Source organism: Pseudomonas sp. R4-39-08, assembly GCF_003852275.1.
Lineage (GTDB): Bacteria > Pseudomonadota > Gammaproteobacteria > Pseudomonadales > Pseudomonadaceae > Aquipseudomonas.
Map to the genome: position 1 here is coordinate 745,771 of NZ_CP027733.1, position 56,929 is coordinate 802,699.

At 60.5% G+C, this 56,929-nt stretch carries 47 protein-coding genes, 2 tRNA genes, 3 rRNA genes and 1 pseudogene (2 of these 53 running past the window's edge); 28 read left to right on the forward strand and 25 right to left on the reverse strand.

The window, feature by feature from the left end; translation table 11 throughout:
- Both C4J88_RS03145 and C4J88_RS03150 read left to right on the forward strand, forming a co-directional pair.
- Positions 1-30: the 3' end of a DUF4136 domain-containing protein gene (locus C4J88_RS03145; protein WP_124361108.1), read on the forward strand. Its footprint begins 573 nt before the window's first position; the window shows 30 of its 603 coding nt (coding positions 574-603); the start codon falls outside the window, past its left edge; its stop codon occupies positions 28-30.
- A 45-nt stretch (positions 31-75) separates the two neighbouring features.
- Positions 76-636 carry a DUF4136 domain-containing protein gene (locus C4J88_RS03150; RefSeq protein WP_124406197.1) on the forward strand — a complete coding sequence of 187 codons (561 nt, stop codon included), beginning with the start codon at positions 76-78 and terminating at the stop codon, positions 634-636.
- Positions 637-652: 16 nt separating this feature from the next.
- Here the strand turns inward: C4J88_RS03150 and C4J88_RS03155 are convergent, their stop codons facing one another.
- Both C4J88_RS03155 and C4J88_RS03160 read right to left on the reverse strand, forming a co-directional pair.
- Positions 653-1,501, reverse strand: a complete 849-nt coding sequence (locus C4J88_RS03155) for a MaoC/PaaZ C-terminal domain-containing protein (protein WP_124406198.1) — start codon at positions 1,499-1,501, stop codon at positions 653-655.
- A gap of 2 nt (positions 1,502-1,503) precedes the next feature.
- Positions 1,504-2,856 (reverse strand): 3-oxoacyl-ACP reductase, encoded by a 1,353-nt coding sequence (locus tag C4J88_RS03160; protein WP_124406199.1) that lies wholly within the window; start codon positions 2,854-2,856, stop codon positions 1,504-1,506.
- Positions 2,857-2,961: 105 nt separating this feature from the next.
- Here C4J88_RS03160 and C4J88_RS03165 point away from each other — a divergent pair, with 105 nt between their 5' ends.
- A complete protein-coding gene (locus tag C4J88_RS03165) occupies positions 2,962-4,239 on the forward strand; it encodes an acetyl-CoA C-acetyltransferase (protein ID WP_124406200.1) in 1,278 nt (425 codons plus the stop codon).
- A 135-nt stretch (positions 4,240-4,374) separates the two neighbouring features.
- The gene (locus C4J88_RS03170; protein ID WP_124361130.1) at positions 4,375-5,271 is read left to right on the forward strand and encodes a PA4780 family RIO1-like protein kinase; all 897 of its coding nucleotides are present in this window, start codon (positions 4,375-4,377) and stop codon (positions 5,269-5,271) included.
- Between the two features lie 143 nt (positions 5,272-5,414).
- Here the strand turns inward: C4J88_RS03170 and cueR are convergent, their stop codons facing one another.
- The 3 genes from cueR to C4J88_RS03185 form a co-directional block, all read right to left on the reverse strand.
- Positions 5,415-5,816: a Cu(I)-responsive transcriptional regulator gene (cueR, locus tag C4J88_RS03175; protein ID WP_124361131.1), complete on the reverse strand. Its 402-nt coding sequence runs from the start codon at positions 5,814-5,816 to the stop codon at positions 5,415-5,417.
- On the reverse strand, positions 5,813-8,005 hold the full coding sequence (locus C4J88_RS03180) for a cation-translocating P-type ATPase (RefSeq protein WP_124406201.1): 2,193 nt from the start codon (positions 8,003-8,005) through the stop codon (positions 5,813-5,815). Before C4J88_RS03180 ends, cueR begins: the two co-directional genes overlap by 4 nt.
- Positions 8,006-8,145: 140 nt before the next feature.
- Entirely contained in the window at positions 8,146-8,517 is a 372-nt protein-coding gene (locus tag C4J88_RS03185; protein ID WP_124361134.1) for a hypothetical protein, read from the reverse strand.
- Between the two features lie 147 nt (positions 8,518-8,664).
- Here C4J88_RS03185 and C4J88_RS03190 point away from each other — a divergent pair, with 147 nt between their 5' ends.
- Both C4J88_RS03190 and C4J88_RS03195 read left to right on the forward strand, forming a co-directional pair.
- Complete coding sequence (locus tag C4J88_RS03190; protein WP_124361135.1) at positions 8,665-8,856, forward strand: heavy-metal-associated domain-containing protein; 192 nt, start codon at positions 8,665-8,667, stop codon at positions 8,854-8,856.
- An 85-nt stretch (positions 8,857-8,941) separates the two neighbouring features.
- Entirely contained in the window at positions 8,942-10,135 is a 1,194-nt protein-coding gene (locus C4J88_RS03195) for a multidrug effflux MFS transporter (RefSeq protein WP_124406202.1), read from the forward strand.
- A gap of 13 nt (positions 10,136-10,148) precedes the next feature.
- Here the strand turns inward: C4J88_RS03195 and C4J88_RS27350 are convergent, their stop codons facing one another.
- The 3 genes from C4J88_RS27350 to C4J88_RS03205 form a co-directional block, all read right to left on the reverse strand.
- The gene (locus C4J88_RS27350) at positions 10,149-10,322 is read right to left on the reverse strand and encodes a hypothetical protein (protein ID WP_164484509.1); all 174 of its coding nucleotides are present in this window, start codon (positions 10,320-10,322) and stop codon (positions 10,149-10,151) included.
- Positions 10,323-10,467: 145 nt separating this feature from the next.
- Entirely contained in the window at positions 10,468-11,481 is a 1,014-nt protein-coding gene (locus C4J88_RS03200) for a zinc-binding alcohol dehydrogenase family protein (protein ID WP_124406203.1), read from the reverse strand.
- A gap of 26 nt (positions 11,482-11,507) precedes the next feature.
- Positions 11,508-11,801, reverse strand: a complete 294-nt coding sequence (locus tag C4J88_RS03205) for a putative quinol monooxygenase (protein WP_124365704.1) — start codon at positions 11,799-11,801, stop codon at positions 11,508-11,510.
- A 118-nt stretch (positions 11,802-11,919) separates the two neighbouring features.
- On the opposite strand from C4J88_RS03205, the gene C4J88_RS03210 reads away from it, so the two are divergent.
- From C4J88_RS03210 to C4J88_RS03220, 3 genes are all read left to right on the forward strand, one after another.
- Entirely contained in the window at positions 11,920-12,846 is a 927-nt protein-coding gene (locus tag C4J88_RS03210; RefSeq protein WP_124406204.1) for a LysR family transcriptional regulator, read from the forward strand.
- 137 nt (positions 12,847-12,983) lie between these two features.
- On the forward strand, positions 12,984-13,670 hold the full coding sequence (locus C4J88_RS03215; protein ID WP_124406205.1) for a helix-turn-helix transcriptional regulator: 687 nt from the start codon (positions 12,984-12,986) through the stop codon (positions 13,668-13,670).
- Between the two features lie 98 nt (positions 13,671-13,768).
- Positions 13,769-15,139, forward strand: a complete 1,371-nt coding sequence (locus C4J88_RS03220; RefSeq protein WP_124406206.1) for an MFS transporter — start codon at positions 13,769-13,771, stop codon at positions 15,137-15,139.
- 232 nt (positions 15,140-15,371) lie between these two features.
- Here C4J88_RS03220 and C4J88_RS03225 read toward each other — a convergent pair whose 3' ends face one another.
- On the reverse strand, positions 15,372-16,325 hold the full coding sequence (locus tag C4J88_RS03225; protein WP_124365708.1) for an adenosine deaminase: 954 nt from the start codon (positions 16,323-16,325) through the stop codon (positions 15,372-15,374).
- Between the two features lie 194 nt (positions 16,326-16,519).
- Here C4J88_RS03225 and C4J88_RS03230 point away from each other — a divergent pair, with 194 nt between their 5' ends.
- Entirely contained in the window at positions 16,520-17,611 is a 1,092-nt protein-coding gene (locus C4J88_RS03230; protein ID WP_124361142.1) for a calcium:proton antiporter, read from the forward strand.
- Positions 17,612-17,863: 252 nt separating this feature from the next.
- Here the strand turns inward: C4J88_RS03230 and C4J88_RS03235 are convergent, their stop codons facing one another.
- The 6 genes and pseudogenes from C4J88_RS03235 to C4J88_RS03260 form a co-directional block, all read right to left on the reverse strand.
- Positions 17,864-19,222: an 8-oxoguanine deaminase gene (locus C4J88_RS03235; protein ID WP_124406207.1), complete on the reverse strand. Its 1,359-nt coding sequence runs from the start codon at positions 19,220-19,222 to the stop codon at positions 17,864-17,866.
- A 237-nt stretch (positions 19,223-19,459) separates the two neighbouring features.
- Complete coding sequence (locus C4J88_RS03240) at positions 19,460-20,146, reverse strand: SDR family oxidoreductase (RefSeq protein WP_124361145.1); 687 nt, start codon at positions 20,144-20,146, stop codon at positions 19,460-19,462.
- Between the two features lie 58 nt (positions 20,147-20,204).
- On the reverse strand, positions 20,205-20,786 hold the full coding sequence (locus C4J88_RS03245; protein WP_124406208.1) for a YigZ family protein: 582 nt from the start codon (positions 20,784-20,786) through the stop codon (positions 20,205-20,207).
- A gap of 12 nt (positions 20,787-20,798) precedes the next feature.
- Positions 20,799-21,458, reverse strand: a complete 660-nt coding sequence (locus tag C4J88_RS03250) for a TetR/AcrR family transcriptional regulator (protein ID WP_124361147.1) — start codon at positions 21,456-21,458, stop codon at positions 20,799-20,801.
- 87 nt (positions 21,459-21,545) lie between these two features.
- Positions 21,546-22,941, reverse strand: a pseudogene (locus C4J88_RS03255) (uracil-xanthine permease family protein).
- A gap of 87 nt (positions 22,942-23,028) precedes the next feature.
- A complete protein-coding gene (locus tag C4J88_RS03260; RefSeq protein ID WP_124369480.1) occupies positions 23,029-23,946 on the reverse strand; it encodes a LysR family transcriptional regulator in 918 nt (305 codons plus the stop codon).
- Positions 23,947-24,072: 126 nt separating this feature from the next.
- Between C4J88_RS03260 and C4J88_RS03265 the strand changes: the two genes are divergently transcribed.
- The 10 genes from C4J88_RS03265 to C4J88_RS03315 all read left to right on the forward strand — a co-directional run bounded on the left by C4J88_RS03265 (position 24,073) and on the right by C4J88_RS03315 (position 36,479).
- The gene (locus C4J88_RS03265) at positions 24,073-25,422 is read left to right on the forward strand and encodes an aspartate aminotransferase family protein (protein ID WP_124402993.1); all 1,350 of its coding nucleotides are present in this window, start codon (positions 24,073-24,075) and stop codon (positions 25,420-25,422) included.
- Positions 25,423-25,461: 39 nt separating this feature from the next.
- Positions 25,462-26,955, forward strand: coding sequence for a CoA-acylating methylmalonate-semialdehyde dehydrogenase (locus C4J88_RS03270; RefSeq protein ID WP_124369482.1), 1,494 nt, complete (start codon positions 25,462-25,464; stop codon positions 26,953-26,955).
- A gap of 571 nt (positions 26,956-27,526) precedes the next feature.
- Positions 27,527-29,063: ribosomal RNA gene (locus tag C4J88_RS03280) — 16S ribosomal RNA — on the forward strand.
- Positions 29,064-29,185: 122 nt separating this feature from the next.
- Positions 29,186-29,262: transfer RNA gene (locus tag C4J88_RS03285), tRNA-Ile, on the forward strand.
- Positions 29,263-29,272: 10 nt separating this feature from the next.
- A tRNA-Ala gene (locus tag C4J88_RS03290) sits at positions 29,273-29,348 on the forward strand.
- A gap of 239 nt (positions 29,349-29,587) precedes the next feature.
- Positions 29,588-32,479, forward strand: a 23S ribosomal RNA gene (locus C4J88_RS03295).
- Between the two features lie 157 nt (positions 32,480-32,636).
- Positions 32,637-32,752: ribosomal RNA gene (gene rrf / locus C4J88_RS03300) — 5S ribosomal RNA — on the forward strand.
- The 16S, 23S and 5S rRNA genes sit together here with 2 tRNA genes alongside, the layout of an rRNA operon.
- Before the next feature lie 161 nt (positions 32,753-32,913).
- A complete protein-coding gene (locus C4J88_RS03305) occupies positions 32,914-33,573 on the forward strand; it encodes a paraquat-inducible protein A (protein ID WP_124406209.1) in 660 nt (219 codons plus the stop codon).
- On the forward strand, positions 33,560-34,183 hold the full coding sequence (locus tag C4J88_RS03310; RefSeq protein WP_124406210.1) for a paraquat-inducible protein A: 624 nt from the start codon (positions 33,560-33,562) through the stop codon (positions 34,181-34,183). Before C4J88_RS03305 ends, C4J88_RS03310 begins: the two co-directional genes overlap by 14 nt.
- A complete protein-coding gene (locus C4J88_RS03315) occupies positions 34,176-36,479 on the forward strand; it encodes a PqiB family protein (RefSeq protein WP_124406211.1) in 2,304 nt (767 codons plus the stop codon). The genes C4J88_RS03310 and C4J88_RS03315 overlap by 8 nt, the downstream gene beginning before the upstream one ends.
- Positions 36,480-36,648: 169 nt before the next feature.
- Here the strand turns inward: C4J88_RS03315 and mksF are convergent, their stop codons facing one another.
- Genes mksF through mksB form a run of 3 tightly spaced genes read right to left on the reverse strand, consistent with a single transcriptional unit; the run spans position 36,649 to position 41,460 of the window.
- Positions 36,649-39,489, reverse strand: a complete 2,841-nt coding sequence (gene mksF, locus C4J88_RS03320; protein ID WP_124406212.1) for an Mks condensin complex protein MksF — start codon at positions 39,487-39,489, stop codon at positions 36,649-36,651.
- On the reverse strand, positions 39,486-40,193 hold the full coding sequence (gene mksE, locus C4J88_RS03325) for an Mks condensin complex protein MksE (protein ID WP_124365719.1): 708 nt from the start codon (positions 40,191-40,193) through the stop codon (positions 39,486-39,488). The genes mksF and mksE overlap by 4 nt, the downstream gene beginning before the upstream one ends.
- A complete protein-coding gene (mksB, locus tag C4J88_RS03330; RefSeq protein WP_124361157.1) occupies positions 40,183-41,460 on the reverse strand; it encodes an Mks condensin complex protein MksB in 1,278 nt (425 codons plus the stop codon). Before mksB ends, mksE begins: the two co-directional genes overlap by 11 nt.
- Before the next feature lie 187 nt (positions 41,461-41,647).
- Here mksB and C4J88_RS03335 point away from each other — a divergent pair, with 187 nt between their 5' ends.
- Both C4J88_RS03335 and rimI read left to right on the forward strand, forming a co-directional pair.
- Positions 41,648-42,391 carry an energy transducer TonB gene (locus tag C4J88_RS03335; RefSeq protein WP_124408585.1) on the forward strand — a complete coding sequence of 248 codons (744 nt, stop codon included), beginning with the start codon at positions 41,648-41,650 and terminating at the stop codon, positions 42,389-42,391.
- Positions 42,384-42,836, forward strand: a complete 453-nt coding sequence (gene rimI, locus C4J88_RS03340) for a ribosomal protein S18-alanine N-acetyltransferase (RefSeq protein ID WP_124406213.1) — start codon at positions 42,384-42,386, stop codon at positions 42,834-42,836. Before C4J88_RS03335 ends, rimI begins: the two co-directional genes overlap by 8 nt.
- 202 nt (positions 42,837-43,038) lie before the next feature.
- On the opposite strand, the gene C4J88_RS03345 is transcribed toward rimI, so the two are convergent.
- Positions 43,039-43,443 carry a serine kinase/phosphatase gene (locus tag C4J88_RS03345; protein WP_124402998.1) on the reverse strand — a complete coding sequence of 135 codons (405 nt, stop codon included), beginning with the start codon at positions 43,441-43,443 and terminating at the stop codon, positions 43,039-43,041.
- Between the two features lie 139 nt (positions 43,444-43,582).
- Here C4J88_RS03345 and can point away from each other — a divergent pair, with 139 nt between their 5' ends.
- Positions 43,583-44,227 carry a carbonate dehydratase gene (can, locus tag C4J88_RS03350; protein ID WP_124361159.1) on the forward strand — a complete coding sequence of 215 codons (645 nt, stop codon included), beginning with the start codon at positions 43,583-43,585 and terminating at the stop codon, positions 44,225-44,227.
- 98 nt (positions 44,228-44,325) lie between these two features.
- Here can and C4J88_RS03355 read toward each other — a convergent pair whose 3' ends face one another.
- Together C4J88_RS03355 and acpA are read right to left on the reverse strand one after the other, a co-directional pair.
- Positions 44,326-45,495 (reverse strand): hypothetical protein, encoded by a 1,170-nt coding sequence (locus tag C4J88_RS03355; protein ID WP_124406214.1) that lies wholly within the window; start codon positions 45,493-45,495, stop codon positions 44,326-44,328.
- Between the two features lie 122 nt (positions 45,496-45,617).
- Positions 45,618-47,318 (reverse strand): acid phosphatase, encoded by a 1,701-nt coding sequence (gene acpA / locus C4J88_RS03360; protein ID WP_124406215.1) that lies wholly within the window; start codon positions 47,316-47,318, stop codon positions 45,618-45,620.
- Between the two features lie 156 nt (positions 47,319-47,474).
- On the opposite strand from acpA, the gene C4J88_RS03365 reads away from it, so the two are divergent.
- Positions 47,475-47,765: a nucleotidyltransferase family protein gene (locus C4J88_RS03365; RefSeq protein ID WP_124406216.1), complete on the forward strand. Its 291-nt coding sequence runs from the start codon at positions 47,475-47,477 to the stop codon at positions 47,763-47,765.
- The gene (locus tag C4J88_RS03370; protein WP_124369490.1) at positions 47,762-48,103 is read left to right on the forward strand and encodes a DUF86 domain-containing protein; all 342 of its coding nucleotides are present in this window, start codon (positions 47,762-47,764) and stop codon (positions 48,101-48,103) included. Before C4J88_RS03365 ends, C4J88_RS03370 begins: the two co-directional genes overlap by 4 nt.
- Positions 48,104-48,142: 39 nt before the next feature.
- Here C4J88_RS03370 and C4J88_RS03375 read toward each other — a convergent pair whose 3' ends face one another.
- Positions 48,143-49,561, reverse strand: a complete 1,419-nt coding sequence (locus C4J88_RS03375) for a short-chain fatty acid transporter (RefSeq protein WP_124406217.1) — start codon at positions 49,559-49,561, stop codon at positions 48,143-48,145.
- A 185-nt stretch (positions 49,562-49,746) separates the two neighbouring features.
- On the opposite strand from C4J88_RS03375, the gene C4J88_RS03380 reads away from it, so the two are divergent.
- Both C4J88_RS03380 and C4J88_RS03385 read left to right on the forward strand, forming a co-directional pair.
- A complete protein-coding gene (locus C4J88_RS03380; protein WP_124406218.1) occupies positions 49,747-51,036 on the forward strand; it encodes an MFS transporter in 1,290 nt (429 codons plus the stop codon).
- A gap of 147 nt (positions 51,037-51,183) precedes the next feature.
- A complete protein-coding gene (locus C4J88_RS03385) occupies positions 51,184-52,500 on the forward strand; it encodes a PAS domain-containing methyl-accepting chemotaxis protein (RefSeq protein WP_124406219.1) in 1,317 nt (438 codons plus the stop codon).
- 59 nt (positions 52,501-52,559) lie between these two features.
- Here the strand turns inward: C4J88_RS03385 and C4J88_RS03390 are convergent, their stop codons facing one another.
- The 3 genes from C4J88_RS03390 to ggt form a co-directional block, all read right to left on the reverse strand.
- Positions 52,560-52,796 carry a hypothetical protein gene (locus C4J88_RS03390; RefSeq protein WP_124365727.1) on the reverse strand — a complete coding sequence of 79 codons (237 nt, stop codon included), beginning with the start codon at positions 52,794-52,796 and terminating at the stop codon, positions 52,560-52,562.
- A 564-nt stretch (positions 52,797-53,360) separates the two neighbouring features.
- Positions 53,361-54,170, reverse strand: coding sequence for an AraC family transcriptional regulator (locus C4J88_RS03395; protein ID WP_124365728.1), 810 nt, complete (start codon positions 54,168-54,170; stop codon positions 53,361-53,363).
- A 141-nt stretch (positions 54,171-54,311) separates the two neighbouring features.
- A complete protein-coding gene (gene ggt / locus C4J88_RS03400) occupies positions 54,312-56,123 on the reverse strand; it encodes a gamma-glutamyltransferase (protein WP_372237999.1) in 1,812 nt (603 codons plus the stop codon).
- Positions 56,124-56,320: 197 nt separating this feature from the next.
- On the opposite strand from ggt, the gene C4J88_RS03405 reads away from it, so the two are divergent.
- On the forward strand, positions 56,321-56,929 hold the start of the coding sequence (locus tag C4J88_RS03405) for an AvrE-family type 3 secretion system effector (RefSeq protein WP_124406221.1). 3,708 nt of this gene lie beyond the right edge of the window; 609 of the gene's 4,317 nt are visible here — the first part of the coding sequence; its start codon is at positions 56,321-56,323; its stop codon lies off the right edge, out of view.

Genomic DNA, 56,929 nt, shown 5'->3' on the forward strand with positions numbered 1-56,929 from the left:
AAGGCACTGACGGCGTATCCTCCGCGTTAACCGCTATTCTGATTTAACGCCTGGACCGAACGTTGGAGAGCCATCATGTTTCGTCGTATCGCTACGCTTGCCGTTGTGCTGCTGCTGCTGGGCGGTTGCCAGAGTAACCAGGTCAACCACGACTTTGACGCCAGCCGCGACTTTGCCGCCTACCGTCACTGGGCCTGGAAGGAACCGGCGCTGCAATACCGCCCGGATGACCCGCGCATCAAGAGCGACCTCACCGAGCAGCGCATCCGCCAGGCCGTGGGCGAGCAGCTTGACCAGCGCGGCTTGCGTCCCGCAGCGCCCGGCACCCGGGCTGACCTGAATGTGCAGGCCTACTTGATCGTCGAAGACCGCCAGCAGCAGGTCTCCACCAACTACGGCGGTGCCTGGGGTGGGCCATGGAACGGCTACTGGGGCGCGCCGATGTACAACGAAACGCGCAACATCACTTACAAGGTGGCGACCCTGCAGATCGACCTGCTCGACGGCAAGGACGGCAAGCTGGTGTGGCGTGGCAGCGACGAGCAGATCATGGCCAGCTCGCCGAACCCCCAGGACCGCAGCGCGGCCATTCGTAACACCGTGAGCAAAATCCTCGCTAACTACCCGCCGCGCTGACGGACAGTGCTGTGTTTCACGCAATCGGCCGCCACTTCCCAAGCATATGCTGGATATCACCCGCGCCGTTCAACACGAACTCGCCAGTTGAACCGGCGCCGCGGGTCATCAGAATCACTTCACTGGGCAGGCGTACGGGTTTCTTGAATTCAACGGCTATTTCGACATTGGCCACCGGCAGTTGCGCGCCCATGGCCGCCAATGTGCGGGCCTTGTTCCACAACCCGTGGGCAATGGCCTGGGGAAAGCCGAATAGCTTGGCCGTCACTGCGCTGAGATGAATCGGATTGTAATCGCCGGATGCGCGAGCATAGCGGCGACCGATATCGGCAGGCGCTTTCCAACGCGTGAGCTCGGTGAGGGCCGCGTCAATTACCAGCGTGCGTTCCTCGGCCTCGCCCTCAAGCTTTACGCTCCGGCACAACATCGTGCTTTCAGCTTCCCAGAGCAGCCCAAGGGCATCCTCGACCACGGTCACCACATCGAACGTCGCACCTTTGGCATGGGGCTTGAGGTTGCCGGTGTACACCCCGACGCTCAGCTCACTCACACTACCCAAGGGGCGATGCAGGCGAATGCGGTTGTTCAGGTGGATCAACCCCAGCAACGGAAACGGGAACGCTTTGTCGGTCAGCAGTTGCATCTGCAGGCCGAATGCGAGGATATGCGGATAGGTCGCCGGCAGCATCGGGCTGTCGGCGAAACCGCAGACCTTGCGGTACGCCGCCACAGCCCTGGGGTCGACGCGAACCTGGCAGCGCAGGCCGTGCTCGGGCAGGGCGCTGCCGGTGATCTTGCGCTTGAGCGCCGCACGCCAGTACAGCGGCGGTAGATACGGCGTGCTGTCCAGTGTCTGCCATTGCATATTCACGCTCCCAGAAGACTTTGCCCACACACCCGCAGCGCCTGGCCGCTGACGGCGCCCGAACCCGGCTGGCTCAGCCAGGCCACGGCTTCGGCCACGTCCTGCGGCACACCGCCCTGGCCCAGGGAACTCATGCGGCGCCCGGCCTCGCGCAGGGCGAACGGAATATGTGCGGTCATCTGGGTTTCGATAAAGCCGGGGGCGACGGCATTGATGCTGATCCCGCGCGTTTGCAGCAGCGGTGCCCATGCCTGGGCCAAACCGATCAGCCCGGCCTTGCTCGCCGCATAGTTGGTTTGCCCGCGATTGCCGGCAATGCCGCTGATGGAAGCCAGCAGCACCACGCGGGCATTGTCGCGCAGGGTGCCGCTGTCGAGCAGCGCCTTGGTCAGCACCTGCGGCGCATTGAGATTGACCGCCAGCACCGCGTCCCAGTATTCCGGGGTCATGTTGGCCAGAGTCTTGTCGCGGGTGATACCGGCGTTGTGCACCAGGATATCGAGGCCGTCCGGCAAGTGTTCGATCAACTGGCCGGCGGCATCTTCGGCGCAGATATCCAGCGTGAGGGTGCGCGCATTCAAGCGGGCGGCCAGGGCGTCGAGGTCGGCCTTTGCTTGGGGCACATCCAGCAGGATCACCTCGGCGCCATCGCGGGCCAGGGTCTCGGCGATGGAGGCGCCAATACCACGCGCAGCGCCGGTCACCAGGGCTTTGCGCCCGGCCAACGGGCGTGTCCAGTCTTCGACCGGCGTGGCGCAGGCCTGCAGGCGAATCACCTGCCCGGAGATATAGGCGCTTTTGGGCGACAGGAAAAACCGTAGTGCGCCTTCCAGCTGGTCTTCGGCACCTTGGTCCACCTGCAGCAACTGCAGCACGCCGCCGCTGCGCAGTTCCTTGGCCAGCGAGCGGCTGAACCCTTCCAGGGCGCGCTGGGCGCTGGCGGCGAACGGGTCACTGAGGCTTTCCGGCGTGCGGCCAAGGATCACCAGGTGGGCGCTGTGAGCGAGGTTTTTCAGCAAGGGCTGAAAAAATTCACGTAGCTGCTTGAGTTGATCGGTGTGCTGCAAGGCGCTGGCGTCGAAGACCACGGCCTTGAGCTTGGGACCGTGGCCTGGAATCCACGCCGGCGCGTCCAGCGCTTCGGCACCGTAGCTGTAGACGGCATCGGTGAGTTTGTTGGCAAACGGCAACACTTTAGTTGCCAGCGTGCCACCGCCCAGCAGCAGTGCACCTTCCACCGGGCGCAGGCGCCCGGCTTGCCAGCGTTCCAGGCGTACCGGCGACGGCAGGCCAAGGGCGGCGACCAGGCGATGGCCGAGGCTGGAGTTGGCGAAGTCGATATAACGGTCTGACATGGAACGCTCTCCGAAGACTGGGGTTCAAAAGGTTGACCATCCCAGGGTAGCAGTCGTTCGACTAGGCTCACTGATCACGCCCATAACAGACAGGGGGAGCTTTCCATGACTCAATTGCGCCGTGTGGCGATCATTGGCGGTAATCGCATTCCTTTCGCCCGCTCCAACGGCCCCTACGCCACGGCAAGTAACCAGGCGATGCTCACTGCTGCCCTGGAAGGCCTGATCGAACGTTTCAACCTGCACGGCCTGCGCCTCGGCGAGGTGGCCGCCGGCGCGGTGCTCAAGCACTCCCGCGATTTCAACCTCACCCGCGAATGCGTGCTCGGCTCGCGCCTGTCACCGCAAACCCCGGCCTACGACGTGCAGCAGGCCTGCGGCACCGGGCTTGAGGCGGCGTTGCTGGTGGCCAACAAGATTGCCCTGGGCCAGATCGAATGCGGTATTGCCGGCGGGGTGGACACCACCTCCGATGCGCCGATCGGCGTCAATGAAGGCCTGCGCAAGATTTTGCTGCAGGCCAACCGCAGCAAGTCCATGGTGGATAAACTTAAAGTCTTGTTACAACTTCGTCCGCAGCACCTCAAGCCGGAACTGCCGCGCAACGGTGAGCCGCGCACCGGCTTGTCCATGGGCCAGCACTGCGAGCTGATGGCGCAGACCTGGCAGATTCCTCGCGCCGAGCAGGACCAACTTGCCCTGGAGAGCCATCAGAAAATGGCCGCCGCCTACGCCGAGGGCTGGCACAACGATTTGCTGACGCCGTTTCTGGGGCTGACCCGCGACAACAACCTGCGCCCTGACCTGACCCTGGAAAAACTCGCCGCGCTCAAACCTGCTTTCGAGCGCGGTGAAAAGGGCACGCTCACCGCCGGCAACTCGACGCCGCTGACTGACGGCGCCTCGCTGGTGCTGCTGGGCAGTGAAGCCTGGGCCAACGAGCGCGGCTTGCCGATCCTTGCGTACCTGCGCGATGGCGAAGCGGCGGCGGTGGATTTCGTCCACGGTGCCGAAGGCCTGCTGATGGCGCCGGTGTACGCCGTACCGCGTTTGTTGGCCAGGAACGGACTGACGCTGCAGGACTTCGATTACTACGAGATCCACGAAGCATTCGCCGCCCAGGTGTTGTGCACGCTCAAGGCCTGGGAAGATGCCGACTATTGCCGCACGCGCCTGAGCCTGGATGCGCCGCTGGGCGCCATCGACCGCAGCCGTCTGAACGTCAAGGGCAGCTCCCTGGCCGCCGGGCACCCGTTTGCCGCGACCGGTGGGCGCATCGTCGCCAACCTGGCCAAGTTGCTGGATGCAGCCGGGAAAGGACGTGGGCTGATTTCGATCTGTGCGGCGGGGGGGCAGGGTGTGACGGCGATTATCGAACGTTGATTACCGGGCAAAATTGGCATATTGAATGCATTCTTCGTGGGCCAGAGGTCGGTAGCCTCTCCCACCGGCGCGCCGATTGCCGTATAACGAGTGCCACACGCGTGTTTGGTAATACAGGACCCACAATAAAAGCTGATGAAGACTCCTAAACGCATTGAACCCCTGATCGAAGACGGTCTGGTCGACGAAGTGCTGCGCCCACTGATGAGTGGTAAAGAAGCAGCTGTTTATGTGGTGCGCTGCGGCAACGAATTGCGTTGCGCCAAGGTTTACAAGGAGGCGAATAAACGAAGCTTTCGTCAGGCGTCCGAATACCAGGAAGGCCGTAAGGTCCGTAACAGCCGCCAGGCCCGGGCCATGGCCAAGGGCTCCAAGTTCGGCAAGAAAGAAACCGAAGATGCCTGGCAGAACGCCGAAGTAGCGGCGTTGTTCCGCCTGGCCGGTGCGGGCGTTCGCGTGCCCAAGCCGTACGACTTTCTTGAAGGCGTGCTGTTGATGGAACTGGTCGCCGACGAGTATGGCGATGCGGCGCCACGCCTGAACGACGTGACCTTGGAGCCGGACCAGGCGCGTGAATACCACGCCTTCCTGATTTCCCAGATCGTGCTGATGCTGTGTACCGGGCTGGTGCACGGTGACCTGTCCGAGTTCAACGTACTGCTCACGCCAACGGGCCCGGTGATCATCGACCTGCCCCAGGCAGTGGATGCAGCGGGCAACAACCACGCATTCAGCATGCTGGAGCGGGATGTGGGCAACATGGCTTCCTACTTCGGGCGCTTTGCCCCGGAGCTGAAGAAGACCAAGTACGCCAAGGAAATGTGGGCGCTGTATGAAGCCGGTATCCTGCACCCGGCCAGCATCTTGACCGGTGAGTTCGACGAGCCGGAAGAACTGGCGGATGTGGGCGGTGTGATCCGCGAGATCGAAGCGGCGCGGCTGGATGAAGAGCGCAAGCAAGCGAATCGCGCGGCAGATGATGCCCCACCCACCAAGACTGCCGAAGAACCGCCGCCGCCTTGGATGCAGTGATTTCCCGGCACATGGAGATCGAAGTGTGGGAGGGGGCTTGCTCCCGATAGCGGTGTTTCAGTCAATATTTACAGTGACTGATACACCGCCATCGGGAGCAAGCCCCCTCCCACATTTGGTTGTGTGTTGAGTCAGTTGGAGCATCAGGTGCAGCAACTGCCGGAGGCCAATTCCTTGAGGATCGGGCAATCCGGTCGGTGGTCGCCCTGGCAGTGCTCCACCAGGTCTTGCAACGTGTCGCGCAGTTGCGCCAACTCGCGGATTTTTTGATTCAGCTCATCGATATGCTGGCGCGCCAAGGCTTTCACGTCGGCGCTGGCCCGTTGGCGGTCCTGCCACAAGGTCAGCAGTTTGCCGACCTCTTCCAGTGAAAACCCCAGGTCGCGCGAGCGCTTGATGAACGCCAGGGTGTGCAGGTCGTCGGCGCCATAGATGCGATAACCGCTGTCGGTACGGTGGGCTGCCTTGAGCAGACCGATGGATTCGTAGTAGCGAATCATCTTCGCGCTCAGCCCGCTCTGGCGAGCGGCTTGGCCGATATTCATGGGCGTTGATCCTCCAAGTCCTTGGGTTTCCAGGTTTTCAACAGCAACGCATTGCTCACCACACTGACGCTGGACAAGGCCATCGCCGCGCCTGCCAGCACCGGGTTGAGCAGGCCGAAGGCGGCCAGGGGAATGCCGATCACGTTATACACAAAGGCCCAGAACAGGTTCTGGCGGATTTTCGCATAGGTCTTGCGGCTGATCTCCAGGGCCGCCGGCACCAGGCGCGGGTCGCCGCGCATCAGGGTGATGCCGGCGGCGTGCATGGCTACGTCGGTGCCGCCGCCCATGGCGATGCCGATATCGGCGGCGGCCAGGGCCGGTGCGTCGTTGATGCCGTCGCCGACCATGGCCACCACGCCGGTTTTTTTCAGTGCGGTCACGGTGGCGGCTTTGTCGGCGGGCAGCACTTCGGCGTGTACATCGTCGATGCCCAGCGCCTCTGCAACCACCCGCGCGCTGCCGCGATTGTCGCCGGTAAGCAGGTGGCTGCTGATGTGCTGCGCCTTGAGTTGCTGCACGGCCTGCTGCGCGCCGGGCTTGAGCGTGTCGCCGAATGCGAACAGCCCCAGCACGCGCGGGCTTGCGCCTTGCTCGATCAGCCAGGACAAGGTACGCCCCTCGGCTTCCCATGCCGTCGCGCGCTGACTCAACTGGCCCGCGCTGAGGCCGGCCTCTTCCAGCAGACGCCGATTGCCCAGGGCCAATGGCCGGCCATCAAGGGTACCGGCGATGCCGCGCCCAGTCAGGGACTGGCTGGCGCTGACATCGGCCACGCTCAGCCCGCGTTCGTCACAGGCGTCCAGCACGGCCTTGGCCAGCGGGTGCTCGCTGCCGCGCTGCAAGGCCCCCGCCTGTTGCAGCAGTAACGATTCGTTGCCATCCAGCGCCGCCAAATGGGTGATTTTCGGCGTGCCCGAAGTGAGGGTGCCGGTTTTATCGAAGACCACGGCGCTCACCCCACGGGCATGCTCCAGGACTTCGGCATCCTTGATCAGAATGCCATGGCGCGCGGCGACGCCGGTGCCGGCCATGATCGCCGTCGGCGTCGCCAGGCCCAGGGCACATGGGCAGGCGATCACCAGTACCGCGACCGCGTTGATGATTGCGCTCTCCAGCGGGGCGCCGTACAGCCACCAGCCCGCCAGGGTGAGCAATGCCAGTACCAGCACGGTCGGGACGAATACCTGGCTGACTTTATCCACCAGTTTCTGGATCGGTGCCTTGGCGGCCTGGGCGTCTTCGACCAGGCGGATGATCCGTGCCAGCACGCTTTCCGCTCCCAGGGCCCGGGTACGCACCAACAGGCGGCCTTCACCGTTGATCGCGCCGCCAGTAACCGTATCGCCGGGCCGCTTCGGCACCGGCAGGCTTTCGCCGCTGATCAGTGCTTCGTCGGCATGGCTTTGGCCGTCGACCACTTCGCCATCCACCGGAAAACGTTCGCCTGGCTTGACCAGCACCAGGTCACCGAGCGTAAGCGTGTTGATGGCGACCTCTTCCTCGCGCCCCTCCAACACGCGGACCGCCCGCTCAGGGCGCAAGGCTTCGAGGGCGCGTATGGCGCTGGCGGTTTGGCGCTTGGCGCGGCTCTCCAGGTATTTGCCCAGCAGCACCAGGGCGATCACTACGGCCGAGGCTTCGAAGTACAAGTGCGGCGCGGGTTGGGTGAGCCATTGATAGACGCTCAAGCCGTAACCGGCGCTGGTGCCGATCGCCACCAACAGGTCCATATTCCCCGCACCGGCGCGCACAGCTTTCCACGCGGCACTGTAGAACCGCGCACCGAGGATCAATTGCACCGGCGTCGCCAGGGCGAACTGGACCCAGGCGGGGAGCATCCAGTGCACGCCGAAGGGTTCCACCAGCATCGGCAGTATCAGGGGCAACGCCAGCACGATCGCGAGCATCAGCGCCCAGCGCTCGTGGTGCAGGCGTTGGGCTTGATTGGCCTGGGTGGCGGTTTCGCTCTGGGGCAGGGTGGCGGTGTAGCCGGCTTTTTCGACAGCGGCGATCAATACGCCGGGATCCAGTTGGTGGAGTCCTTCAACGTGGGCACGTTCGTTGGCCAGGTTGACGCTGACGCGTTGCACCCCCGGCACCTTGCCCAGCGCACGCTCCACACGGCCGGCGCAACTGGCGCAGGTCATACCGCTGATGGGCAGGTCAAACGTGGTGGGTCCATTCATGGGGCAGTCCTCCAGAAGACGATGCTCCTAGGATCAACCTTGACCTGTGGGGAAGGTCAAGCGCGATCGTTCCCACGCTCTGCGTGGGAATGCATCCCCATGAGGCGTCCCCACGCGGAGCGTGGGGACGATCGGCGGCTTCAGTATTCCAGCGTGGCGGCTTTGAGGTACATACCGTCCGGGCCTTGGGCGATACGCAGTTTGCGTACATCGCCGGCCTTGAGTGTGATGTTCTGTGCCGGCGGTGCCAGCATGCCCGGCAAGCAGCCCGGTGTCTGGCCCGGCAGCAGCTTGAGGCGCAATGACACATCGCCCGGCGGCAAATTGAAGGAGGTGGCTTGTTCCTGGAACAGGCGCCCGGCCAGTTGGTCCTGAATGTAGAGGCCGATCTCACAGTTGGTCGGCACTTCCAGGCGCTCGCGGGAAATGATCAGCACCGCATAGTCTTCAGCGGCGGGCGCAACGGCAGAAAAACTCATCAGGCCGGCAAGGGCAAAAATCGACCAGCGCATGGCGAATGCTCCGTGGTTCACATCTATTGAAGGTGAAGCTTGGCCGACGTCGCCACCGAATACCAGCCCGGCCGACGTTTCTGAAACTTGACCTTGCCATCGTGGCAAGGTCGAGACTGCGTTCAACCTCATCAAAGGAGACATGTCATGCAAGTATTCAAGGTGCAAGGAATGACCTGCGGCCATTGCGTTCGTGCGGTGACCCAGGCGGTGCGCAGCCAGGATGCAGATGCCGAGGTCACGGTGGACCTTGCGGCCAAGCAAGTCAGTGTCCAAAGCAAACTGGACCGTGAAGCGATCGCGGGCCTGATCAAGGAAGAAGGCTACACAGTCGTCTGATTCTCGATAGTTAGCGAGCTATCTTAATGTTCAAGACGCCCAAGCGCGGCTAGACTGTCGGGCTGCCGACTCACTTGGGTGTCTGATGAACCTCCGCATAATTCTGATCCTGGGCGCCTTGAGCGCCTTCGCGCCGTTGGCGATCGATTTTTACCTGCCGGGTTTCCCGGCGATAGCAGCCGCTTTTGCAACCGATGAAAAACACATCCAGTTGACCCTGGCGGTGTATTTCGGTGGGCTGGCCATCGGCCAATTGATCTACGGCCCCTTGGCCGACCGCTTTGGCCGGCGCGTGCCGCTGCTCAGCGGCGTCACGCTGTTTACCCTTGCGTCCTTCGCCTGTGCGTACGCGCCCACCCTGGAATGGCTGATCGGCGCGCGCTTCGTGCAGGCCCTCGGCGGTTGTGCGGGCATGGTGATCTCACGGGCGGTGGTGAGTGACAAATGCGATGCCGTGGGCTCGGCCAAGGTGTATTCGCAACTGATGCTGGTGACTGGCCTGGCGCCGATTCTCGCACCGCTGGCGGGCGGGATAATGGTAGGCGTGTGGGGCTGGCAGTCGATTTTCCTGGCGCTGTCGCTGTTCAGCGTGATGGCGGCGGTTGCGGTGGCGGTGGGCTTGCCGGAAACGTTTCCGGCGCATCAGCCGCGCCAGCCGTTGTCCGGCTCGCTGCGCCGCTACGGCGCGCTGTTGTCGGACCGGGTTTACCTCGGCTACGCCTTGACCGGCGGCATCTCGATTGCCGGGATGTTTGCCTACATTGCCGGTTCGCCGTTCGTGTTCATCAAGCTGTATGGCGTACCCGCCGAGCATTACGGCTGGCTGTTTGGCTCCAACGCCGCCGGGTTTATCCTGGTGGCGCAGTTGAATGCGCGGCTACTGGCCAAGCGCGGCCCGGCGTTTTTGCTCTCGCGTACGGTGTGGGTTTACGTAGCGGCGGCGTTGGCCCTGCTGGGCATTGCAGCGCTGCGCACCGAAGCCCTTTGGCCGTTGCTGGTACCGCTGTTCATCTGCATCGCCAGCCTGGGCTGCATTTTGCCCAACACCTCGGCGTGCGCCATGAACGGGCAAGGCGCTCGCGCGGGCAGCGCGTCGGCGTTGCTCGGTTGCATTCAGTTCGGCGTGGCGGCGGGGGCGGCATCGTTGGTGGGCGTGTTGCATGACGGCACGGCGATGCCGATGGCGATGGTCATCAGCCTGTGCGGTGTACTGGCGGTGACGATTGCGATGTCGACCCAGCGCCTGCAACGGGCCAGGGCCGCGCAGGCGCAGGTCTGATCTGAAGGACCGATCAGCCAGCGGCGGCGCGTTGCTGGCTGAGTGGGAAACGGTGGGGAGCCTGGATGCGGGCTTGCAAGGTGTCGGCGAAAGCACGGGCCTCGGCTTCGGTGTGGAAAATAATCGACTTCTGGTCCAGGCGGACCTCCCACTGCGATTTTGCTAACGCTTTTATCAGGATCTTCATTGCTGACTTCCTCACGTAAAAGAATCGTGGCAAAGGCGGCCAATATAAACCCGTATGCGCGCACAAATATGACAAACGTCAACTCTCGGACTAATGGTGTCGCCCATTACCTACATCAGTGACAGACGACACTGACAGCCGTTTTCTAGAACCCTTCTAAAACGATCTTGCCCTTGGCCTTGCCGCTTTCCAGCAGCGCGTGCGCACGTCGCAGGTTCGCCGCATTGATCACGCCGAAGTGCTCGCCTACCGTGGTTTTCAGGGTGCCGGCGTCGATCAGCGCGGCCACGCGGTTGAGCAGGTGATGCTGCTCGATCATGTCCGGTGTCTCGAACATCGAGCGGGTGTACATGAACTCCCAATGCAGCGACAGGCTCTTGCGCTTGAGCTTGCTGACGTCCAGCGCCTTGGGGTCGTCGATCAGCGCCAGCTTGCCTTGGGGCTGCAGGGCTTCCACCAGTTGATCCAGGTGATGGTCGGTCTGGGTCAGGCTGGCGACGTGGGTCACGTGCGGGTGGCCGGCGTGTTTCAGCGCTTCGCTCAGCGGCTGGCTATGGTCGATCACCAGGTCGGCGCCGAGGTTCTTGGCCCATTCTTGAGTCTCCGGGCGCGAGGCGGTGCCGATCACCTTCAGTGCAGTGAGCTGGCTGGCCAACTGGGTCAGGATCGAACCCACGCCGCCCGCTGCGCCGACGATCAGCAGGCTCTGGCCCAGGTCCGCCTTGCCCTCGGGGACCTGCAGGCGTTCGAACAGTAGCTCCCAGGCCGTGATGGCGGTCAACGGCAGCGCGGCGGCTTCGGCAAAACCCAGGGTCTGTGGCATATGGCCGACGATGCGTTCATCCACAGTGTGCAATTGACTGTTACCGCCCGGGCGCACCAGGGAGCCGGCGTAGAACACCTTGTCACCGGCCTTGAACAGCGTGACTTCGCTGCCGACCGCCTTGACCACACCGGCTACGTCCCAGCCGAGCACCTTGGCGGCGCCGTGTTCCGGGGCGACGTTCTGGCGCACCTTGGTGTCCACCGGGTTGACCGAGATGGCTTTGACTTCCACCAACAAATCGCGCGGCCCGGCCACGGGCTCGGGCAGTTCGATGTCTTGCAGGGCGTTCGTGTCGCTGATGGGCAGGCAGCTGTAGTAGGCGATGGCTTTCATGATTTCTCCGGGTAAAGGGTTGGTGGTCAGGCGAGAAACTTCAGGCGCTTGAGGTCGAAGTGTTCAATCACCTCGGCGGCCTGGGCCCGGAAGCTCTGGATATGCGCGCTCTGATCGTGGTCGGCCAGGGCCGCCTCATCGCTCCAGCGCTCGAGCATGTAGAACGTCTCGGGATGTTGCAGATCCTGATGCAGGTCGTACTGCTCACAGCCGGGTTCCAGGCGGGTCGGTTCGAGCAGGCCGCGCAGCAGGGTTTCCAGAGTGGCTTGTTGGCCAGGCTTGGCGATCAGCGTGGCGATGACGTTAAAAGCAGTGGACATACTCAACTCCTGGTCGAAAAGGTACGGCGTGGGCAGATGATTGGCTATTTCCAATGCAGATAAAAGCCGATAAAACAGCGTTCTGTTTCAATAAAAAATTGATAATTGGCGGGAATGCATGCTTCGCTTTGATGATTTGCAGTTATTTGTGCGGGCGGCGGACCTGGGCAGTTTGTCCGCAGCCGCGCGGGTGATGGACCTGTCCCCCGCAGTGGCCAGTGCCGCGTTGAAGCGTATAGAGCAGCAACTGGGCGCGCGCTTGCTGGCCCGCTCCACCCGCAGCCTGCGCTTGACCGCCGAGGGCGAAGGTTTTCTCACCTACGCCCGCGCCGCGTTAAGTTCACTGGATGAAGGGCGGCGCTTGTTGGCCAGTGGGCAGGACCACGTGAGCGGCCTGCTGCAACTGTCGGCGCCTTCGGATTTCGGACGCAATCAGCTGTTGCCCTGGCTGGATGATTTCCAGCGTGAATACCCGCAACTGAGCGTGCGCCTGTTGCTGGGTGATCGCATAGCCGACCTGTTCCGGCAACCGGTAGACATCGCTTTGCGCTATGGCGAGCCCGAGGATTCAAGCCTGGTGGCGCTGCCCATCGCCCCGGAGAATGTACGGGTGCTGTGCGCAGCACCCAGCTATCTGGCCCGCCATGGCGAGCCGCGACACCTTGAACAACTGGCCCAGCATAATTGCTTGCTCTATATGCTCGCCGGTCGCGTGCATGACCACTGGCGTTTTTTTGATGGCAAGCGCGAGGTCAGCCTGACCGTCTCGGGGGACCGGGTCAGTGACGACGCCGACGTGGTGCGCCGCTGGGCGGTGGCGGGTGTGGGCATTGCCTATAAATCCTGGCTGGATGTGAGTACCGACGTCGTGGCTGGGCGTTTGCGCTTGATCCTGCCGGAGCTGCGCGGTGAGCGCACGCCGCTTAACCTGCTGTGTGCGCATCGTGCGCAGTTGAGCAAACCCGTCAACCTGCTGCGGGAGATGCTCGTGTCCCGTTGTGCGACATTGACGGCGCAACGGTCGGAGCGATTCGCGGCTAAGTAATGGCCGGCAGAAAAGCAGGAAATTTCGCTCAAGTGCTGTCCCTGTCCAGGCTGTAAGACGCCATGGAACCGGCTGTTTTGGCCCCTATACTTTGGCGCCAACTGCGGCAGAAAAACGCGTCAACAGGGAGTCGAGAGATGGAACAGGCACCATGCATCAGTCATATCGCCAGCTTGCTTGCCGAGCCCAAGCGCACCGCAATGCTGTGGGCATTGATGGACGGTTCGGCAAAATCTTCAGAGGAGTTGGCGACGTGCGCCGGGTTGTCTGCAGCGTCGGCCAATGCCCATTTGGCGCGGTTGACCGGCAGCGGCCTGCTGCGGGTCGAAGCGCGACGGGGCAAGCGGCTGTTTCGTGTGGCGGCTGCGGACGTCAGCGCCGCCATCGATGCCCTGGCGACGACCACCATGGCCAGTGTCGGGCGCAGCACGCCGGATACTCAGCCAGCGGCGTTGCGGGTACCGTCGCTGTTGCGTCGCGCCCGTGTGTGCCAGGACCACCTCGGCGGTGAACTGGCGGCTGGCCTGTACGAGCGGATGATGGAGGCAGGGTGGATCCAGCGCTACGAACAACGTACCGAAGTCACGGTCAAGGGCACCCAGCATTTGGCGAGCCTGGGTATCTTTATCCAGGCATTCTCGTCGCCGTTGGTGTGTGACTGTTTCGACTGGAGCCAACAGCAACCGCATGTGGGCGGTGCGCTCGGCGCGGGGTTGTTGCAACTGTTCCTGCAGTCGAACTGGGTCAGTGCGATCGATGAATCCCGGGCCTTGGCGGTCAGCGACGCCGGGCTTGCGGAGATCAACCGGCTGGCCACAGCGTAGGCGCGTCGCTCCTGGTTTCGGTCAGGTCGCATCCAGCAAACGCCAGGGCAGACGATGCCGCACACTCTTTGGGGGACTTTTCAGACAGGGGCGGCGGCATGGGTATGCAAGGCTATAGCGCAGCGGAGCGGCTGGAACGGTTGCCCATCAGTGGTTACCACCGAATCATTTTCATCATCATTGCCCTGGCGTTTTTCTTCGACTCCATGGACCTGGCGATGATGACGTTTCTATTGGGCTCGATCAAAGCCGAGTTCGGCCTGAGTACGGCCCAAGCCGGGTTACTCGCCAGTTCGAGCTTTTTCGGCATGGTGATCGGTGCGTCGCTCTCGGGGATGCTCGCGGACCGTTTCGGGCGCAAGCCGGTGTTCCAGTGGAGCATCGTGTTGTGGGGCGTCGCCAGCTACCTGTGCTCCACGGCGCAGACGGTCGAGACGCTGACGCTGTTTCGCATCTTGCTGGGCATTGGCATGGGCATGGAATTTCCCATTGCACAGTCGATGTTGTCGGAGCTGATTCCGGCGAAGCGACGCGGGCGGTATATCGCGTTGATGGATGGTTTCTGGCCGCTGGGGTTTGTCGCCGCCGGGGTGCTGTCGTATTTCCTGCTGCCGGTGGTGGGCTGGAGCGACATCTTTCTGGTGTTGGCGGTGCCGGCGGTATTTGTGCTGGCCATCCGGTTCTTTATTCCGGAATCGCCACGTTGGCTGGAACAGGCCGGGCGCCATGAGGCGGCGGACAAGGTATTGCTTGGCATCGAGCAAAAGGTGCGCGACTCCCTCGGGCGCGCCGACTTACCTGAGCCGGTGGCCTTGCCGCGAGTGGCGAGTACCCCAGGCACGTTCTTCTCGGCCTTCCAGCAACTGTGGTCGGCGCAGTACCGTCAACGCACTTTGATGATCTGGAGTGTGTGGTTCTTTGCCCTGCTCGGCTTCTACGGGCTCACCTCGTGGTTGAGTGCGTTGTTGCAGCAGTCAGGCTTTGCCGTGACGCAATCGGTGTATTACACGGTGATCATTTCCCTGGGCGGAATACCGGGTTTCCTCATGGCCGCGTGGCTGGTCGAGCGTTGGGGGCGTAAGCCGGTGTGCGTGGTGACATTGCTGGGTGGCGGGGTGATGGCATTTTTGTATGGGCAGAGTGCGGTGTTTGGCGGCAACGTCGGGCTGCTGATTACGTCCGGCTTGTTGATGCAGTTCTTTCTATTTGGCATGTGGGCGGTGTTGTACACCTATACGCCCGAGCTATATCCCACCTCGGCGCGCGCAACCGGGTCCGGCTTTGCTTCGGCGATTGGGCGGGTGGGGTCGTTGCTGGGGCCACTGGTGACCGGGTTGGTGTTTCCGGTTACCGGACAGGGCGGGGTGTTTGCCTTGGGCGCGCTGTGTTTTGCGGTGGCGGCGCTGGTAGTGTGGGTGTTCGGGATGGAGACCAAGGGCAAGACGTTGGAAGAACTCACTCAGGCTTGAGACTGGTGGGGTAGATGTGGGGGAAGGCCCTAGTGCAGCCGGTCAAGCGAACGTAGTCCACTGTAGGAGCGAGCTTGCTCGCGAAAGACGCCCAGGCAACGCGTTCATTCTGAATAAACGCGGGGGGCCTGAGTTCTTCGCGAGCAAGCTCGCTCCTACAAAAAGCCTTAACTGACTGGCATTAGGGTTTGCCCCTTCCCACATTCAGCCTTCGCTATTCAGTGAATAACGGTCAAGGCTTTACCAGTCGCGCATCCAGGCTGTTCTGCGCCAGGCGTTTGGCCTGGTCCTGGGTCATGCCCAGGGAGGTGTGCAGCGCGTGGAAGTTCTCGGTGACATAACCGCCGAAGTAGGCCGGATCGTCCGAGTTCACGGTGACCTTCACGCCACGCTCGAGCATGTCGAGGATGTTGTGCTGGGCCATGTCGTCGAATACGCACAGCTTGGTGTTGGACAGTGGGCAAACGGTCAGCGGGATCTGCTCGTCGATGATGCGCTGCATCAGGCGCTCGTCTTCGATGGCGCGCACGCCATGGTCGATGCGCTGGATTTTCAGCAGGTCGATGGCTTCCCAGATGTACTCGGGCGGGCCTTCTTCGCCGGCGTGGGCCACGGTGAGGAAGCCTTCGTGACGGGCGCGGTCGAACACACGCTGGAACTTGCTCGGCGGATGCCCCATTTCTGAACTGTCCAGGCCCACGGCGACGAACGCGTCACGGAACGGCAGCGCCTGGTCGAGGGTTTTCTCGGCTTCGGCTTCGCTCAGGTGGCGCAGGAAGCTTAAGATCAAGCCGCTGGTGATGCCCAGTTGCTGCTCGCCGTCTTTGAGGGCGGCAGCGATGCCGTTGAGCACCACTTCGAACGGCACGCCACGGTCGGTGTGGGTTTGCGGGTCGAAGAAGGGTTCGGTGTGGATCACGTTCTGGGCTTTGCAGCGCAGCAGGTAGGCCCAGGTCAGGTCGTAGAAATCCTGGGACGTGCGCAGCACATCGGCGCCCTTGTAGTACAGGTCGAGAAACTCTTGCAGGTTATTGAACGCGTAAGCCTTGCGCAGGGTTTCGACGTCGTTCCACGGCAGTGCAATCTTGTTGCGTTCGGCCAGGGCGAACAGCAGCTCGGGCTCCAGCGAGCCCTCCAGGTGCAGGTGCAGTTCAGCCTTGGGCAGGGCGTTGAGCCAATCGTACATGTCTAAAAATCTCATCAGGTGCAATGGCGGCATTCTACAGGCCATGGCCGAAATAATCGGCAAAACCTGACCAGCAGGAGAGTATTTGATTTTTTCGCGCAAGAGCGGCGTGAACTAAGGTGTAACGAAACGTTAGCGGCTGGGCGCAGTCTGTACCCCAACGATGACTGATTTGCTGCACATAAAGGCCTCCCATGCTCACTTCCCTCAAGCAAGAAAAATTCATGCTGCTGGCGCTGATTGCCGCCATTGCCGCCTACCCGCTGGAACACTGGATGCTCCACAGCGGGCAGATTGTGGCATTGCTCGCGGGCCTCGGTTTGATCGCGTTTATCGTGATGGCGTCGATGCGTGTAGCCCATCATGCCGAGCAACTGGCGGAAAAGGTCGGCGACCCTTACGGCACCATGATCCTGACCTTGGCGGCCGTGCTGGTGGAGGTGGTGATCCTGGCGATCATGATGAGCAACGAGCCTTCACCCACACTGGTGCGCGACACCATCTATTCGGCGGTGATGCTCGATATCAACGGCATCCTCGGCCTGGCCGCGCTGATGGGCGGTATCAAGCATGGCGAGCAGTCCTACAACGATGATTCTGCGCGCACCTACAGCGTGATGATTCTCACCGCCATGGGCGTGTCGATGGTGGTGCCGGAATTTATCCCCGAGGCCGACTGGAAAATTTACTCGGCCTTCACCATCGGCGCCATGGTAGTGCTCTACACCCTGTTTCTGAGAATGCAGGTCGGCCCACACAGTTATTTCTTCAGCTACAGCTACCCGGAAAAACGCCGCAAGAAATTGCCGGAAGACGAGCAAGCGCCGCCCGTGAACCTCGCGTTCTCGATCGGCACCCTGGTGTTTGGCGTGATTGTGATTGGCGCGTTGGCCGAGGTGATGTCCAAGACCCTCGACCTGGGCCTGGAAGGCACGGGCGCGCCGCCGGTGATCACCGCGATTGTAGTGGCGGCTATTTCCGCCGCGCCGGAAATCCTCACCGCCTTGCGCGCCGCCTTGGCCAACCGCATGCAGTCGGTGGTGAACATCGCACTGGGTGCCTCGTTGTCGACGGTGATTCTGACGGTGCCGGTCATGGAAGCGATGGCGCTCTACAGCGGCCAGCCGTTCCAGATGGCAATGACGCCGGTGCAGACGGTGATGGTGTTTATTACGCTGATCGTCAGTGCGATCAACCTCAATGATGGTGAAACCAATGCCATTGAAGGGATGACGCATTTTGTGTTGTTTGCGACGTTTATCATGTTGTCGCTGTTGGGGTTGTAACCCGATTTCAAGCACACCATAAAGCCAAATGTGGGAGGGGGCTTGCCCTAATGCCAGTCAGTTAAGGACGAACACTGTACCTGTGGCGAGGGAGCTTGCTCCCGCTGGGCCGCGAAGCGGCCCCAAAAATGGGACTGCTGCGCAGTCCAGCGGGAGCAAGCTCCCTCGCCACAGGTTACTTTTTACCCTTTCTACTTCTTAACTGACTGGCATTAGGGCTTGCCCCCTCCCACATGTTGAACTTCGTTTGGCTTAGTTTCCGGCGATCAGCTGGCGGGCTGCCTGGCTGTGATCGGCGATCAGGCCTTTCAGGTCCAGGCCTTCCACCTGCCCATCAATGACCCGCCACTTGCCGCCGATCATCACCCGGTCCGCCCGATCTGCGCCGCACAGCAGCAGTGCGGAAATCGGATCATGGCTGCCGGAGAAGCGCAGCTCATCGAGTTTGAACAGCGCCAAGTCAGCCTGTTTGCCTACGGCCAGTTCACCAATATCCGTACGCCCCAGTAGCTGCGCCGAGCCTTTGGTCGCCCAGCCCAATACACCTTCGGGCGTGATTTTTTCTGCCCCGTAACGCAGACGCTGAATGTACAGGGCCTGGCGGGTTTCGAGGATCATGTTCGAGGCGTCGTTGGAAGCCGAGCCGTCCACGCCCAGGCCGATGGGGGCACCGGCGGCGAGCAGGTCGAGGGTCGGGCAGATACCGGAGGCCAGGCGCATATTCGAGCTTGGGCAGTGGCAGATGCCCGTGCCGGCAGCGCCCAGGCGGGCGATTTCATCCGGATTGAAATGAATGCCATGGGCCAGCCAAGTGCGCGGGCCAAGCCAGCCTACGCTGTCGAGATAGTCCACGGTGCGCAGGCCGAAGCGCTGCAGGCAGAAGTCTTCCTCGTCGAGGGTTTCCGCCAGGTGCGTGTGCAGGCGCACGTCGAGCGAGGTGGCCAGTTCGGCACTGGCGCGCATGATCTCCGGGGTGACGGAAAACGGCGAGCAGGGCGCGAGGGCAATCTGGATCTGCGCACCGTCGCCGCGCTCGTGATATTGGCGGATCAGGCGCTGGCTGTCGTCGAGGATCACTTGGCCTTGTTGCACGGTCTGCTGCGGCGGCAGGCCACCCTCGGCTTCGCCCAGGCTCATGGAACCGCGGGTGAGCATGGCGCGCATGCCCAGTTCACGCACGCTGTCGACCTGCACATCGATGGCGTTTTCCAAACCGTCGGGGAACAGGTAGTGGTGGTCTGCCGCTGTGGTGCAGCCGGAGAGCAGCAATTCGGCGAGTGCCACCTTCGACGCCAGGGCGAGTTTTTCCGGCGTCAGTCGTGCCCAGACCGGATACAGGGTTTTCAGCCAGGGAAACAGCGGCTGGTTGACCACCGGCGCCCAGGCGCGGGTCAGGGTTTGATAGAAGTGATGGTGGGTGTTGATCAGTCCGGGCAGAACCACGTGCTCGCGGGCATCGAACACCTGCGCACAGGGTTGCGCGGGTTCTTGCCCCTGGGCCAGCACTTCGGTGATGACACCGTCTTGCAGCACCAGGCCGCCACGGGCATCGAGGCCATTGGCAGTGAAAATAGCGAGGGGGTTTTTTAACCAGATACGGGTCGCAGGCATTGGCCGGCTCCTCTGAATGATGGGTTCAGGTTTGCCAGCTCAGTGTTGCCCTGTCTGCTGATCCAGGGTCGCCGGGGAGGGCGAGGTGGCTAGATTACGTGTTGGTCCACATGCAGGCAAGCGGACGCGGTCAGTGTGGGAGGGGGCTTGCTCCCGATAGCGGCGGACCAGCCAACTTATGTTTGGCTGACATACCGTAATCGGGGGCAAGCCCCTCCCACAGGTTAATCGGTGTATCTACCAGGCGATGGTGTCGCCTTTGTAATCCACGAAATGGTGACCGCCTTTGCCGGTGTAGGCATTTACCTGGTCCACCAGGCCGCGCACGCTGGTTTCGACGTCGATGTGCGCATTCTCGCCGCCCATGTCGGTTTTCACCCAGCCTGGGTGCAGCGATAACACCGTCGGCTTGTGTTCGCCCAGTTGGGTGACAAAGCTGTTGGTCATGGAGTTGAGCGCCGCCTTGCTGGCTTTGTACAACGCCATGTCCGAACCATCAGGAATGGTGACGCTGCCCAGCACCGAACTCATGAAGGCCAGCACGCCGGTGTCCTTGCGGATCTGCCCGACAAAACGCTGGGCCAGGTTGATCGGGGCCACAGCGTTAGTGAAAAACAGTTGGCCGACTTCCGCCAGGGTCGCGTGGCCAGGTTCCTGGTTCGCCGGGCCCTTGACGCCGGCGTTGACGAACAGCAGGTCGAAGGTGCGGTCTTTCAGGCGCTGGGCCAGGGCGATCACGGCTTGCTGATCGTCCATGTCGAGTTTCTCGATCTGCACCGGGCCCACGGCTTTCAGGGCGTCAGCCTTGTTCGGGTCGCGCACGGTGGCGGTCACGTCCCAGCCGTCCTGGAGCAGTTGCTTGACCAGGCCAAGGCCCAGCCCGCGCGAGGCGCCGATGATCAGTGCGGTTTTTGGCGTAGGCATGAAAAGCTTCCTTTTAGAGTCGCGGTTCAGGGAGTTCAGCAAATAACAGTAACAGTTTTCAGCGTTGCAGCAGGATACGTCCACGGCTCAGGTCGGCCAGCTGGGCCTGCAGGGTATCCACCTGCTCTTCGCCCAAAGCCAGTTGCAGTTCGACACCTTTGGCGGTGAAGGTTTCTTCCACCACCAACCCGCCGAGGTCGGCAACGCGCAGTTTTACCAGGTTCAGCTCGGCGAATGCGCAGGCGCAGCGCAAGGGTATGCGGCTGATCAGCTCGATGCGCTCGGCATTCTGCAGGCACTTGTTGGCGCCGCCGCCATAGGCCCGGGCCAGCCCGCCGGTGCCCAGTTGAATGCCGCCGTACCAGCGAATTACCAGCACCGCGACCTGATCGAAACCCTGGGCTTCGATGGCCGCGAGGATTGGCCGCCCGGCGGTACCACCGGGTTCGCCGTCGTCGTTGCTGCGGTATTGGTCGGCCAGCTTCCAGGCCCAGCAGTTGTGTGTTGCGTTGAGGTCGCTGTGCTGCTCGAAAAACGCCTGGGCGTCGTGCGGGCTGGTAATGGGCGCCGCCAGGGTGATAAAGCGGCTTTTGCGGATTTCTTCACGAAATTCGCAAAGGCCTGTAAGCGTGAATGGCATAAGTCGCTTCGTTTATTGGGCCGGCTTGATGCCACAGCCTTTGAGAATGATGTGGATCAGGTTGGTGCCGGCGTCTTCCATATCCTGCTTGGTCAGCTTGGTGCGCCCCGTGACGCGGCAGATCTGCGTGGCGAAGTCGGCGTAGTGCTGGGTGCTGCCCCACAGCAGGAAGATCAGGTGTACCGGGTCGATGGGGTCCATCTTGCCAGCATCGATCCAGGCCTGGAACACGGCCGCACGGCCGCTGAACCAGGCCCGGTAGTCCTGGCTGAAATATTCGGTAAGGCATTCGCCGCCGCTGATGATCTCCATGGCAAAGATTCGCGAGGCCTGTGGCTGGCGTCGTGAGAATTCCATCTTGGTGCGGATGTAACGGGAAAGGGCTACGGCCGGGTCGTCCTCGGCGGTCAGCGCGTTGAACGTGCTGTCCCACAATTCGAGAATATTGCTGAGCACCGCAATGTACAGGCCAAGCTTGTTGGTGAAGTAATAATGCAAGTTGGCTTTGGGCAACCCGGCACTGGCAGCGATGGTGTTCATGCTGGTGCCCTTGTAGCCGTGGCGCGCGAACTCATCTTCAGCAGCCTGGAGAATCGCTTGTTCGTTCTTTTGCCGAATGCGGCTGGCGGGTTTACCGGCGTGGTTGCTGTGGGCAGGAACTTCGAGGCTCATGGAGGTTTCCGTGCTGATCGATAGAGGCGACGTGTGCACAGATAACCCACCCTCAAGCCTCAGACAAGTGTTGATGCAATAAAACCGTCAAAGCGATTCCAGGGAGTCACTTTCGGGCGTGTGGTTTGCAACGGCACCGGTGGTTTTGGCCTCGGGCAATAGCAGGCACAGCACAATGGCAGTCAGGCCGCCGCTGGTGATGGCGGAGTCGAACAGGTTCTGCACCAGGGTTGGCATCAAGTGCAGCAGGTTGGGCTGGGCGGCGATGCCCAGGCCGACACCGAAGGAGGTGGCGATGATCAGCATGCTGCGTCGATCCAGCGGCGCCTGCGCCAGGATGCGCACACCTGCCGCAGCGACGCTGCCGAACATCACCAGGGTCGCGCCGCCCAGCACCGGTTTGGGGATTTGCTGCAACACCGCGCCGATCATGGGAAACAACCCGAGACAAATCAACACGGCGCCGATGTACAGGCCGACGTAACGGCTGGCCACGCCGGTGAGTTGGATCACCCCGTTGTTTTGCGCGAAGGTGGTATTGGGGAAGGCGCTGAACGTCGCGGCGATCATGCAACTGACCCCATCACCCAGCCACGCCGCCTTTGAGTCGGCTTATATAAGACACACCGCTGATGGGCTGGCGGGCGATCATGCAGTTGGCCGTAAGGTCACCAACGGTTTCGATACTGCTGATCAGATAAATCAGCGCGATTGGCAGGAAGGCGCTCCAGTCGAAGTTGAAACCAAAGCGAAACGGCGTAGGCAAGCTGATCAGAGGCAGGTCGGGCAAGGCATGGGGCACCAGCTTGCCGCTGAACCAGGCGGCCAGGCTGCCGAGGGCCAGGCCGATGATGATGGCCGAGAGGCGTACCCAGGGCGTGTTCGAGCGGTTGAGCAGGATGATCGTCAATACCACGAACAGGCCCAGGGCCAGGTTGGTGGGGGCGCCAAAGTCGGGGGCGTTGAAGCCGCCGCCGAGATCGGTGATGCCGACTTTTATCAGGCTGATGCCGATCAGCGTAATCACGATCCCGGTCACCAGGGGCGTGATGACCCGGCGCAGTTGGCCGATACAGCGGCTCAGCACGATCTGCACCAAGGCGCCGAAAAAGCACACGCCGAAGATCATCGCCAGGATGTCCTCAGGGCTGCCGCCGCGTTGCTTGACCAGAAAACCGGCGGACAACACCGCACCCAGGAAGGCAAAGCTGGTGCCTTGCAGGCAAATCATCCCGGCGCCGATACCGAACGGCCTGCGCGCCTGGATGAACGTGCCGACGCCGGAGACCATCAGCGCCATGCTGATCAAGTAGGGCAGGTGCGCGGTGAGGCCCAGGGTGGAACCGATGATCAGTGGCGGGGTGATGATGCCGACAAACGCGGCCAGCACATGTTGCAGGGCAGCCAGCAGGGCGGGCAGTGGTTTCGGACGGTCATCGAGGCCGTAGATCAGGTCGTTGGGGCTGGAGGATTCTGGTGGCATGGCGAGTCAACTCGGGGCGGACGGTTCAAGGTTCTTGTGCCTTGCAAAAAACTGTCCACCTGCTCAGCTTTTTTTGCGGGGCCCGAACTAGCGCGTTGCTGCCAGGCTTTCCAGGAAGCTTTCCAGCACCAAATGGGGGCGGCGGCCCTTGCGCGTGACCGATGCCAGGCTTAAATCGTAAAACCGTGTAGCCGATTTCAGCGCGCGGAGTCGGCCTTGTTGTACCCACAGGCTGGCGTAGTGGTCGGGCAGGTAGCCGATATAACGGCCGGTGAGGATCAGGAACGCCATGCCTTCGCGGTCCGAGGCACTGGCCGTGCAATTGAGCGCCTGGTAGTGGGCCTGAATCTCGGCGGGCAAGCGGAAGGTCGGGGCGATGGCGTCCTGGCTGTCGAGCCGTGCGTCGTCCAGTTGCTTGTCGTCGGCATAAAACAGCGGGTGGCCGACCGCGCAATAGAGCAGCGAGCGCTCGCTGTACAGCGGTTGGTATTCCAGGCCTGACAACGCGCTGGCCTGGGGCACCACGCCAACGTGCAGACGGCCATCGAGTACGCCTTGCTCCACTTCATTGGGGGCGATCATGCGGATCTGGATCTGCACGTCCGGGCCGCGCTCCTTCAACTGCGCCAGGGCGTGGGTAATGCGCATATGGGGCAGGGTGACGAGGTTGTCGGTGAGACCGATGATCAGCTCTCCACGCAAGTGCTGGTGCAGGCCATTGACCTCGGTGCGAAAACTTTCCAGGGCACTCAACAGTTGCAACGCCGACTGATAGACCTCGCGGCCTTCTTCAGTCAGTGAGAAGCCGGCGCGGCCGCGTTGACAGAGCCTCAGCCCAAGGCGCTGTTCCAAGTCGCTCATTTGCTGGCTGATGGCCGAGCGACCAATCCCCAGTACGGTTTCCGCCGCCGAAAACCCGCCGCACTCCACCACGCTGCGAAAGATGCGCAGCAAGCGTATATCAAAGTCGCTGACCTGGGCGAGGGGGTCGGGACGACGGCTCATAGTTTAGTGAAGTCCTGACTGAAGGTTAGAAGAGTTGAATTTCACCGACTTTATCCCCGTGGCAATTTAGCTGCAACAACGCTTTTTCAATCCCGACGCTGCCTTTTGCCTTGCGAGGTTTTGCTGATGAACATGCCGGAAAACGCCCCATCGTCCCTGGCCAGCCAACTCAAGCTGGATGCTCACTGGATGCCTTACACCGCCAACCGCAACTTTCAGCGTGATCCGCGCCTGATCGTGGCGGCCGAGGGCAGTTGGTTGACCGATGACAAGGGGCGCAAGGTCTACGACTCGCTGTCGGGCCTGTGGACGTGCGGCGCCGGGCATACACGCAAGGAAATCCAGGAAGCGGTGGCCAAACAGTTGGGCACCTTGGACTACTCACCGGGCTTCCAATACGGTCATCCGTTGTCCTTTCAGTTGGCGGAAAAAATCACCGACCTGACCCCGGGCAACCTGAACCATGTGTTCTTCACCGACTCCGGCTCCGAGTGTGCCGACACTGCGGTGAAGATGGTGCGTGCCTACTGGCGCCTGAAGGGCCAGGCTACCAAGACCAAAATGATCGGCCGCGCCCGTGGGTACCACGGGGTGAACATTGCCGGCACCAGCCTTGGCGGCGTCAACGGTAACCGTAAGCTGTTCGGCCAGGCCATGATGGACGTTGACCATCTGCCGCATACCTTGCTGGCGAGCAATGCGTTCTCGCGTGGCATGCCGGAGCTGGGCGGTATCGCGTTAGCCGATGAGTTGCTCAAGCTGATCGAGCTGCATGATGCTTCGAACATTGCTGCGGTGTTCGTCGAGCCAATGGCCGGTTCTGCAGGCGTGCTGGTGCCGCCACAGGGTTATCTCAAGCGCCTGCGTGAAATCTGCGATCAGCACAACATCCTGTTGGTGTTCGACGAAGTGATCACCGGTTTCGGCCGCACAGGTTCGATGTTCGGCGCCGACAGTTTTGGCGTGACCCCGGACCTGATGTGCATCGCCAAGCAAGTCACCAACGGCGCGATTCCCATGGGCGCGGTGATTGCCAGCAGCGAGATCTATCAGACCTTCATGAACCAGGCGACACCCGAGTACGCGGTGGAATTCCCCCACGGCTACACCTATTCGGCGCACCCGGTGGCCTGCGCGGCCGGCCTCGCGGCACTCGACCTGCTGCAGAAGGAAAATCTCGTGCAGAGCGTAGCCGAAGTCGCACCGCACTTTGAGAATGCGTTGCATGGCTTGAAGGGCAGCAAGAATGTGGTTGATATTCGTAACTACGGCCTGGCCGGGGCCATCCAGATTGCCCCGCGCGACGGTGATGCGATCGTGCGTCCGTTCGAGGCCGGCATGGCGCTGTGGAAAGCCGGTTTCTATGTGCGCTTCGGCGGTGACACCCTGCAGTTCGGGCCAACCTTCAACAGCAAGCCGCAGGACTTGGATCGCCTGTTCGATGCGGTCGGTGAAGTGTTGAACAAGATCGACTGATTTCTCCTTCTATATAGAACAACTTTTCAGGAGCCCTGCATGAGCCTTATCCAGCATTTGATCAACGGTGAGCTGGTCAACGACAGCGGTCGCAGTGCCGACGTGTACAACCCGTCTACTGGCCAGGTGATTCACCAGGTGCCGTTGGCCAGTCGCGAAACCATTCAACAGGCGATCGACGCGGCCAAGGCAGCGTTCCCGGCCTGGCGGAATACGCCGCCGGCCAAACGTGCGCAGGTGATGTTTCGTTTCAAGCAGTTGCTGGAACAGAACGAAGCGCGTATTTCGCAGTTGATCAGCGAAGAGCACGGCAAGACGCTGGAGGATGCCGCCGGTGAGTTGAAGCGTGGCATCGAGAATGTGGAGTACGCGTGCTCGGCGCCGGAAATTCTCAAGGGCGAATACAGCCGCAACGTGGGGCCGAACATTGATGCCTGGTCGGATTTTCAGCCGCTGGGCGTGGTGGCGGGGATTACGCCGTTCAACTTCCCGGCGATGGTGCCGTTGTGGATGTATCCGCTGGCGATTGTGTGCGGTAACTGTTTCATCCTCAAACCGTCGGAGCGTGACCCGAGTTCAACGTTGTTGATCGCGCAATTGTTGCAGGAAGCGGGTCTGCCTAAAGGCGTGCTGAGCGTAGTACACGGTGACAAGGGTGCAGTGGACGCTTTGATCGAGGCGCCCGAGGTAAAGGCGCTTAGCTTTGTAGGATCGACGCCGATTGCCGAATACATCTATGCCGAAGCGACCAAACGCGGTAAGCGCGTGCAGGCACTGGGCGGGGCGAAGAACCACGCGGTGCTTATGCCCGATGCGGATCTGGATAACGCCGTCAGTGCCTTGATGGGCGCGGCATATGGCTCCTGCGGCGAGCGTTGCATGGCGATCTCGGTGGCGGTGTGCGTGGGGGACCAGGTGGCGGATGCGTTGATCGCCAAGCTGGTGCCGCAGGTCAAGGCGTTGAAGATCGGCGCGGGCACAACCTGTGGCTTGGATATGGGGCCGCTGGTGACGGGGCAGGCGCGGGATAAGGTCAGTGGCTATATAGAAGACGGTGTGTCGGCGGGGGCCGAGTTAGTCGTCGATGGTCGCGGCTTGAGCGTTGCCGGGCATGAACATGGGTTCTTCCTCGGTGGCAGCCTGTTTGATCGCGTGACCCCCGAGATGCGTATCTATAAAGAAGAGATCTTCGGGCCAGTGTTGTGCGTGGTGCGGGTGGACAGCCTGGAAGCTGCGATGCAACTGATCAACGATCATGAATACGGCAACGGCACCTGCATCTTCACCCGTGACGGTGAGGCGGCGCGTCTGTTCTGCGATGAAATAGAAGTGGGCATGGTGGGGGTCAACGTTCCGCTGCCGGTGCCGGTGGCTTATCACAGCTTCGGCGGCTGGAAGCGTTCGCTGTTTGGCGACCTGCACGCCTATGGGCCGGATGGGGTGCGGTTCTATACCCGTCGCAAAGCGATCACTCAGCGTTGGCCGCAGCGAGCCAGCCATGAGGCATCGCAGTTCGCTTTCCCGAGCCTGTAAGGTTGGGTGAATAGAAGGCCGGCCCCTTGGGGCCGGCCTTTGCGTTTTCTGGGCTTTTTGACCTATATGACAGAAATGTGAAAAAGAAGGTTGACGGCAGATTCTGGGCGCCTATAATTCGCCCCACTTCCGGCGCAGTCGAAACTGAAAACTCCTTGGTAAACAATGAGTTAAGTAGGTTTCGATAGCAGGTTGCTTCAGTCCATCGAAGCCAAAAGGAAGTTGAAAAAGAGGTGTTGACAGCAGCGTGTAACGCTGTAGAATTCGCCTCCCGCTTACGAGAGATCGCAAGCGCAAGTGGTTGAAGTTGTTGAAGAAATCTTCGAAAACTTCTGAAAATAACCGCTTGACAGCAAATGAGGCTGCTGTAGAATGCGCGCCTCGGTTGAGACGAATAGCTCTTAACCAACCGCTCTTTAACAACTGAATCAAGCAATTCGTGTGGGTGCTTGTGGGGTCAGACTGATAGTCAACAAGATTATCAGCATCACAGTTACTCCGCGAGAAATCAAAGATGTAACCAACGATTGCTGAGCCAAGTTTAGGGTTTCTTAAAAACCCAAAGATGTTTGAACTGAAGAGTTTGATCATGGCTCAGATTGAACGCTGGCGGCAGGCCTAACACATGCAAGTCGAGCGGTAGAGAGAAGCTTGCTTCTCTTGAGAGCGGCGGACGGGTGAGTAATGCCTAGGAATCTGCCTGGTAGTGGGGGATAACGTTCGGAAACGGACGCTAATACCGCATACGTCCTACGGGAGAAAGCAGGGGACCTTCGGGCCTTGCGCTATCAGATGAGCCTAGGTCGGATTAGCTAGTTGGTGAGGTAATGGCTCACCAAGGCGACGATCCGTAACTGGTCTGAGAGGATGATCAGTCACACTGGAACTGAGACACGGTCCAGACTCCTACGGGAGGCAGCAGTGGGGAATATTGGACAATGGGCGAAAGCCTGATCCAGCCATGCCGCGTGTGTGAAGAAGGTCTTCGGATTGTAAAGCACTTTAAGTTGGGAGGAAGGGCAGTTACCTAATACGTGATTGTTTTGACGTTACCGACAGAATAAGCACCGGCTAACTCTGTGCCAGCAGCCGCGGTAATACAGAGGGTGCAAGCGTTAATCGGAATTACTGGGCGTAAAGCGCGCGTAGGTGGTTTGTTAAGTTGGATGTGAAATCCCCGGGCTCAACCTGGGAACTGCATTCAAAACTGACTGACTAGAGTGTGGTAGAGGGTGGTGGAATTTCCTGTGTAGCGGTGAAATGCGTAGATATAGGAAGGAACACCAGTGGCGAAGGCGACCACCTGGACCAACACTGACACTGAGGTGCGAAAGCGTGGGGAGCAAACAGGATTAGATACCCTGGTAGTCCACGCCGTAAACGATGTCAACTAGCCGTTGGGAGCCTTGAGCTCTTAGTGGCGCAGCTAACGCATTAAGTTGACCGCCTGGGGAGTACGGCCGCAAGGTTAAAACTCAAATGAATTGACGGGGGCCCGCACAAGCGGTGGAGCATGTGGTTTAATTCGAAGCAACGCGAAGAACCTTACCAGGCCTTGACATCCAATGAACTTTCCAGAGATGGATTGGTGCCTTCGGGAACATTGAGACAGGTGCTGCATGGCTGTCGTCAGCTCGTGTCGTGAGATGTTGGGTTAAGTCCCGTAACGAGCGCAACCCTTGTCCTTAGTTACCAGCACGTCATGGTGGGCACTCTAAGGAGACTGCCGGTGACAAACCGGAGGAAGGTGGGGATGACGTCAAGTCATCATGGCCCTTACGGCCTGGGCTACACACGTGCTACAATGGTCGGTACAGAGGGTTGCCAAGCCGCGAGGTGGAGCTAATCCCAGAAAACCGATCGTAGTCCGGATCGCAGTCTGCAACTCGACTGCGTGAAGTCGGAATCGCTAGTAATCGCGAATCAGAATGTCGCGGTGAATACGTTCCCGGGCCTTGTACACACCGCCCGTCACACCATGGGAGTGGGTTGCACCAGAAGTAGCTAGTCTAACCTTCGGGAGGACGGTTACCACGGTGTGATTCATGACTGGGGTGAAGTCGTAACAAGGTAGCCGTAGGGGAACCTGCGGCTGGATCACCTCCTTAATCGACGACATCAGCTGCTCCATAAGTTCCCACACGAATTGCTTGATTCATTGAAGAAGACGATAGAAGCAGCTTTAAGCTCCAAGCTGATAGCTCTTAGCTAATCAGTTGCGCTCGAAATTGGGTCTGTAGCTCAGTTGGTTAGAGCGCACCCCTGATAAGGGTGAGGTCGGCAGTTCGAATCTGCCCAGACCCACCAATTTTGTTATGGGGCCATAGCTCAGCTGGGAGAGCGCCTGCCTTGCACGCAGGAGGTCAACGGTTCGATCCCGTTTGGCTCCACCATTAACTGTTTCTGCTGTTAGAGTTTAGAAATGAGTATTCCGCTGTGAATATTGATTTCTAGTCTTTGATTAGATCGTTCTTTAAAAATTTGGGTATGTGATAGAAAGATAGACTGAACGTTACTTTCACTGGTAACGGCTCAGGCTAAGGTAAAATTTGTGAGTCGCTCTTAATTGAGTATGATCGAATTTTCGGCGAATGTTGTCTTCACAGTATAACCAGATTGCTTGGGGTTATATGGTCAAGTGAAGAAGCGCATACGGTGGATGCCTTGGCAGTCAGAGGCGATGAAAGACGTGGTAGCCTGCGAAAAGCTTCGGGGAGTCGGCAAACAGACTTTGATCCGGAGATGTCTGAATGGGGGAACCCAGCCATCATAAGATGGTTACCTTACACTGAATACATAGGTGTATGGAGCGAACCAGGGGAACTGAAACATCTAAGTACCCTGAGGAAAAGAAATCAACCGAGATTCCCTTAGTAGTGGCGAGCGAACGGGGACTAGCCCTTAAGTGGCTTTGAGATTAGCGGAACGCTCTGGAAAGTGCGGCCATAGTGGGTGATAGCCCTGTACGCGAAAATCTCTTAGTCATGAAATCGAGTAGGACGGAGCACGAGAAACTTTGTCTGAATATGGGGGGACCATCCTCCAAGGCTAAATACTACTGACTGACCGATAGTGAACTAGTACCGTGAGGGAAAGGCGAAAAGAACCCCGGAGAGGGGAGTGAAATAGATCCTGAAACCGTATGCGTACAAGCAGTGGGAGCCTACTTTGTTAGGTGACTGCGTACCTTTTGTATAATGGGTCAGCGACTTATTTTCAGTGGCGAGCTTAACCGAATAGGGGAGGCGTAGCGAAAGCGAGTCTTAATAGGGCGTCTAGTCGCTGGGAATAGACCCGAAACCGGGCGATCTATCCATGGGCAGGTTGAAGGTTGGGTAACACTAACTGGAGGACCGAACCGACTACCGTTGAAAAGTTAGCGGATGACCTGTGGATCGGAGTGAAAGGCTAATCAAGCTCGGAGATAGCTGGTTCTCCTCGAAAGCTATTTAGGTAGCGCCTCATGTATCACTGTAGGGGGTAGAGCACTGTTTCGGCTAGGGGGTCATCCCGACTTACCAAACCGATGCAAACTCCGAATACCTACAAGTGCCGAGCATGGGAGACACACGGCGGGTGCTAACGTCCGTCGTGAAAAGGGAAACAACCCAGACCGTCAGCTAAGGTCCCAAAGTTATGGTTAAGTGGGAAACGATGTGGGAAGGCTTAGACAGCTAGGAGGTTGGCTTAGAAGCAGCCACCCTTTAAAGAAAGCGTAATAGCTCACTAGTCGAGTCGGCCTGCGCGGAAGATGTAACGGGGCTCAAACCATACACCGAAGCTACGGGTATCACGCAAGTGATGCGGTAGAGGAGCGTTCTGTAAGCCTGTGAAGGTGAGTTGAGAAGCTTGCTGGAGGTATCAGAAGTGCGAATGCTGACATGAGTAACGACAATGGGTGTGAAAAACACCCACGCCGAAAGACCAAGGTTTCCTGCGCAACGTTAATCGACGCAGGGTTAGTCGGTCCCTAAGGCGAGGCTGAAAAGCGTAGTCGATGGAAAACAGGTTAATATTCCTGTACTTCTGGTTATTGCGATGGAGGGACGGAGAAGGCTAGGCCAGCTTGGCGTTGGTTGTCCAAGTTTAAGGTGGTAGGCTGGAATCTTAGGTAAATCCGGGATTCTAAGGCCGAGAGCTGATGACGAGTTGTCTTTTAGACGACGAAGTGGTTGATGCCATGCTTCCAAGAAAAGCTTCTAAGCTTCAGGTAACCAGGAACCGTACCCCAAACCGACACAGGTGGTTGGGTAGAGAATACCAAGGCGCTTGAGAGAACTCGGGTGAAGGAACTAGGCAAAATGGCACCGTAACTTCGGGAGAAGGTGCGCCGGTGAGGGTGAAGGACTTGCTCCGTAAGCTCATGCCGGTCGAAGATACCAGGCCGCTGCGACTGTTTATTAAAAACACAGCACTCTGCAAACACGAAAGTGGACGTATAGGGTGTGACGCCTGCCCGGTGCCGGAAGGTTAATTGATGGGGTTAGCTAACGCGAAGCTCTTGATCGAAGCCCCGGTAAACGGCGGCCGTAACTATAACGGTCCTAAGGTAGCGAAATTCCTTGTCGGGTAAGTTCCGACCTGCACGAATGGCGTAACGATGGCGGCGCTGTCTCCACCCGAGACTCAGTGAAATTGAAATCGCTGTGAAGATGCAGTGTATCCGCGGCTAGACGGAAAGACCCCGTGAACCTTTACTATAGCTTTGCACTGGACTTTGAATTTGCTTGTGTAGGATAGGTGGGAGGCTTTGAAGCGTGGACGCCAGTTCGCGTGGAGCCAACCTTGAAATACCACCCTGGCAACTTTGAGGTTCTAACTCAGGTCCGTTATCCGGATCGAGGACAGTGTATGGTGGGTAGTTTGACTGGGGCGGTCTCCTCCTAAAGAGTAACGGAGGAGTACGAAGGTGCGCTCAGACCGGTCGGAAATCGGTCGTAGAGTATAAAGGCAAAAGCGCGCTTGACTGCGAGACAGACACGTCGAGCAGGTACGAAAGTAGGTCTTAGTGATCCGGTGGTTCTGTATGGAAGGGCCATCGCTCAACGGATAAAAGGTACTCCGGGGATAACAGGCTGATACCGCCCAAGAGTTCATATCGACGGCGGTGTTTGGCACCTCGATGTCGGCTCATCACATCCTGGGGCTGAAGCCGGTCCCAAGGGTATGGCTGTTCGCCATTTAAAGTGGTACGCGAGCTGGGTTTAGAACGTCGTGAGACAGTTCGGTCCCTATCTGCCGTGGACGTTTGAGATTTGAGAGGGGCTGCTCCTAGTACGAGAGGACCGGAGTGGACGAACCTCTGGTGTTCCGGTTGTCACGCCAGTGGCATTGCCGGGTAGCTATGTTCGGAATAGATAACCGCTGAAAGCATCTAAGCGGGAAACTAGCCTCAAGATGAGATCTCACTGGGACCTTGAGTCCCCTGAAGGGCCGTCGAAGACTACGACGTTGATAGGTTGGGTGTGTAAGCGCTGTGAGGCGTTGAGCTAACCAATACTAATTGCCCGTGAGGCTTGACCATATAACACCCAAGCAATTTGACTACTCGAGAGAGCATCAGATTGCGGTGTGTGAAGACGCAATGAACCGAAAGTTCGATGCTCACAAAACACCGACTTCTATCCCATACCCAATTTGCTGAAGCGAGGCCACATGGTCACGACTCAGTACCCGAATTTCTTGACGACCATAGAGCATTGGAACCACCTGATCCCATCCCGAACTCAGTAGTGAAACGATGCATCGCCGATGGTAGTGTGGGGTTTCCCCATGTGAGAGTAGGTCATCGTCAAGATTAAATTCCGAAACCCCATTTGCGAAAGCAGATGGGGTTTTGTTTTGGGCGGTCGAAAAGTGCCAACACTCCCTCACCACCTCCGACAAATTTGCACAGTTATTTCTGAACCAGACCACTAGAATAGGCACCTAACCTTTTTTAGAGCCCGAGCCCTATTTATGCCCGATCCGGTTGATGCCCTTGAGGTGTCGGATTTACCCCTGGACGACTTGGTGGCATGCCATGAGTGCGACTTGCTGATGCGCAAACCCTCGCTCGCCCTCGGTGAGAAGGCTGAATGCCCACGTTGCGGTTACGAGCTCTACGCTCATCGTCACAACGTCGTCGAGCGCAGCCTCGCCTTGGTGTTGGCAGCACTGCTGCTGTATATCCCCGCGAATTTTTTACCCATCATGCAGCTCAATCTACTCGGGCAGTCCTCGGAGGATACCGTGTGGACCGGCGTAGTCGGCCTGTTCAACACCGGAATGCAAGGCGTTGCCGCTGTGGTTTTCCTGTGCAGCATGGGCATCCCCCTGCTCAAATTGTTGTGCCAACTGGCTGTGCTGCTCAGTATCCGCTGGAGCATCGGTCGCAGTTATGGACTGCTGTTCTATCGCATCTACCACCATATGAAAGACTGGGGAATGCTGGAGGTCTACCTGATGGGCGTACTGGTGGCACTTGTGAAGCTGGCTGACATGGCCTCCATTACGCTTGGCTTGGGTCTGGTCTGCTTCGTCAGTCTGTTAATGGTTCAGATTCTGCTCGAGGTGGTGATGTCACCCCACCAGATCTGGCAAGCGCTGTCAGGAGAGAATGACCATGCGGGCAATTGATGCAGGCATTCTGATTTGTACCGAATGCCATGAATTGAACAAGCAGCAAGCCGATGCCGACGAGCAACTCTGCACCCGTTGCGGTGCGCTGATCCACCCGCGTCGTCCCAATAGCCTCATACGCACCTGGGCACTGCTGGTGAGTGCGGCGATCCTGTACATCCCGGCCAACCTGCTGCCGATCATGACCGTCAACTCTCTCGGCCAAGGCGACCCGAGCACCATCATGTCCGGCGTGATCCAACTGGTACAGCACGGCATGTTTCCGATTGCCGCCGTGGTGTTCATCGCCAGTATCCTGGTGCCGACGTTCAAGCTTGTGGGCATCGGCCTGCTGCTATTTTCGGTGCAGCGCCGACAACCGCTGTCTGCGCAACAACGCATTATCATGTACCGCTTTATCGAATTCATCGGTCGCTGGTCCATGCTGGATATCTTCGTGATCGCCATCCTGGTGGCGGTCGTAAACTTTGGGCGGCTTGCCAGTGTCGAGGCCAATCTTGGCGCTGCAGCGTTCGCCAGTGTGGTGATCTTGACGATGTTTGCCGCAGTAACCTTCGATCCCCGACTGATTTGGGATAACACGGAGTCGGATGACGACCATGAGTGATTTGCCTAAAGCTAAAACCCGCCCTGCGTCCAACTGGTCGGCCATCTGGGTGTTGCCCCTGATCGCCCTGATCATCGGTGGCTGGCTGGGGTGGCGTGCCTACTCCCAGCAAGGTATCGAGATTCAGGTCCGCTTTGAAAGCGGCGAAGGCATTCAAGTCAACAAGACCGAAGTGGTCTACAAAGGGATGACGGTGGGCAAGGTCAAGGCCTTGGCGCTGGATGACGAAGGCAGCAATCGCGGGGTGATTGCCACCATCGAGATGAACAAGGACGTCGAACAATACCTCAAGACCAACACCCGCTTCTGGCTGGTCAAACCGAGCGTCAGCCTCGCCGGCATCACTGGCCTGGAAACCCTGGTCTCGGGCAACTACATCGCCGCAAGCCCCGGGGATGGTGAGCCCACCCGCAAATTCAAGGCGCTTTCCGAGGAGCCGCCGTTATCCGACGCCAAGCCCGGCCTGCACCTGACCCTCAAGGCTGATCGTCTGGGTTCGCTGAACCGTGGCAGCCCGGTGTTCTACAAGCAGATCCAGGTGGGGCAGGTCAAAAGTTACTTGCTGTCTGAAGACCAGAGTACGGTTGAGATCAAGGTCTATATCGAACCAACCTACGCCAACCTGGTGCGCAAACATACCCGTTTCTGGAACGCCAGCGGCATAAGCATCGACGCCAATCTGTCCGGTGTGAAGGTGCGCAGTGAATCCCTCTCCAGTATCGTCGCCGGTGGTATTGCCTTTGCCACCCCGGAAAACCGCAAGGACAGCCCGCCAACCGACCCGAGCCTGCCTTTCCGCTTGTACGAGGATTTCGACGCCGCCGCCGCGGGCATCAAGGTCAAGGTCAAGCTCACCGATTTCGAAGGCCTGCAGGCTGGACGCACTCCCGTGATGTACAAAGGTATCCAGGTCGGCAGCCTGAAGACCCTGAAGATCGACCCGGACCTGTCCAGCGCCAGCGCTGAATTGACCCTCGACCCATTGGCCGAAGACTACCTGGTTCAGGACACGCAATTCTGGGTGGTCAAGCCATCCATCTCCCTGGCCGGCATTACCGGCCTGGAGGCCCTGGTTAAAGGGAACTACATCGCCATCCGCCCCGGCGACAAAGGCACTGCGCCACAACGTGAATACGTGGCGCGCGCCAAGGCGCCACCTTTGGACCTGCGCTCCCCAGGCCTGCACATGGTGTTGCTCACCGACAACCTCGGCTCGCTGGATGTCGGCAGCCCGATTCTGTACAAGCAGGTCAAGGTTGGTTCGGTACAGAGCTACCAGTTTTCACGCAAAAAAAAGCAATTAGTGATCGGCGTTCATATCGAGAAAGAGTATGAAAGCCTGGTCAACGGTTCGACACGTTTCTGGAATGCCAGCGGTGTCACCCTCACCGGTGGGCTTACCGGCGGTATTCAGGTGAAAAGTGAATCCCTGGCCAGTCTGATGGCCGGCGGTATCGCCTTCGAAACGCCGGAACCGAATGTGCCGCTGAAACGACGCATCCCCCGTTTCCGCTTGTTTGCTGATCGGGACGCTGCCAATCAGCATGGCACCCTGGTCACCATCAAGGTCGATCGCGCCGACGGCTTGAGCCCGGGCACGCCGGTGCGCTTCAAAGGCCTGGAAGTGGGCAAGCTCGAGAGCGTGGACCTGAGTGCCGACATGCAATCGGTGCTGCTCAAGGCGCGTATCACCCAAGTTGCGGACCGTATTGCCCGGGTTGGCAGCCAGTTCTGGGTGGTCAAGCCCGAATTGGGCCTGATGAAGACGGCAAATCTGGAAACCCTGGTCACGGGTCAATACATCGAAGTGCAACCGGCCGCGAAAAATGCCGGCCCGCAGAAGAGCTTTGTCGCCCTTGCCCAACCGCCTGAGGCTGTCCGCCAAGAGGCCGGCCTGAGCCTGACACTCAGCGCCGCACGCCGTGGTTCGCTCAAGGAAGGCGTGCCCGTCACCTACCGTGAAGTCACCGTGGGCAAAGTTACCGGCTATGAGCTGGGACAGACCGCCGACCGTGTCCTGGTGCACATCCTGATCGAGCCCAAATACGCGCCGTTGGTACGCAGTGGCAGTCGCTTCTGGAACACCAGCGGCTTCGGGCTCGACTTCGGCTTGTTCAAGGGCGCGACGGTGCGTACCGAGTCCCTGGAGACGTTGGTTGCCGGCGGTATCGCCTTTGCCACGCCTGAAGGCGAGCGCATGGGCAACCCGGCACGGCCGCAGCAGACCTTTGCACTGTTCGACAAGTTCGAGGATGAGTGGCTGACCTGGGCGCCGAAGATTCCACTCGGCAAGTAGATCGAGGCGCGGCTATCGGGGGCAAGCCCCCTCCCACATTTGACTGTATTCACACATCAGAAGGTGGGAGGGGGCTTGCCCCCGATGAGGCCTTCAATATCACTGCAAAACCTACAAAAAAAGGCCGCGATCCAAACGATCGCGGCCTTTTGCCTTTCAGCGCTACACGTCAGACGGCATCCAACTCCGGCTCGTCCGCCTGCACGTTCAGGGTGGCCTTCACCGCATCGTGACGACGGATATATTTCCAGTCGGCCTCATCAATGTAGATCCCGTTCGGCCCGCTGCCGCCTTCCAGGTCGATCGCTACCTGGGCAGACACCTGCGGCTTCACGCTGGCCAGGATCGGCACGAAGCCCAACTGCAGGCTGGTTTCCAGCAACGCTGCCTGGTTCTTCTCATCGATATCCGCCGCCTCGTCGAGGTAGTACGGCAAGCGCACGCGACCGGCCTGGTCGCGGTCCATCAGGTGCAGCAACAAGTACATGTTGGTCAGCGCCTTGATGGTCATGGTGGTGCCGTTGGACGCGGCGCCGTCGATGTCGGTATGAATCACCGGTTGGCCGTTCACCTTGGTGATCTCGAACGCCAGCTCGAACAGGTCCTTGAGGCCCAGTTGGTTATGGTTGGCCGCCACGAGGCGGGCCAGGTATTCCTTGGCTTCTTCGTTCTTGTTGTCCTGCTCGGCGCTCTGGCTGAGGTCGAACACCGACAACGTCTCGCCTTCTTCATACTGACCGGCGCTGTGGATGATCTGGTCGATATGCTTGAGGGCTTCCTTGTTCGGCGCCAGCACGATGCGAAAGCTCTGCAGGTTGGAGACCTGGCGCTTGTTGATTTCGCGGTTGAACAACGCCAGTTGGTGTTCCAGGCTGTCGTAGTCGCTACGGATATTGCGCAAGGTCCGCGCAATATCGGTGACGGCCGCGCGGCGCGCCTTGCCCAGGGTCAACGCCTCATCGGTACGGTGCGCATAGGCGTTGATCAGCAGTTGCAGACGCCGCTCCATGTCGTCCTCACTGTCGAACTTGGCCACGCCCTTGAGGCGCACCTGCGCATACAGCGCTTCGATCTGGCCATCGGCACGCAGCAAGCCTTGCCAGCTGTCCTGATAGTCGTTGAGCAGCGGCAGCAGGTTGTCCATGGAGTCGTCTACCGGGTCCATGAACGGCGTGCCGAACGGCAGGTCCGCCGGCAATAGCTGGCGCCGACGCAACGCATCGTCCAGCGTACGCTGCTTGGCTTCCATGTCGCCGATCTGGCGACCGACCAATTGCAGCTTGGCCGACAGCTGCTGGACGCGCTCGGTGAACGCATCGCTGGAGCGCTTCAGTTCGTCCTGGGCCGCTTCCATCTGCGCGAGATTATCCAGCTTCTCGCCTTCCTCCGCGCTCAGGGTCTGGGTGCGGCGGAAATCTTCCAGCGCCTTCTGCGCGTCCAATACCTGCTGGTACAGCGCTTCGGTCTGGGTCTTGCTCGCCGCTCGGTCGGAAGCGACCGCATGTTGGGTTTTCAGTTGCTTGAGTTCTTTTTCCAGGCGTTCTTTCTGGTCGCGCAACGCCGCGCGATCCGCCAGGGCCTGCAAAGCCGGTGGTTCGATGTGCGAGAGGTCGATGGACAGCCCCGGCACTTCGAAACGCTCGCCCTTGAAACCCTCGAGGATCTGTTCCAGGGATTTGACCCACTGGCCTTGCTCATCCAGCGTGATGCCATGTTCACCCAGGGGCAGGCTGAACAACGCGCTGTTGAACAGGCGCATCAAGCGCTCGACATCCTGTTGCGAGAATTCTTCGCGCAGCTTGGCGTAGCTGTTGTTGTCCGCGTGATCGAGCTGCTGCTTGACCGACTTCAAGCGTTTTTCCAGGTCGCGCAGACGCTCGTCCAGGTCCTCGGCGCTGAACTGACGCGACTGCGCCAGCGCACCCGCCAATTCGTCGTGAGCGTCCTTGGCCGCGAGCAGTTGCTGCTCCAGCACCCGCACATCATCGACTAGCGCGAAGCGATGCTTGAGCACCGACAACTCGCCCAACCAGCGTTGGATGCCGCTGATTTCGCGCTCCAGGCGCATCAGCTCCTGGGTGCCGCCACGCTGGTCGTTCTGCAGCGCATCCTGCTCGTTGCGATAGTGTTCGGCCTGGATCGTCAGCTCTTCCTTGCGCGCACTGGCGTAATCCGACCAGGTGCCCAACAGCGAATCGAGCAACGGCGACAGGCGATGCAATTTGCCGCGCAAAATGTCGCGCTGTTTCACGCCATTGGCGAGTGCTTCGACCAACGGCCCGGCGGCCACCAGGGAGTTGTAGTCCTGCTCCATGCGCCGTACATCGCGGAAGGCTTCTTCGCACGCGGCGATGTAATCGACGCTGCCGGAGCGCAGGCTGTGTTCAAACGCATCGAGGAACAATTGCTTGAGCTTGGCGGCGGTGATTTCGCGCATGTGCAGCAGGTTGATGAACAACGCGCGGAACGTCTTCAGGCTCTGTTCGCTGGTGGAGCGCAGTGGGATCAGCGTCAGGTCCAGCGGGATCGAGGTGTGGCCGCCCACCAACAGGCGCCGCAGTTCGTCGGGCTTGAGTTCATAGGCCTTCAGGCCTTCGCGCTCAAGGTTGGTGAACAGCTCTTTCTGGCGCAGGCAGGTGTCGTTTTTCTGATAGTGGGCCAGGTCCAGCTTGCCGGCATAGGCGAAGAACTGATGACCGAAACCACCGCCCGGGCCGCGCCCGACCACGCCAATCACATGCGGGCCGTGGGGCAGCGAGACTTCCACGAGGATGTAGCTGGTGTCGGTGGCAAAGTAGAAGCGCCGTGATTGCTCCAGGGTGTACTTGCCGAAACTCATGTCCGACATGCGCGCCAGGATCGGGAACTGCAAGGCGTTGATCGACGCGGATTTACCCAGGTTGTTCGCGCCATACACCGACAGCGGCTCTTCCAGCGGGAACAAACCCAGGCTGTAGCCGGCGGTATTCAACAGGGCGAAGCGGCGTATGCCGTAGCGTTCCTTACTCATGCGTCGGTCTCCTGTTCTTCGGCAATGGCGCGGGCGAGGGCGTCTTCTTCGCTGTCTTCGGCGAAGTCACTCAAGTCCAGCGGGTCATCGGTCTTCAGCAGTTTTTCATCGCTGTCTTCGTCGATGATCACCGGCGCCGGCAACGGCAAGACGCTGTGCACACTGGCGGCGAGGTCGCGGTCCTGCTGGACCGACAGGCACACATCAAGGAAACGATGCATCGGCGGCAGGAAGCGATAGATGCCGTTGTCTTCGCTGGCGAAACCCAGCTGAGTCATGCGGCGCATGATTTTTTCTTCGAGTTCTTCCTGGGTCTGCACTTCGGCCTGGATAAACAGGTCGCGGTATTTCTCCAGTAACGACGGCAGTTCATCGCGGCCCAGGCTGCCGCCATCGAGCACGGCAACCGGGTCGCGGCCCTGGTCGGCCAGGTGCTCGACGAGGATGAAGGTGAACAACGCCAGGCGCTGGGCGGTCTTGTTCACCTGCGCGCTGGCAATCGCGGAGTCCGGCACGAAGTAGTAGAAGCCACGGGTATCGCAGACCAGCTCAAAGCCCAGGGCCTTGAACAGCGTGCGGTACTGGTCCTGGAAGTTCGACAGTTGCGCGTACAGCTCCGGGTCGCGGCGGCTGACGTGGTAGCCCTTGAACAGCTCGCGAAAGATCGGCGCCAGCTGGGACAGTTCGGATAGATCAAGATGCATTTGGGATGCTCGCAGAGTGCTCGGCCGCGTCAGAGCTGGCCGGGAGCAGGGCGAAGGAGCGCAGGCTGACCTGGTGCTCGTGGGTGTGGTAGTCGCGGCGCTCTAGACGCTCGCGCTTGAAGCGTTTTTCCCGCGAGAGCCGCGAGAACCAGTACAGCAACTCGTCGGTGGCACCGTCCGGTTCCTGCTCCAGCAGCCAGGTCATCAGGTCCGGCATCGGCAGCGCGTCTTCGCAGCGCTCGAGCATTTCCTTGACCGTTCGCGGTGCGCGCGGGGCTTCGCCCTTGTGGGTTTTGTGCGCCTTGGGGAAACGCGCCGGTTTCGGCTCGAAATTCGCCAGGGCGTACACATACGCCTCGACCTGGCTGGCACTGCCGAGGAAGGTGCTTTGCGGCCGGCTGAACATTGGCATGGCAGCCTGCGGCACCGCGTCCAGGCCTTTGCGGCGAATGGCCGACAGGGCCAGTGCCGCGCCACGGGTCACGGCGTTGTGCCGGCGTGCTTCTTCGCGCAGCGGCAACAGCAGCTCGCGCGCATGGCGCAGGGTCAGTTGGGCGCTGGTCTGCATTTCGAGGATGCGCGCGTGGGTGCGCAGCAGCATGTCGTCGTCCACCAGGTGGCCCAGACGCTGCTGCTCGGTGAGCATACGCAGCAGCACGTTTTCCACCTTGCGCACGCCTTGCTCGAACGCGCCGTCGGCGTTCACCAGTTGGATCATCGGTTCGACGTATTCGTCCCAGGTGGCCAACACCTCGGCGTAGCGCTGGCGCAACGGGATCTGCCGGTCGCTGGTCTTGGCGCGGTCGGCCACGGCAGCGAGGGCCTGTTCGTCGTTGGCGAGTTTTTTCAGCACGTCGCGCACGCGCATATCCAGCAGGCGCAGTTGGCGAGCCAGGTCGTGGCCATCGCGGATATCGAAAGCGTCCTGGATATAACCGGCCAGGCGCTCGAGATGACGCAGGTAGGCTTCGATTTCCAGGCACAGGCCAAGCCGGTGCTCCTTGCGAAGATACGCCAGGAAGTCGTGGATCTGCGCGTTGAGCTCGAAGCGGTTCGGGCTCTTGGCCACAGGCACCAGGATATCCAGGCGGATCCACACGTCCAGCAGGCTGGTGATGTCCTGGGGCGTGCTGTCCAATTGTTGGGCGGCCAGTTGCGCGCGCAGTTCGCCCAGGCTCAGGGTGCCTTGGTCGAAGTGTTCGCACAGTGGCTCAAGTAAGGCCCAGTGTTCGGCGAGGGCGCGCAGGACGCGCTTGGGTTCGATCATGGGAAAGGCCGGCTGGTTGGCGATTAAAAGTCGCGATTGTACTGCATCGGGCGCGGGATTTATCCACAGCCGGTCAGTGTGCAGTGGGCGATTGTTGCCGAACAGCTGTAGAATCCCCGCTCTTTAGTTATCCACAAGTGGCTGAGCTGTGCTTACCGAGTCCCGACGTCGCGCTTACTTGAGCGCCATGCAGGTGGTCAACTGGCTGCCCCGCACCGAACTGCCGTTTGCCGCGCCGTCGCGGCCCGAGCTGTTGCAGGCGCCGGAGCCCTATGAAGCGTTCGCGCCGTCAGGCGAGGAAGCCGCCGCGCCAGTGGCGGTCATCAAGCCTGTGCCCGAAACGCGGCCGACGGTTGCGCGCACGAAGATCGAGGTGCCGCGCCCGTCACCGGTGGTCAAGGCAGTGGTCGCCGAAGACACTGCCCCGGTGGCCAAGGCCCCGGTCGTGCCGCCGCCACGCTTTGCCCTGCAACTGCTGCGCGCCGGGCGTTGCCTGCTGCTGGTGGAATTGCCCACCGGCGAACGTTTCCAGTCGCGCGACCCGGCCTACCTGCTGCTCAAGGACATGCTGCGCGCCGCCGGCCTGCCCGACAGCCCGCAAATTGTCGGCGACCCGGTGCGCTGGCCACTGCTGGTGCGCGGCACCATGGACCAGGGCCCGGACGCCGCGCGGGATTTTGTACAGAGCTTTGTTGCGGCACGCCTGGAAGACGAACCGTGCGTCTGCCTGTGGCTGATCGGCTTGCCAGCCGTGCGCTTTGCCGGTGAGGCGGACGCCGAAGCCTGGTACCGCGAACTGCAGGTTGAAGGCCTGGGTTCGGTATGGGCCCTGCCGGGCCTGGAATTATTAATGGAAGAGCCACAGCGTAAGGCTGATATCTGGCAAGCCATGCGCCGGCTGATGGCGCGCTGGAAAACAACCGATGAGTGAGGCTTTATCCTTCCGCCCGATGACCGAGGCTGACCTCGATGCCGTGCTGAAGATCGAATACGCGGCGTTCAGCCACCCCTGGACCCGGGGCATCTTTCTCGACGGGCTGGGCAAGTACCAGATCTGGCTGATGTTCGAAGGTGAGCAGCAGGTGGGCCATGGCGTGGTGCAGATCATCCTCGATGAGGCGCATCTGCTCAATATCACCGTGAAGCCGGAGAATCAGGGCCGAGGTTTGGGCTTGGCACTGCTCGAGCATCTGATGTCCCGCGCGTATGCGGCCAATGCTCGTGAGTGTTTCCTGGAATTGCGTGACAGCAATACCGGTGCATTCCGCTTGTATGAGCGCTATGGCTTCAACGAGATTGGCCGTCGTCGCGATTACTACCCAGCCGTGGGCGGCCGCGAAGACGCAGTCGTGATGGCCTGCACCCTCATCGATTAAACGCCGAACCCGATGTGTGTGGGAAGGGACAAGCCCTAATAATTGTAGGAGCGAGCTTGCTCGCGAAAAACGTCAACGATAACGCGTGTTTTCTGAATGAACGCGGTACCTGTGAGTTTTTCGCGAGCAAGCTCGCTCCTACAGGGGCAGGGGACCATTTCCGTTTAACTGACGAGCCCCCCACATTTTGACCCGAGTTGGGTCAGCGCTTGCCGTTGAGCGGGTCCAGATCGGCCAACTCGGCCTCATCCAACCCGTTCCCACCGCCAATCTCATCTTCATCGACGATGCTCAGGTCATAATCCGCCGCGCTATCTTCACCTTCCTCCCGTGCATCTCGTGCGCCGTCCTCATGGATCAGCGTTTCCGGGCTCATGTCATCATCGGTCGACTCATGGTCATCCGTCGAAGCCCCGGTCAGCCCGGCCTCGCGTACCCGTTCGTCGGGCATCAGGTGCTCGCGTTCGCCAGGTGGAAGTTCATCGCCGATTTCCGCGGTCTGGTCTTCTTCATCAAAATCCAGCTCGCGCATCGAACCCATGCGGTCTTCGTTATCATCAATGGGTTCGGGCTGCGTAGCGCCGTAGGGACGTCGTGATTCAGTCATGGCCAATCCTCATACTGTGGGGCTTATAGTGTGTGGACAGGCTTTGCGCCGCAAAGATTCAAGCTAATTTGCGCAAGGCGTGACCTGGACGAAGGCTTGTCAGTCACAAAACTGCGCATCATTCCTGAGGCTTTCCCTGATGAACGAACTACAAGACCTGCTAGATAACAACGAACGCTGGGCGGATGCGATCAAACAGGAAGATCCCGAATTCTTCGCCAAGCTCGCCCGCCAGCAAACCCCGGAATACCTGTGGATCGGCTGCTCCGATGCGCGTGTACCGGCCAACGAGATCGTCGGCATGTTGCCCGGTGATCTGTTCGTGCACCGCAACGTGGCCAACGTGGTGCTGCACACCGACCTCAATTGCCTGTCGGTGATCCAGTACGCGGTCGATGTGCTCAAGGTCAAACATATCCTCGTCACCGGCCACTATGGCTGCGGCGGCGTGCGCGCCGCGATGCAGGACCGTCAGTTCGGCCTGATCGACGGCTGGCTGCGCACCATTCGTGATCTCTACTACGAAAACCGCGACGTGTTGGCCCAGTTGCCCACCGAAGAAGAGCGCGTCGACCGCATGTGCGAGTTGAACGTGATTCAGCAGGTGGCCAACGTCGGCCATACCAGCATAGTGCAAAACGCCTGGCACCGCGGGCAGAGCCTGTCGATCCATGGCTGCATCTATGGCATCAAGGACGGCCGCTGGAAGAGCTTGAACACCACCATCAGTGGCTTTGAGCAATTGCCGCCGCAATACCGTCTGCGGCCGTTGGGCGAAGTCTAAGTCCGTTTACGCTCGCGCAAATGGGCGCCGCGCAAGACTCACCGAAGTCAGGGCCGATGGCTACTGTCAAATCTGACAGTAGCCATCCTGGGTGCTCCTCATAGCGCGGGCGGCGCGAGGGTGGGCGTTGGCGCTGCACCGCGCAGTTGCTTCAGCTGGGCCTTGATGGTGGGCGTGGCGCATTTGGCGTTGGCCTGCTCCGGACTCAGGTTGCGCACCGAGGTATAGAACAGTTCGCAGGTCTGCTCCTTGCGCGTGACCTGCCAGGTGTTCATGCACGCCTTGAGCAATACATTCGCGTCGCTGGCGGGTTTCTGGCCCATGCCGGCTTGCCAGCAGGCTGCGCTCAGATCCTGGCCCATCACTTTCAAGCCGGCCTCATCGGCCTTCTGCTCATTGCCGTCATACGTGTCCGGGCTGGCGGCGTACCAGATGTAGCTTGGGTGGTTGGCGCCGAGCACCGAGACCGGCCTGCCCGGCTCCGGGTTGATCTGCGCCAGGCCCAGCACCGCCACCGGTTGCCCGTATTGTTGCTTGATCCAACTGCGCACCGGCGCGCCGAAGGCCACCATCGGCAACGAATCGCTGGGGCGCAGGCTCAGCTCCTTGACCATGCGGGTCTGGTAGTCGGTGAAGTAGCCGTAGACGGCTTCCAGGTCTTTACCCGCATTGGACGGCGCGGCGATGGGGGCGATATCGATGATGGTCTGGTAGGCCGGGGTTTCGCTGGCAGGAATGCCATTGCTGGTGAGCAAGGTCGCCCAGCGGTCGGTGGTGGCCGATTCGAGGTAATCCTGGGCCTGGGTCAGCGAATAATCCGGCGGAAAGTGCAGCAGCTCGATGCTTTTGCGGTTTTCCAGGGCCATACCCAGCGGCAGGAACAAGTACCAGTTATAGGCCCACTTGCCGTCGCTGTTGAGCTGGCTGGCACCTTGGTAAGCCAGGTCGGCGGTATCGAGCAGCGTGGTCAGGGGCTGGCCGTAACCGTCCGGCACGCCGCTGAAAGTTGCCGCGACCTGGCCGTCATGCACCCTGACGCTGACCTTGGCGCGGCTGTAGCCGTCACGTTGCAGGCTCTGGTTCAAATAATGCTCGGCGGTCTGCTCCAGCGTCCAGGGCCGAAAACAGATCACGTTGCAGTTGTTGGGAAACGCGAACAACTGGGTGACACGCTGTGTACTGCCCAACGGCACTTCGATGTCGGCCTGTACGACCGCACTGGCCAGCAGTGCGGCCAGGGTCAAGCACAGCCTGGTCGGTTTGAACATAATTGGTTCCTTGTCAGCGAAAGCCCGTCTGCGCGGGATGAAAGCCCACCCTCACACAGTAGCGGCTGACCGGGAAAACCGCGTGCTAAATCGCCGCGTGTGTCGCGATTGGATAAGTGAACCTACACGCTGAACTGCAAGGTATTGCTCAAATCCCCCATGGGTTTCTGGCCGCGCGCGATCATCGCGGCATCCCTTTGCTTGAGGCCGTCCAGGGTCTCCAGCTGAAACACGCGGGTGATCAAGCGTAGAATCGACGCGGTGTCGTAGAGCGTGTGGTCAACCGTGCCTTTGCGTGCGAACGGCGACACCACCAGGGCCGGAACCCGTGTGCCCGGACCCCAGCGATCGCCCTTGGGCGGTGCCACGTGGTCCCACCAGCCGCCGTTCTCATCGACGGTCACGACCACCACCATGTTGTTCCACTGCGGGCTTTCCTGCAGCAGCTTCAAGGCGCGGACGATATGGCGGTCGCCCGAGGCCACATCGGCATAGCCGGCGTGCATATTCAGGTTGCCCTGGGGCTTGTAGAAGGTCACGGCGGGCAGCTTGCCCGCTTGGGCGTCGGCGAAGAACCTGTTGGTGCTCGACTCATCGCCCAACCCGCCGTCGCGCAGGCGTTTGTCGCGCTCGGCACGGTTCTCGGGGCCCTGCTGCTTGAAGTAATTGAACGGCTGATGGTGGTACTGGAAGTTCGGAATCTTGGGGATACCGCCCGAGTCCTTGAATTGCTCCAGGGTGGCTTGCCAGGCGCCAGCGTACCAGGCCCAGTCGATGTTCTTTTTCGAGAGCTTGTCGCCAATGTGTTCATGGGTTTGCGGCACCAGCACATTGGGCAGGTCCGGTTTGGCGTAGTCCGGGTTCTGCGGGTCGCGGATCCAGGTCGGCCAGTAGGGCGGAGCCAGCGTGTTGACGGCGTACCCGTCCGGCGTCAAGGCGCTGGGGCCGAACTGCGGCGGGCCGGCCATGGCGCTGGCCGGCGAGGTGTCCAAGGGCTTGAGGCGCGTGTCGGCGGGGTCATCGCTTTGCAGCGTGGCGATCTGCGCCTTGGCCACCGATTGCGCGGCATTCGGGTAGATCGGTGCCGTGGCGCTGATCAGGTACTGATGGTTGAGGAACGAGCCACCAAACGCACCCTGGAAAAAGTTATCGCACAGCACAAATTCTTTGGCCACGTCCCACAGGCGCAGCGAATAGCGGCTCTGGGCGTAATGGCCCATCACCAGGCCACCGGAATCGCCCCAGGCAACGAAACCGTCATTCTTGCCGCCGTTGATCTGCATCTGGTTCTGGTAGAACACATGCCACAAGTCACGGGTCACCAGGCTCAGCGGTAAGTCCTGCGCATCCGGGCCCTTGAGGGCGAACGGGGCGTTGGGCAGGTTCTCCTGGAATTGCACGGCGCTCGGGTAGGTCACGCCATCCACGCTTTGCGGGCCCACCTGCAACACGCCGCCCCAGGTCGGGGGGAGGGTGGCCAATACGCTGCCATCGCGGTCGCGTTGTTGAACGTCAGCCACCGAAAGCGCCGAGAGAGGTTTCTCCAGCCCGGGGAAGTCTGCAAACAGATTGTTGAAGCTGCGGTTCTCGGCGTAGATCACTACGACGGTTTTCACATTGTCGCGCAAGGCTTTATCCAGCTCCTGCGAGGTGAGTGGGCGCGGCATCGGTTTTCCCGGTGCTTCGCCGGTATTGCCGCACGCACTCAAGGTCGCGCCCACGCCCAGTACCGCCGCGCCCCCGAGGAAGCGTCGGCGGCTGCTGTCAACCGGCGGTTGGCCTAGCGAATCCGTGGAAGGGCGGTCTACGTGCTCGTCACTCATTGCGCGGGAGTCCTTGGGGAGGTGTTGCAAGATGTTTCGCAGGACGGTAGCAATGGAATGTGACGGAACAAAGACAGACCTATGATGAGTGGGCCGTGTCTACACCGCATAAGCGCTGCTAGACTGGCCTCCTGACACAGGCCGTCGAGGTGAACCGTGAAACCATCAATTGCACTTGATCTACAAAGAGCCGCTGTTAGAGAAGTGGTCGGGCGTTTTCGTATATCAAATCCGAGGGTGTTTGGGTCTGTATTACTAGGGACCGATCACGATGGCAGTGACCTGGACTTGCTGGTCGACGCGCCGCCGGGAACGACGCTTTTTGATCTCGGTGGGTTGCAGGTAGAGCTTGAAAGCTTGCTGGGCGTCAATGTGGATCTGCTGACCCCTGGTGATTTGCCTGTGAAGTTTCGCGCGAAGGTGTTGGCTGAGGCTCGTCCGGTATGACGGAAAATCGCCTTGGGGATTATCTGGAACACATCAAGCAGGCTTGCACTGACGCGATTACCTTTGTTGAGGGGTTAAGCAAAGAAGAGTTCTTGGAGGACAGGCGAACGCAACAAGCAGTGGTCATGAGCCTGATCATCATTGGTGAGGCGTCGACGAAAATCATGGACCGGCACCCCGACTTCGCTACAGAACATTCATATATTCCCTGGCGCAATATGCGCGCGATGCGCAATCGAATTGCTCACGGTTACTTCGATATCAACTTCGATGTCGTTTGGGACACGATACAAAGCGCATTGCCCGATTTGCTGGAGCGCCTTCCCCCCACTGAATGACCGCGCCTACTGTAATAGCAGGTACGGTCGGTCGCTATTTTATGGCATCACCGGCGGCAAATACGTCAACGTCGTCCCCAACGCCCACAGCAAGAACAACACCAACGGCGTGTGCACCAGCAATTGCACGAACGAAAACCCGATCAAATCCCGCGCCTTCAGCCCCAACACGCCCAGCAACGGCAGCATATAGAACGGGTTGATCAAGTTCGGCAGCGCTTCGGCCGCGTTGTAGATCTGTACCGCCCAGCCCAGGTGATACTGCAAGTCATTGGCCACTTGCATCACGTAAGGCGCTTCGATGATCCACTTGCCGCCGCCGGAGGGGATGAAGAAGCCCAGCACTGCGGAGTACACGCCCATCAGCAGGGCGTAGGTGTCGTGGGACGCGATGGAGGTGAAGAACAGCGAGATATGGTGCGCCAGGGTCTGGCCGTCGCCGCCTTTGACCGCGGTCATCAGCGCCGCGATCGAGCCGTACAGCGGGAACTGGATCAGCACGCCCGTGGTGGTCGGCACGGCGCGGGCCACGGCATCGAGGAAGCTGCGCGGGCGCCAGTGCAGGAGCGCGCCGACCATGATGAACAGGAAGTTATAGGTGTTGAGCCCCGAGATGGCGCTGATCGCCGGTTTGGTCGAGAACTCGTGGAACAACCAGCCGGCCGCCAGCAGCGCCAGCAGAATAGTCAGCAACGGGCTGTGCTCCAGCCATTCGCCGGGTCGGGTCGGCGCCTGCGGCTTGGGCAGGTTGAATGCCGGGTCGACACCGCAGGCCTTGGCATCCCGCGCACTGTTCGGGCCTGGCGCGGTGGCGTAGGCGATGATCAGCGACACAATGATCAGCGCCAGCAACAGCACGCCGGATTGCCACAGGAAGATGGTCTCGGTAAATGGGATCATCCCGGTGATCGCCAGGATCGACGGCGGCAAACTGGCCGGGTTGGCCTGCAACTGCGCGGCCGACGACGACAACCCCAGCGCCCATACGGCACCCAGGCCCAGATAGGCCGCAGCGCCAGCGGCGCGGTAGTCCATGCGCAAATCCGTGCGACGGGCCAGCGCACGCACCAGCAAACCGCCGAACACCAGGGACAGGCCCCAGTTGAGCAAGGAGGCCACCATGGAGATCAACGCGACCCAGGCCACTGCCGAGCGGCCGTTCTTCGGGATGCGCGCCAGGCGGTCAATCAGCTTTACCGCAGGCGGCGAACTGGCGACCACATAACCACCGATCACCACAAAGGCCATCTGCATGGTGAACGGGATCAGGCTCCAGAACCCGTCACCAAAGGCTTTGGCGGCTTCGCTGGGCGCAGCGCCCATGCCCAGGGTCGCCACGGCGACGATGATCACGGCAAGCGCGGCGAACACCCAGGAGTCGGGGAACCAGCGCTCGGCGAAGTTGGAGCAACGCAAGGCAAATCGGGCATAGCGGCTTTCTTCGATAGCATCGGCCACGAGTCTTTCCTCTTGTATTTATTATGGGGATGGCAGTTTTTCGGCATGTTCCTCCAAGGTCATTGATTTGGGAATGTAGTTATCTTCATTGATCAATGAGTAAAACAAATATATCCGTCGCGATTGCCATCATCCGGTGCAACTCATAACCTGCACGCCATTTTGTTTGTCTGCCGAGCCCGTACATGACTGCCACCTTTTCGTCACAGGCGCAGCGTTTTTCCCGCTCCGACTACAAAACCCTGGGCCTGGCCGCCCTCGGTGGCGCCTTGGAAATCTACGACTTCATTATCTTCGTGTTCTTCGCGCTCACCCTCAGCCAACTGTTTTTCCCCCCGGAAATGCCCGAGTGGCTACGCCTGCTGCAAAGCTTTGGCATCTTCGTCACCGGCTATCTCGCGCGCCCGCTGGGTGGCATTCTGATGGCGCACTTTGCCGATCACCTGGGACGCAAGCGCGTGTTCAGTCTGAGCATCCTGATGATGGCCTTGCCCTGCCTGCTGATCGGCATCATGCCGACCTACGCGCAAATCGGCTATTTCGCACCGCTGATCCTGCTGGCGCTGCGTGTATTACAAGGCGCCGCGGTGGGCGGTGAAGTGCCCAGCGCCTGGACCTTCGTCGCTGAACACGCCCCGCGCAGCCATCGCGGTTATGCCCTGGGTTTTCTGCAGGCCGGCCTGACGTTCGGCTACTTGCTCGGCGCACTCACCGCCACCTTGCTTGCACAGGTCTTCACCCCGGCCGAGATTCTCGACTACGCCTGGCGCTTGCCCTTCCTGCTCGGCGGCGTATTCGGCGTGATTGGCGTATGGCTGCGCCGCTGGCTCAGCGAAACCCCGGTATTTCTCGAAATGCAGGCCCGCCGCCAGGCGGCTGCCGAACTGCCGCTGCGCACCGTATTGCGCGACCACCGCGCCGTGTTGCTGCCGGCGATGATCCTCACCTGTGTGCTCACGTCGGCGGTGGTGGTCCTCGTTGTCATCACCCCGACCATGATGCAGAAAACCTTCGGCATGAGCCCCAGCCACACTTTCGCCTTGAGCGCGTTGGGAATTGTGTTCCTCAACATCGGCTGCGTGCTGGCTGGCCTGCTGGTCGACCGCATTGGCGCCTGGCGCGCGGTGCTGGTCTACAGCCTGCTGCTGCCGGTGGGGGTGTTTATCCTGTACGCCAGCCTGATCAACGGCGGTATCTGGCTGGGCGCGGCGTATGCCGTGGCCGGCTTGAGCTGCGGGGTGGTGGGCGCGGTGCCGTCGGTGATGGTCGGACTGTTTCCGGCGCAGGTGCGCGTATCGGGAATTTCCTTCACCTACAACATCGCCTATGCGCTGTGGGCGAGCACTACGCCGCTGATGTTGATTGCGTTGATGCCCACTAGTCCGTGGATTTGCGTGGGCTATTGCGTGGTGATGGGGGCGGTGGGGGCGGGGAGCGTGGCGCTGTACGGCAAGCGCCACACCTTGGCGGGCTGAGGTTCAGGTCAGGAAGTGCCAGAGCAACAACGTGCCGACCATCATTGAGAGCGGAATATAGTTCGGCCAATGCCGCAAGCCCTCTTCAGAAAAGGCCAGCTGCGCCGATGCAGGTTAGACACCCACCTCACTTGCCATCGGTGCCCCATGTTCAATACCCGCCTGAAGCAGGAGCTGTCGGCTCTTCGCGAAGAATTGTCGAGCTTGCTCCAGGTTAAAGAGAGCCTGGAAAACGAAATGCTGTGTCTGACGCTCGGTCCTGATGGGCGGGTGGAGTGGGCGAATGCCAACTTCCTGCGGGAACTGGCCTACCCGTTGGGCGAGATTGTGGGGCGGCCGATCGAAGACCTGACGCCGGCCCACATCCGCCAGAACGAATTCCAGTTGCGCTTCAAGCATGCGCTGGCGCGTGGCGAACATTTCGCGGGGGCTGTGCGCCTGATGCGTGGCACTGGCAAAGAGGCGTGGCTACGCTCGATCCTACAGCCGGTGCGCAGTTCGGACGGGCGCCTCCTGCATTTTGCGATGTATTCCAGCGACCTCACGCGCACCATCGAGAGTTCGCGTGAACATGAAAACCTGATCACCGCGCTGATGCGCTCCACTGCGTTGATCGAGTTCGACCTGGACGGGCAGGTGCTCACCGCCAACGACCGCTTTCTCAACGCCATGGGTTACAGCCTGGCGCAGATCGAGGGTAAACATCACCGTATGTTCTGTGAACCGCAGGAATACAACAGCCCTGAGTATCAACAATTCTGGAAGCGCCTGAACGCCGGTGAGTTCGTCGCGTCGCGCTTCAAACGCGTAGACAGTCATGGCCGCCCGGTATGGTTGGAAGCCACCTATAACCCGGTGCGTGACGCCAATGATCGGCTGTACAAAGTGGTCAAGTTCGCCACGGTGATCACCGACCAGGTCAACCGCGAGCTTGCGGTGGCCGAGGCCGCCAACATTGCCTACAGCACCTCCCGGCAAACCGATGACAGCGCCCAGCGCGGCACCACCGTGGTGACCCAGGCGGTGGAGGTGATGCGTGACCTGGCCCAGCATATGCAACGGGCCGGCGAAGGTATCGAGGCGTTAAACGCCCAGTCCCAGGTGATCGGCAGCATCGTCAAGACCATCAGCGGCATCGCTGAACAGACCAACCTGCTGGCGCTCAACGCGGCCATTGAAGCCGCACGGGCCGGTGAGCAGGGACGTGGCTTTGCGGTGGTGGCCGATGAGGTGCGGCAATTGGCTTCTCGGACCAGCAAAGCCACCGAAGAAATTGTCGGTGTCGTGCGTCAGAACCAGGACATGGCCCGCGACGCAGTAGCCTTGATGGTCGGCGGCCGCCAGCAAGCCGAACAAGGCCTGGCGCTGGCGGCGGAAGCGGGCACGGTGATCGTGGAGATTCAGGATGGCGCGCAAAAAGTGGTGAGCGCCGTCGGGCAATTTGCCAACCAACTGACGAACTGACTGATTAGGGTTTCTCCCTCAAAAGCACGCTCCAGCTCCACATTCGGTTCGTGGTGTTTTCAGGTACGCGGCATGCAGTCGATGGTGCGATTTAGCACGGTCTTGGCGATCTCCAGCAAATGCCACACGGCGTGGATCTTGGCTCGGTCGTGGGGTTGCAGATGGTCGCAACAGTCCCATACGGTTGCCGATGCGCTATGGATCAGATGGGAAATATAAAGTTGGGCGTCTTCGAAGCTGAGCTCTTCATTGACGACGAGGCAATCCATGGGTGGATCGGGAAGTGCTTTGGTCATGGTGTGGCTCCTATTGAACAAGGGAGCGACCACCAACGCTGCTAAACGTAGGGTGGCAGCTGTACGCGGGTTAGCAGACCGGTCAATAGGAAACCAGCGCACCCGAAGGTGCCCCACGCACAGCCGCCATAATGCAGTGTGAACGTGTGCCTATTGAACTCAGGCTGCTAAACCCGATCACTGAAATTCAGTGACGGACCGAAGACTAGCCATCGATTCCAACAGGCACAAGGCGGCGGGGATTGTCTCGGAAACGTCCTGCAATTTAAAGGGACACGGCTTGCTGGCCCTTTACAAACCATGACCAAATGCCAGCAACGCCACCTTATCCAAAGTGTGGGAGGGGGCTTGCTCCCGATAGCGGTGCGTCAGCCAGCCTAACTGGCGCTGATACACCGCCATCGGGAGCAAGCCCCCTCCCACATTTTTGAATGCATTCCAAGTCAAGATCGTTCCCACGCTCCTGCGTGGGAATGCAGCCCGTGACGCTCCGCGTCACCTGTGCGCTGGCGGGACGCGGAGCGTCCCAGGAGGCATTCCCACGCAGAGCGCGGGAACGATTAATCAGCGCCCGAGCATCTTCACCCACCGCGACGGCGGCATGCCGTAGGCGCTGCGAAATTGCCGGGTCATGTGGCTTTGGTCGGTGAAGCCGGCGGTCATTGCCGCATCCACCAGTGGCAGGCCCTGGGCCAACAATTGGCGCACCAGGTCCAAGCGACGCATGGTCAGGTAGCGGTAGGGGCTGGTGCCGAACAGCAGACGGAAATCCCGTGACAATGCCCAGCGGTCGCGCTCGGCGTGCTCGGCCATTTCATCCAGGGTGATGCTGCGGCCCAGGGCGCTGTGGATAAATTCCCGGGCGCGCTCAGCGGCGATGTAGTCAAAGGATTTGCGGTTGGCGATTGCGCCGCACGCCTCGCTCAGCGCCTGGGCCAGGTCGAACATCGCGTCCTGCTCCTGCATCGGGTCGATCGGGCAATCCAGGCTTTGCAGCAGCACTTCGCTGGCGCGATGCAGCCGAGGGTCGGTGGACACACCGCCGGGTATGAAGGGCAACGGCTTACCGCCGAGGATCTGCTGGATCAGCGCCGGCTGCACATAAATCATCCGGTATTTGAAGCCTTCCGTGCTGCCAGCGCGGCCGTCATGGACTTCATCAGGGTGAATGACCATGGTGGTGCCGGGCAAGCTGTGGGTCATGCCGCCGCGATAATGAAAACTCTGCACGCCGAACAACGTGCGGCCGATGGCGTAAGTGTCATGGCGATGGGGGTCGAACGCAAAGCCGGCAAAGTACGCCTCGATACGGTCCAGGCCGCTGGCGTGCGGGGCGCGGTGCAGCCAGTCGAGGGTGTGGGTAGGGTTGCCCATGGTGACTTGTCACAAAAGGAGGTGGAAACACGTTAACCCAGTCTGTATGCCTTGTCTGCCGAGGTCTTGTACGATCGTGCAGAGGCTGGCGAGCCTTGGCAGGAAGCCTTGCTTTCAACTCGCCGCGCCACACAGGGCGGGTCAATCGCCCAGTGCTTCGCCTTCGCGCCGTGGGTCTGCACCGCCGCTGAGTGACACCTTGCCCTGAGCATCCCGTGTGCGAACGATCGCCTGGACGCCGCTGGTCATCTCGATCTCGCTCAGCGCATGGCCCTTGCTCTTCAATGCCTGCTTCACGCCCGGGCTGAACAACCCGGCTTCCAGTTCGGTGGCGCCGTTGCGGCTACCGAAATTGGGCAGGCTGATCGCAGCTTGCGGGTCGAGTTTCCAATCGAGCATGGCCACCAGTGATTTGCTCACGTACTCGATGATCTGCGAGCCGCCCGGCGAACCCACCGTGGCCAGCAATTCACCGCTCTGACGATCGAACACCAGCGTCGGTGCCATGGCCGAACGCGGACGCTTGCCGGGCTGCACGCGGTTGGCGACGGGCTGGCCGTTTTCTTGGGCAATGAACGAGAAGTCGGTCATCTGGTTATTGAGCAAAAAGCCCTGCACCATCACATGGGAGCCGAACGCTGCTTCCACTGTGGTGGTCATCGAAACGGCGCCGCCCTGGTCATCCACGGCCACCACTTGTGAGGTGGAGATGCGCAGCGGCGAACGGTCTGGCGCGTAGGCTACCCGGATGCCCGCCGGTTGGCCTGGCTTGGCCACGCCCATGCTGCGTTCACCGATCAGTGCGGCGCGCTGGGCCAGGTAATCAGGGGCGATGAGACCTGCGACCGGCACCGGCGTAAAGTCCGCATCGGCCACGTAAAGTGCACGGTCAGCGAAGGCCAGGCGCCCGGCTTCAGCGATCAGGTGCACGGCCTCGGGCGTCGGTTCAAGCCCGGCGGGCGAGGTGCTCCGGATTGGCGTCATCGGCGCGATGGCCAGGCGTGGATCGCGGGTCTCCAACGCTTGCAACGTCCCGAGGATTTGCGCAACGGCGATCCCACCCGACGATGGCGGCGGCATGCCACACACCTTCCAGTGTTTGTAGTCGGTACACAGCGGTGTGCGCTCTTTGGCGGCGTAGCCCGTAAGGTCGGCCTGAGTCAGGCTGCCAGCATTGCGATTGCCTTGCACCTTGCGCGCGATCTCATCGGCAATCGAGCCGTGATACAGCGCATCCGGCCCTTCCTTGGCGATGCGTTTGAACACCTTCGCCAGCGCCGGGTTCTTCAACAGCGTGCCGGTGGCTTTTGGCGACCCATCGGCGTTCAGAAAGTAAGCGGCCATGTCCGGCGATTGCGCGATAAAGCGGTCGGCCGCGATCAAGCTGTGCAAGCGCGGGGAAATCGCGAAACCCTGTTCGGACAAACGAATCGCCGGTTCGAACAGCTTGGCCCATTGCAGATGGCCGTGCTGCTTGTGCGCCATTTCCAGTGCCCGCAATACCCCTGGCGTGCCCACCGAGCGCCCGCCAATTTGCGCATCGGTGAATGCCATCGGCGTACCGTCGGCGTTCAGGAACAACCGTTCTGTCGCCCCGGCCGGGGCGGTTTCACGGCCATCATAGGCGTGCACGTTTGCGCCGTCCCACAGCATGATAAAGGCGCCTCCGCCGATGCCGGAGGACTGCGGTTCCACCAGCGTCAGCACCGCTTGCATGGCGATCGCCGCATCGATTGCCGAGCCGCCCTGGCGCAACATCTCGCGCCCGGCTTCGGCGGCCAGCGGGTTGGCGGCGGCGGCCATATGACGTTCGGCGTGGCGGGGGGTGAGGTCGGTGCGATAGCCCGAACCCAGCTCCGGGGCGGGCGGTGGTTCATTGATTGCGGTGTGGCAGCCGGCCAGGGCGAGGGTGGTGGCAACTATTGCCAGTTGACGGCGGGAAATAAAAAGCACGCGCTGAACTCCGTTCATCTTGAGAATGATCTGGTCTTCCTGTCGGCAGACTTTAACGCACGAAAGACGGGGAAGGGCGGTCGGGCTGTTTTTTCTGGCTGAGCCCGTCGAGGCCTGGTTTTATTTCGCGACGCTGGAACCAAAGCCCCGTAAACGCTCACAGCATTACTGGTATTAAGCTATTTCTGGAGCCAGTTATGCACAGAAGACTAGACAATTTTCCCCACGCGCAGCTCAGTGTTATCGACCACTCCTCCACACTCGGCAAGGCTGCGGTGCCCGCCCAGCAGTCACCCCGCTATCAATCGTTGACCCCCGCCTCAATGCTGTTCGATATCCGCCTCAAGGACGGGCAACTGGAACCTGACACGACCAGGGTGGCACGCGATATCGCTCTTCATCTCAACGCGCCAACCAAACACTTTGCCGCCGATGGCGCCTGCGCCGCAGGTACCTTGCGTGTCAGGGATGGGCGAGATTACCTGTTTCATATTCAGTCTACGCCCGCTGTCGCGGCGGTATTCAAAAGCAGCGTGCCCGATCCTGTCGGCGGCGACGGGGGCGTTTCGTCTTTTGACAGCCCTGGTCGCGGGCATTTGGCAAGCGTCAGCGGTGTACAGACGACGGTCGACGGCAAGCAGTTTCGTCTGGACGAACAGCGCCTGTATCGCTTCGAACCTCTCACCCTGTCGTGGTTGCCCGACCCCGACAACCAGGCCTACAGCCGTATTGGGCTGACCGGTGAGGGGCACTTGTCGAAAACACCCCAGGGGGCGCTGGACAGCAGCGCGCAAGGGCGCAGCTCG

Excerpts from the sequence above, each read along its gene's own strand:
- C4J88_RS03220 (WP_124406206.1), top strand. The coding sequence starts at position 13,769 with ATGGGTATGCAAGGCTATAGCGCAGCGGAGCGGCTGGAACGGTTGCCC.
- C4J88_RS03200 (WP_124406203.1), bottom strand. The coding sequence starts at position 11,481 with ATGAAAGCCATCGCCTACTACAGCTGCCTGCCCATCAGCGACACGAAC.
- C4J88_RS03170 (WP_124361130.1), top strand. The coding sequence starts at position 4,375 with ATGAAGACTCCTAAACGCATTGAACCCCTGATCGAAGACGGTCTGGTC.
- mksE (WP_124365719.1), bottom strand. The coding sequence starts at position 40,193 with ATGCATCTTGATCTATCCGAACTGTCCCAGCTGGCGCCGATCTTTCGC.
- C4J88_RS03395 (WP_124365728.1), bottom strand. The coding sequence starts at position 54,170 with ATGGGCAACCCTACCCACACCCTCGACTGGCTGCACCGCGCCCCGCAC.
- acpA (WP_124406215.1), bottom strand. The coding sequence starts at position 47,318 with ATGAGTGACGAGCACGTAGACCGCCCTTCCACGGATTCGCTAGGCCAA.
- C4J88_RS03245 (WP_124406208.1), bottom strand. The coding sequence starts at position 20,786 with ATGCCATTCACGCTTACAGGCCTTTGCGAATTTCGTGAAGAAATCCGC.
- C4J88_RS03265 (WP_124402993.1), top strand. The coding sequence starts at position 24,073 with ATGAACATGCCGGAAAACGCCCCATCGTCCCTGGCCAGCCAACTCAAG.
- C4J88_RS03260 (WP_124369480.1), bottom strand. The coding sequence starts at position 23,946 with ATGAGCCGTCGTCCCGACCCCCTCGCCCAGGTCAGCGACTTTGATATA.
- cueR (WP_124361131.1), bottom strand. The coding sequence starts at position 5,816 with ATGAATATCGGCCAAGCCGCTCGCCAGAGCGGGCTGAGCGCGAAGATG.
- C4J88_RS03250 (WP_124361147.1), bottom strand. The coding sequence starts at position 21,458 with ATGAGCCTCGAAGTTCCTGCCCACAGCAACCACGCCGGTAAACCCGCC.
- C4J88_RS03380 (WP_124406218.1), top strand. The coding sequence starts at position 49,747 with ATGACTGCCACCTTTTCGTCACAGGCGCAGCGTTTTTCCCGCTCCGAC.
- C4J88_RS03315 (WP_124406211.1), top strand. The coding sequence starts at position 34,176 with ATGAGTGATTTGCCTAAAGCTAAAACCCGCCCTGCGTCCAACTGGTCG.
- C4J88_RS03215 (WP_124406205.1), top strand. The coding sequence starts at position 12,984 with ATGGAACAGGCACCATGCATCAGTCATATCGCCAGCTTGCTTGCCGAG.
- C4J88_RS03180 (WP_124406201.1), bottom strand. The coding sequence starts at position 8,005 with ATGAATGGACCCACCACGTTTGACCTGCCCATCAGCGGTATGACCTGC.
- C4J88_RS03230 (WP_124361142.1), top strand. The coding sequence starts at position 16,520 with ATGCTCACTTCCCTCAAGCAAGAAAAATTCATGCTGCTGGCGCTGATT.
- C4J88_RS03305 (WP_124406209.1), top strand. The coding sequence starts at position 32,914 with ATGCCCGATCCGGTTGATGCCCTTGAGGTGTCGGATTTACCCCTGGAC.
- C4J88_RS03160 (WP_124406199.1), bottom strand. The coding sequence starts at position 2,856 with ATGTCAGACCGTTATATCGACTTCGCCAACTCCAGCCTCGGCCATCGC.
- C4J88_RS03370 (WP_124369490.1), top strand. The coding sequence starts at position 47,762 with ATGACGGAAAATCGCCTTGGGGATTATCTGGAACACATCAAGCAGGCT.
- C4J88_RS03205 (WP_124365704.1), bottom strand. The coding sequence starts at position 11,801 with ATGTCCACTGCTTTTAACGTCATCGCCACGCTGATCGCCAAGCCTGGC.
- C4J88_RS03195 (WP_124406202.1), top strand. The coding sequence starts at position 8,942 with ATGAACCTCCGCATAATTCTGATCCTGGGCGCCTTGAGCGCCTTCGCG.
- C4J88_RS03185 (WP_124361134.1), bottom strand. The coding sequence starts at position 8,517 with ATGCGCTGGTCGATTTTTGCCCTTGCCGGCCTGATGAGTTTTTCTGCC.
- C4J88_RS03235 (WP_124406207.1), bottom strand. The coding sequence starts at position 19,222 with ATGCCTGCGACCCGTATCTGGTTAAAAAACCCCCTCGCTATTTTCACT.
- C4J88_RS03385 (WP_124406219.1), top strand. The coding sequence starts at position 51,184 with ATGTTCAATACCCGCCTGAAGCAGGAGCTGTCGGCTCTTCGCGAAGAA.
- mksB (WP_124361157.1), bottom strand. The coding sequence starts at position 41,460 with ATGATCGAACCCAAGCGCGTCCTGCGCGCCCTCGCCGAACACTGGGCC.
- C4J88_RS03310 (WP_124406210.1), top strand. The coding sequence starts at position 33,560 with ATGCGGGCAATTGATGCAGGCATTCTGATTTGTACCGAATGCCATGAA.
- C4J88_RS03165 (WP_124406200.1), top strand. The coding sequence starts at position 2,962 with ATGACTCAATTGCGCCGTGTGGCGATCATTGGCGGTAATCGCATTCCT.
- C4J88_RS03150 (WP_124406197.1), top strand. The coding sequence starts at position 76 with ATGTTTCGTCGTATCGCTACGCTTGCCGTTGTGCTGCTGCTGCTGGGC.
- C4J88_RS27350 (WP_164484509.1), bottom strand. The coding sequence starts at position 10,322 with ATGAAGATCCTGATAAAAGCGTTAGCAAAATCGCAGTGGGAGGTCCGC.
- C4J88_RS03225 (WP_124365708.1), bottom strand. The coding sequence starts at position 16,325 with ATGTACGATTGGCTCAACGCCCTGCCCAAGGCTGAACTGCACCTGCAC.
- C4J88_RS03335 (WP_124408585.1), top strand. The coding sequence starts at position 41,648 with ATGCAGGTGGTCAACTGGCTGCCCCGCACCGAACTGCCGTTTGCCGCG.
- rimI (WP_124406213.1), top strand. The coding sequence starts at position 42,384 with ATGAGTGAGGCTTTATCCTTCCGCCCGATGACCGAGGCTGACCTCGAT.
- C4J88_RS03345 (WP_124402998.1), bottom strand. The coding sequence starts at position 43,443 with ATGACTGAATCACGACGTCCCTACGGCGCTACGCAGCCCGAACCCATT.
- mksF (WP_124406212.1), bottom strand. The coding sequence starts at position 39,489 with ATGAGTAAGGAACGCTACGGCATACGCCGCTTCGCCCTGTTGAATACC.
- C4J88_RS03240 (WP_124361145.1), bottom strand. The coding sequence starts at position 20,146 with ATGCCTACGCCAAAAACCGCACTGATCATCGGCGCCTCGCGCGGGCTG.
- C4J88_RS03270 (WP_124369482.1), top strand. The coding sequence starts at position 25,462 with ATGAGCCTTATCCAGCATTTGATCAACGGTGAGCTGGTCAACGACAGC.
- C4J88_RS03210 (WP_124406204.1), top strand. The coding sequence starts at position 11,920 with ATGCTTCGCTTTGATGATTTGCAGTTATTTGTGCGGGCGGCGGACCTG.
- can (WP_124361159.1), top strand. The coding sequence starts at position 43,583 with ATGAACGAACTACAAGACCTGCTAGATAACAACGAACGCTGGGCGGAT.
- C4J88_RS03155 (WP_124406198.1), bottom strand. The coding sequence starts at position 1,501 with ATGCAATGGCAGACACTGGACAGCACGCCGTATCTACCGCCGCTGTAC.
- C4J88_RS03190 (WP_124361135.1), top strand. The coding sequence starts at position 8,665 with ATGCAAGTATTCAAGGTGCAAGGAATGACCTGCGGCCATTGCGTTCGT.
- C4J88_RS03390 (WP_124365727.1), bottom strand. The coding sequence starts at position 52,796 with ATGACCAAAGCACTTCCCGATCCACCCATGGATTGCCTCGTCGTCAAT.
- C4J88_RS03355 (WP_124406214.1), bottom strand. The coding sequence starts at position 45,495 with ATGTTCAAACCGACCAGGCTGTGCTTGACCCTGGCCGCACTGCTGGCC.